Source organism: Aquincola agrisoli (assembly GCF_036621135.1).
Classification (GTDB): domain Bacteria; phylum Pseudomonadota; class Gammaproteobacteria; order Burkholderiales; family Burkholderiaceae_C; genus Aquincola; species Aquincola agrisoli.
The window spans coordinates 56206-112870 of sequence record NZ_JAZIBG010000024.1 but is presented as its reverse complement, the minus strand read 5'-3'; the positions used below and the strand labels follow the sequence as shown (position 1 = coordinate 112870).

Below are 56665 nucleotides of genomic sequence, written 5' to 3'. Positions count from 1 at the left end.
GAGGTAGCGCCGCTGCCCTTCGTTGAACAGGATGTCGAAGGCCAGCGTGCTCTTGCCCGAGCCGGAGACGCCCGTCACCACGCTGAACTTGCCGCGCGGGATGTCGACGCTCAGGCCTTTCAGGTTGTGCTCGTGGGCGTTGACGATCTGGATGGCGCCCTCGTCCCCCGGCAGGCGGCGGGGCGCGCGGGCAGCACGCTGGCGGTTCTGCTGGATCAGGGCCTGCAGGCTGGTGCCTTCGCCCTCGCCCGCCGGCGCGGGCAACTTCTCTTGAGCCACCCGCGCGCCCGGGGCGATGCCCAGCGCTTCTTCGTATTCGCGCAGCGCCTGCCCGGTGTGCGAGCCCGCATGCGCCTTCACGTCGGCCACCGTGCCGGCGCAGACCAGTTCGCCGCCGGCTTCGCCGCCCTCCGGGCCGAGATCGACGATCCAGTCGGCCGCCCGGATCACGTCGAGGTTGTGCTCGATGACGATCAGCGAATGCCCGGCGTCCAGCAGCTTGCGGAACGCACGCATCAGCTTGGCGATGTCGTCGAAGTGCAGGCCGGTGGTCGGCTCGTCGAACAGGAAGAGCTGGCCCTTCTTCGCCAGCGGCTGCTTCGGCGCGCCGGCCGCCTCCGCGAGGAAGCCGGCGAGCTTCAGGCGCTGCGCCTCGCCGCCCGACAGCGTGGGCACCGGCTGGCCGAGGCGCACGTAGTCGAGGCCCACGTCGACGATGGGCTGCAGCACGCGCAGCACCTCGCGGTCGTCGCGGAAGAGCTGCACCGCCTCGCTCACCGTCAGCTCCAGCACGTCGGCCACGCTGAGCTGCCGGTGCAGCTCGGCCGGCAGGCGGCGCTCGATCTTCACGTCGAGGATCTCGGCGCGGTAGCGGCGGCCGTCGCAGTCCGGGCAGCGCAGGTACACGTCCGACAGGAACTGCATCTCGACGTGCTCGAAGCCGGAGCCGCCGCAGGTGGGGCAGCGGCCGTCGCCGGCATTGAAGCTGAACATGCCGGCGCCGTAGCCGCGCTCGCGGGCCAGCGGTGCGTCGGCGAAGAGCTTGCGGATCTCGTCGAAGGCGCCGACGTAGCTGGCCGGGTTGGAGCGCGCGGTCTTGCCGATCGGGCTCTGGTCGACGAACACCGCATCGGTGAGCCAATCGGCCCCCAGCAGCCGGCCGTGGGCGCCGGGGGTCTCGGTCGGCTTGCCGAAGTGGCGGGCCAGCGCGGGATACAGCACGTCCTGCATCAACGTGCTCTTGCCCGAGCCCGACACGCCCGTCACGCAGACCAGCCGCTGCAGCGGGAAGCTGACCGACACGTCCTTCAGGTTGTGCTCGCGCACGCCTTCGATCACCAGCTTGGGCGTGCCCTCGTCCACCAGCCGCGTGAAGCCCGAGCCGACGAGCTTGCGCCCGCCCAGGTAGGCGCCGGTGAGCGTTTCGGCCTCGCGCACGTCGTCGGGCGTGCCGTCGAACACGATCTGCCCGCCGCGCTCGCCGGGCCCCGGGCCCATGTCGATCAGCCGGTCGGCCGCCAGCATCACCGCCGGATCGTGCTCGACGACCACCAGCGTGTTGCCCGCGTCGCGCAGCCGGTGCATGGCCTGCACGATGCGGTTCATGTCGCGCGGATGCAGGCCGATGCTGGGCTCGTCGAGCACGAACATCGTGTTGACCAGCGAGGTGCCGAGCGCGGTGGTGAGGTTGATGCGCTGCACCTCGCCGCCCGACAGCGTGCGGCTCTGGCGGTCGAGCGTGAGGTAGCCGATGCCGACGTCGCAAAGGTACTTCAGCCGCGTCGCGATCTCGCCGTGGATCATCTGCAGCGCGGTGTCCTCGGCGGAGGCCTCGCTGCCGCGCTCGGCCCCGCCCCCGCCCGCCGGCGGGAGCGGGCCGGCGCGAGGGGTCGTGCCCGGCAGCAGCCCATCGAAGAACCGCCTCAACCGATCCAGCGGCAGCTGCATCAGGTCGTGCAGGCACAGGCCCGGCAGCGCCTGCAGCTGCTCGCGCGTCCAGCCCACGCCCCGCGGCATGAAGCGCTGATCCGGCGGCAGCACCGCATCGGCCTGCGCCTTGGTGCCGACACGCCACAGCAGCGCCTCCAGCTTCAGCCGCGCGCCGGCGCAGGCGGGGCATTCGGTGTAGCTGCGGTACTTCGACAAGAGCACGCGGATGTGCATCTTGTAGGCCTTGCTCTCCAGGTACTCGAAGAACCGGCGCACGCCGTACCACTGCTTGTTCCAGTTGCCGTTCCAGTGCGGCGAGCCGTTGACGACCCAGTCGCGCTGGCCCTGCGTCAGCTGGTTCCAGGCAGTGTCGCGCGGGATGCCGGCCTCGCCGGCGTACTTCATCAGGTCGTCCTGGCACTCCTTCCAGGCCGGGGTCTGCATCGGCTTGATGGCGCCGTTGCGCAGCGTCCGGCGCTCGTCGGGGATCACCAGGCCCATGTCGACCCCGATCACCCGGCCGAAGCCGCGGCAGGCCTCGCAGGCGCCGAAGGCGGAGTTGAACGAGAAGAGGGCCGGCGTCGGGTCCGCGTAGCGCAGGTCGCTCTCGGGACAGTGCAGGCCGGTGGAATAGCGCCAGACGACCTCCGGCTGCGCCGCCTCGCCCACCACGTAGACGTTGAGCCGCCCGCTGCCGCGGCGCAGCGAGAGCTCGATGGCCTCCGCGGTGCGCACCGGGTCGACGCTGCTCGCGCGGAAGCGGTCGGCCACGACGTCCAGCAGCTTGCGGTCGCCCACGGTCCGCTCGCTGTGCACGCGCGTGAAGCCGCTCGCGGCGAGCCACTGCTCGAGCTGCTCGGCCGAGGTGTCCGCCGGCAGCTCCACCGGGAAGGTGAGCACCAGCCGCACGTCGCCGGCCGCGGCGGCACGGGCCAGCAGGTCGGCCTGGATGCTCTGCGCCGTGTCGTGCCGCACCGGCAGCGCGGTCTGGCGGTCGAACAGGTTCGTCGCCCGCGCGAACAGCAGCTTCAGGTGGTCGTTCAGCTCGGTCATCGTGCCGACCGTGCTGCGCGAGGTGCGCACCGGGTTGGTCTGGTCGATCGCGATGGCCGGCGGCACGCCGTCGACGCGATCGACCGCCGGGCGGTCCATGCGGTCGAGGAACTGGCGCGCGTAGGCGCTGAAGGTCTCGACGTAGCGCCGCTGCCCTTCCGCATACAGCGTGTCGAAGACGAGGCTCGACTTGCCGGAGCCGCTGGGCCCGGTCACCACCGTCATTTCGCCGGTGTGGAGGTCGAGATCGAGGTTCTTGAGGTTGTGCTGGCGAGCGCCGCGGATGCGGATGACACCGGAGGTCATGGAGGCCTTCTGGGGAGGGCGAAGGCGGGAGATTCTAGGAGCCGGGGGCGGCCGAGTCGGTTGCACGGGCTCTCTGGCAGAAGCGCGCCTGGCCCCACGGCGCCTGCATCCGCAATAACCGGGCGTTATGGGCTTTGCCGGAAACGCAATTGGCGGAAGGCGCGGCCTTTTCATAGGATCCAGGCCCCCGGCCACGCCGGCCCCCAGGGCGAGCGTGCGCGCACCAGCGGACAGATGCGCCTGTTCGCGACGCCAGCAACTTCCCCTTGGCCTTCTCGACGGCGGGAGGCGACACGGCCGCCGCGCTGGCCTCCGGTTGTCCCGTGGTGTTCAAGGCGCATCCTGGCCACATGGCGACTGCGGAAGCGGTGGCGGAGGCCATCCTGCGCGCGGCGGCGCACACCGGCATGCCGGCCGGCGTGTTCAACATGGTCTATGGCGGCAGCGTCGGCGCCTGGCTGGTGAAACATCCGGCCATCCAGGCGGTCGGCTTCACCGGGTCGCTGCGCGGGGGGCGGGCGCTGTGCGACATGGCCGCGGCGCGGCCGCAGCCCATCCCGGTCTTTGCCGAGATGAGCAGCATCAACCCGATCGCGCTGTTGCCCGTTGCCTTGCAGGCGCGCGGCGACAAGGTGGCTCAGGAGCTGGCCGCGTCGGTGCTGCTGGGCGCGGGCCAGTTCTGCACCAACCCCGGGCTGGTGATCGGCATGCGCTCGCCCGCATTCGACACCTTCCTGCAGCGCCTGTGCCAGGCCATGGACACGGCCGCGCCGCAGACGATGCTCAACGCCGGCGGCCTGGCGCACTACGGCCACGGCGTGCAGGCGATGCTGGCGCACCCCGGCGTAACGCGGGTGGCCGGCGCGGAGCAGGCCGGGGCACAGGCCAGGGCGCAGGTCTTCAAGTCCGACGCCCGTTTGCTGCTGCAGGGCGACCCGTTGCTGCAGGAGGAGATCTTCGGCCCGGCCACCGTCGTCGTCGAGGTGCCCGACCGGGCCGAACTCGTGCGCGCCCTGCACGCGCTGCGCGGCCAGCTGACGGCGACGCTGATCGGCGAGCCGGACGAACTCGGGGCCGCGACCGACATCGTCGCGCTGCTGCAGGACAGGGTGGCCGGCTGCTGGTGAACGGCTACCCCACCGGCGTCGAGGTGTGCGATGCGATGGTGCATGGCGGGCCGTACCCCGCCACGTCGGACGCGCGCGGCACGTCGGTCGGCACCCTGGCCATCGACCGCTTCCTGCGGCCGGTGTGTTTCCAGAACTTCCCGGACGCGCTGCTGCCCGATGCGCTGAAGAACGGCAACCCGCTGGGCATCGAGCGCCTGGTCAACGGCGAGAAGACCCGTGGCAGCGTGGTGTAGCCCGGGCAGCCACGAGCGGCACCGGGCGCCAGGCCGGCTGCAGGGGCCGCTCAGGCCGTTTCGGCCCCGTGGTCGGCCATCGTACGGATCACGTCCATGAAGGCCAGCGCGGCCGGGCTGGGCGGCTCGCCCTGGAGCGTGATCAGCCCGAAATCGGGCATGCGGTCGGGGAAATCGGCCGCGATGCGTGTGAGCAGCCCGCGCCGCACGTACTTGTCCACCAGCGCGGCCGGCTGCAGCGACAGCATGTTGGTGCTCTGCATCAGCTCCAGCGCGAACAGGAACGACGGCGTCTCGACGATGCCTGCGGTGAGCGAGAGCCCGGTGCCGCTGAAGATGTCGTCCGACACCTTGCGCAGCGCGGTGGACGTCGGATAAAGAATCCACGGCCAGTTCGACAGCTCAGCCAGCCCGGGCGCATGGGGCCCGCGCAGCGGATGGTGCACGCCGGCGGTGACCTGCAGGCCTTCGCCGGCCAGCCTTTCGTACTGGAACTGGTCGCGCTGCGATTCGTCGGTGAAGCGGCCGATCATCACGTCGATCCTGCGCTCGGCCAGCCAGACGATCAGCTGGTCGCTGCTCTGCTCCAGCACCTTCACCACCAGCAGGGGCCGCAGGCGCTGCAGCTCGGCCACCGCAGCGATCAGCAGGTGCGCCGCCGAGCCGGAAATGGCGCCAATCGTCACATGGCCATGTCCCCCTTGTTTGAGCGTGCTGAACTCATCGACGAATTTGCGATGGCCATCCAGGGCCGAGTGGGCATAACGCAATGTAAAGAGTCCCAGCTCGTTTGGCCGCATGCCGCGTGGCAGCCGGTCAAACAAGCGAGATTCCAGCATGTCTTCTATATCCACCAGAATTTTTGTCGCAGCCGGCTGAGTGATGTGCATTTGCTCAGCAGTCAATCGCAAATTGCGCGTTTTTCCGAGGATGTCAAGGAACTGCAAATGCCGGAAACGCAGCCGCGAGACTTGCGCCAGCGCCAAGGGTTTACCAGTAATCTTGTCTGAACTCATTAGCATTTGGAATGGATGCTAACGAAAAAGTCAGTGGACCGGCAGGGGGGGCTCCCATAGCCTTCGGCCCCATCAAGAACGGCCTCGCAGAGGGCCGAAGCGCCGTGGCAGGGGTGGCCGCGCCACGGCACCTCACCCTTCCGGAGACATCATGCAACTCAAATCACTCGGCTTGGCTGCTGCACTGCTGGCCGCATTGGCCGCCCCCGTGTCGGCGCAAATCAAGGAACACGTGTTCAAGGTCGGCATCGGCCTCAGCGAAGACCATCCGCAGGCGCAGGCGCTGAAGTATTTCGCCGAACAGCTGGCGGCCAAGAGCGGCGGCAAGCTGGTGGCGCGGGTCTATGCCAGCGGCTCGCTGGGCAACGACGTCAGCATGACCTCGGCGCTGCGCGGCGGCACGCTGGAGATGACCGTTCCCGACAGCTCCACGCTGGTGTCGCTGGTCAAGCCTTTCGGTGTGCTGAACCTGCCGCTGACCTTCAACAACGAGCAGGAAGCCGACGCCGTGCTGGATGGCCCCTTCGGCCAGAAGCTGCTGGCCAAGCTGCCCGAGAAAGGCCTGATCGGCCTGGGCTTCTGGGAGAACGGCTTCCGCCACGTCACCAACTCGCGCCGTCCGGTGGAGCGCGCCGATGACCTGAACGGCCTGAAGCTGCGCGTCATCCAGAGCCCGCTGTTCCTGGACACGTTCAACGCACTGGGCGCCAATGCGACGCCCATGCCCTTCACCGAGCTGTACACGGCGATGGAGCAAGCAGCGGTGGATGGGCAGGAGAACCCGCCGGCCACCATCCTGGCCAGCAAGTTCTACGAAGTGCAGAAGCACTTGGTGTTGTCACGCCACATGTACAGCGCCTGGGTGCTGCTGATGTCCAAGAAGACCTGGGACGGCCTGTCGCCGCAGGAACAGAAGATCGTGCAGGAAGCGGCGCGCGAAGCCACCTTGTACGAACGCAAGACCATCCGTGCGTTCTCCGAAACGGCGTTGGCCGACCTGAAGAAGGCTGGCATGAAGATCACCGAACTGCCGCCGGCCGAACAGGCCAAGATGCGCAGCAAGCTGCAGCCGGTGACGGCCAAGTTCAGCAAGGAATTTGGCGAGGACACCACCGCCGAATTGCAGACCGAATTGGCGAAAGTACGCGGCGGCGGCGCCGCAGCGGCGAAGTAATTCGCTTCGCAGGGGGGCAGCGCCGCCGCCTCCCATTCCTGTCCTTTTTCTCACGACACGGCAATGGACAATCCGGCCGGTCGGCGCTTTCGCTCGCGCGATTGGTTTGCCGACCCACAACGTTCCGACATGACGGCGCTCTACCTGGAGCGTTTCATGAATTACGGATTGACGCCCGAAGAATTGCGTTCGGGCCGGCCCATCATCGGCATCGCGCAGACGGGCAGCGACCTGTCGCCGTGCAACCGCATCCACCTGGACCTGGCGCGCCGTGTGCGCGACGGCATCCGCGACGCCGGCGGCATTCCGATGGAATTCCCGGTGCACCCCATCTTCGAGAACTGCCGCCGCCCCACCGCGGCGCTGGACCGCAACCTCGCCTACATGGGCCTGGTCGAGATCCTGTACGGCTACCCCATCGACGCGGTGGTGCTGACCACCGGCTGCGACAAGACCACGCCGGCCGGCATCATGGCCGCCTCCACCGTCGACATCCCGGCCATCGTGCTGTCCGGCGGCCCCATGCTCGACGGCTGGCACGGCGGTGAACTCGTCGGCTCGGGCACGGTGATCTGGCGCAGCCGCCGGCAACTGGCGGCCGGCGAGATCGACGAAGACGAATTCCTGCAACGCGCCTGCAGCAGCGCGCCCTCGGCCGGGCACTGCAACACCATGGGCACGGCATCGACGATGAACGCCGTGGCCGAGGCGCTGGGGCTGTCGCTGCCCGGCTGCGCCGCCATTCCCGCGCCGTACCGCGAACGCGGCCAGATGGCCTACGAAACGGGCCGCCGCATCGTCGGCATGGCGTTCGAGGACCTGCGGCCGTCGCGCATCCTCAGCCGCGAGAGTTTCCTCAACGCGCTGTCGGTCGTCAGCTGCGCGGGAGGCTCCAGCAATGCGCAGGTCCACATCATGGCGATGGCCCGCCACGCCGGCGTGGACCTGCGGCCGCAGGACTGGACCGACGAGGCCTACGACCTGCCGCTGCTGCTGAACATGCAGCCGGCCGGCAAGTTCCTGGGCGAGCGCTTCTTCCGTGCCGGCGGCGTGCCGGCGCTGATGTGGGAGTTGCAGCAGGCCGGCCGCCTGCATGGCGACTGCGCCAGCGTCACCGGCCGGACCGTGGCGCAGAACATCGAGGGCCGCGAGACCAGCGACCGCGAAGTCATCCGGCCGTTCGACGCGCCGCTGATGGAGAAGGCGGGCTTCCTGGTGCTGTCGGGCAACCTGTTCGACTTCGGCATCCTGAAGACCTCGGTGATCTCGCAGCGCTTCCGCGAGCGTTACCTGAACCGGCCAGGCCACGAGGGCGTGTTCGAAGCGCGTGCCGTGGTGTTCGACGGCGCCGACGACTACCACGCCCGCATCAACGACCCGGCGCTGGACATCGACGAAGGCTGCATCCTGGTGATGCGCGGCGCCGGCCCGATCGGCTGGCCGGGTTCGGCCGAGGTGGTGAACATGCAGCCGCCCGATGCGCTGATCCAGCGCGGCATCCAGACGCTGCCCACGCTCGGCGACGGCCGCCAGTCGGGCACGGCAGACAGCCCGTCCATCCTGAACGTGTCGCCTGAAAGCGCCGTCGGCGGGGGCCTGTGCTGGCTGCGCAACGGCGACTTGATCCGCATCGACCTCAACGCCGGCCGCTGCGACGCGCTGGTGTCCGCCGACGAGATCGCCCGCCGCCAGCGCGAGCTGCCCGCGCCGCCGGTGCCGGCCAGCCAGTCCCCGTGGGAAGAGATGTACCGCAACCACACCGGGCAACTGGTGGACGGCGCCACGCTGGACATGGCCCTGAAGTACCGGCGCATCGCCGAAAAGACACCGCGCCACAACCACTGACCCACTGACTACGCCCGAGGGAACCCCAATGACTGCAACAACGACGGCCACGCCGGCGCACACCGAAGGCCTGCACCCCGTGCTGCCGCAGGACGGCCTGGCCGGCACGCTGGTGGGCCGTGTCTGGCGGGCCGGCGCACCCGCCGGCCCGGCCGTGGTGGCGCTGCGCTCCGACGGCGTGTTCGACCTGAGCACGCACTTCCCCACGATGAGCACGCTGCTGGAAACCAGCCAGCCGGCGCAGGCCGTGCAATCGGTGATCGGCGAACGCCTGTGCAGCGTCGAGGCGCTGCTGGACAACAGCCGGACCGAAGGCCGCGACGACAGCCTGCCCTGGCTGCTGGCGCCCTGCGACCTGCAGGTGGTGAAGGCCGCCGGCGTGACCTTTGCCGCCAGCATGATCGAACGTGTGATCGAGGAGCAGGCCGGGGGCAACGCCAGCCGCGCGCACGAGCTGCGCAGCCAGGTCACGGCGTTGATCGGCAGCAGCCTGTCCGACATCCGCCCCGGTTCGGCCCAGGCACAGGCGCTGAAGGGCCTGCTGCAGCAGAAGAAGCTGTGGTCGCAGTACCTGGAGGTGGGCATCGGGCCCGATGCCGAGGTCTTCACCAAGGCGCCGGTGCTCGCTTCGGTGGGCCATGGCCAGGACATCGGCATCCGCGCCGATTCGGACTGGAACAACCCGGAGCCCGAGGTGGTGCTGGCCGTCAACAGCCGCGGCGTCATCGTCGGCGCGGCGCTGGGCAACGACGTCAACCTGCGCGACATCGAAGGCCGCAGCGCGCTGCTGCTCGGCAAGGCCAAGGACAACAACGCCTCCTGCGCCATCGGCCCCTTCATCCGCCTGTTCGACGGACGCTTCGGCATGGACCAGTTGCGCCACGAGACCGTGCACCTGCACGTGGCCGGCAGCGACGGCTACACGCTGCGCGGCATCAACACCATGGCCAGCATCAGCCGCGACCCGGCCGACCTGGTGGCGCAGACGCTGGCGTGCCACCAGTACCCGGACGGCTTCATGCTGTTCCTGGGCACCCTCTTCGCGCCCACCGAGGACCGCGACCAGCCCGGCGGCGGCTTCACCCACAAGCTGGGCGACGTGGTCACCATCCAGAGCCACTGGCTGGGCAGCCTGCGCAACCGCGTGACGCATTGCGAGGCCGCACCGCCCTGGCGCTTCGGCCTGCGTGCCTTCATCGGCAACCTGGCCGCCCGCGGCCTGCTGCAAGGGGCGCGGCTGTGAGGCTGATCGACGCCGTCATCGAGCGGTTCTGCCGCGCCATCGACGTCCTGATCGCCGCAGCGCTCGCCGTGATGGTGGTGCTGGTGTTCGGCAACGTCGTGTTGCGCTACGTCTTCAACTCCGGCATCGCCGTCAGCGAGGAAGTGTCGCGCTGGCTGTTCGTCTGGCTGTGCTTCATGGGCGCGCTGGTCGCGCTGAAGGAAGGCGGACACCTGGGCACCGACATGCTGGTCGCGCGCCTGCCGGTGGCCGGCAAGAAATTCTGCATGGTGCTGGGCCACCTGCTGATGCTGTACGTGACCTGGCTGTTCCTCGACGGCAGCTGGCAGCAGGCCCGCATCAACCTCGACATGGAAGCGCCGGTGACCGGCACCCCCGTGGCCGTCTTCTATGCATCGGGCGTGGTCTTCTCGGTCTGCGCCGGCGTGCTGCTGCTCCTGCAGCTCCTGCGCGTGCTGACCGGCCAGGCCCGTGAGAGCGAGCTCGTGATGATCAAGGAATCGGAAGAGCAGGCCGAACTCGAAAGCCTGCAGGCCGAGCTGGCGCGCAGCGACGCGCAGCGCGACCTGCCCCCCGCCACTTCCTCCAGCGGCACCTCCATCGGCCCACGTCCATGACCGTCTTCATCTTTCTCGGCAGCCTCCTCGGCTCGATGGCGCTGGGCATTCCCATCGCCTACGCGCTGCTGGCCAGCGGCGTGGCGCTGATGTGGCACCTGAACCTGTTCGACGCGCAGATCCTGGCGCAGAACTTCATCGACGGCGCCGACAGCTTTCCGCTGCTGGCCGTGCCCTTCTTCATGCTGGCCGGCGAGATCATGAACGTCGGCGGCCTGTCGCGGCGCATCGTCAACTTCGCGCTGGCGCTCGTCGGCCACGTCAAGGGCGGGCTGGGCTACGTCGTGATCCTCGCGGCCTGCCTGCTGTCGGCGCTGTCGGGCTCGGCCGTGGCCGACGCCGCCGCGCTGACGGCGCTGCTGCTGCCGATGATGATCAAGGCCGGGCACAAGCGCGACGTGTCGGGCGGCCTCATCGCGGCGTCGGGCGTCATCGGGCCCATCATTCCGCCCAGCATCGGCTTCGTCATCTTCGGCGTCACCGCCAACGTGTCGATCAGCAAGCTGTTCATCGCCGGCATCGTGCCCGGCGTGATGATCGGCCTGGCCCTCGCGCTGACCTGGTGGTGGGTGGGCCGCAAGGAGACGCTGGCACTGCCCGAGCGCAAGACGCGCGCCGAAGTCTGGGCCGCGGCGCGCGAATCGCTGTGGGCGTTGATGCTGCCGGTGTTCATCCTGGTGGGCCTGCGCATGGGTGTGTTCACGCCGACCGAAGCGGCGGTCGTCGCCGCCGTCTACGCGCTGTTCGTCGCCAACGTGGTGTACCGCGAACTGCCGCTGCGGGCCCTGTTCCGCATCTTCGTCACGGCGGCCCGCACCACGGCGGTGGTGATGTTCCTGGTGGCCGCGGCCATGGTGTCGGCCTGGCTGATCACGGTGGCGAACCTGCCGGCGCAGGTGGTGGACCTGCTGCGCCCGCTGCTGGACAACCAGACGCTGCTGCTGGTCGCCATCATGGTGCTGGTGATGCTGGTGGGGACGGCCATGGACATGACGCCGACCATCCTGATCATGACGCCGGTGCTGATGCCGCTGATCAAGGCGGCCGGCATCGACCCCATCTACTTCGGCGTGCTGTTCATCATCAACAACTCCATCGGCCTGATCACGCCGCCGGTGGGCACCGTCCTCAACGTGGTGGCCGGCGTCGGCCGAATGAAGCTGGACGAGGTCACCCGCGGGATGCTGCCGTTCATGGCGGCCCAGTTCGCGGTGATGTTCCTCATGATCGTCTTCCCGCAGACGGTGCTGGCGCCGCTGCGATGGTTCTATTGATGTTCTGACCACGGAACGTCGGTCCGCCCTGCGCCGCCCACGAGGCGGCGCCGGAGGCCGCAGGCAAGCAAGAAGGAGTGACTATTGGACAGAACAAACGTCGCGTTTGTCGATTTGTCGTCTCGACAGCGGCGCTGACGGGTCTATCGCCGGCGCCCGCCGCAGGGCGGCACAGTCTGGCAAAGACTTCCCGATCGCCTAATTATTCAAATGGATGGGACAATGTTTAAGAAATTCAGACTCAATTCGATCGTTATTGCGCTGCCAACGGTATTTGCAGTCGCCACCGGCGCCATGGCCGCCGAACGGCCGACCAATCCCGCCGACTGGCCGGCGGTGAAAAACGTCTACAAGGATTACTTCCTGATCGGCGTCGGCACCACGCTGAATGCGGCGAACTACGGCGACGACATCGTGCCGGGCGAGAACTCGAGCGCTGCCATGACCGTCAAGCACTTCGATGCCCTGACGCCCGGCAACGCCATGAAGCCGGAGTTCTGGAACGGCGGCATCGCGAATCCGGCCCCCACCTTCCTCACCAACCTGACGTCGGGCCTCAACAACCACATCAAGGCCGCCAACGCCCGCGGGCTCAAGGTCATCGGCCACACGCTGCTGTGGCACAACCAGTCGGCCTTGTGGCCTGCCGCCAACGTCCTCACGCCGGATGGCAAGTGGGAGACCCCGTGGGACTACGCGACGGCCAAGACGAACCTCGAGTACTACATCAAGACGGTCGCCGGGCACTTCGACCAGCAGCCGTTCAGGACGTACGCCTGGGACGTGGTCAACGAGGCCTTCAAGGACAACCCCGAGAACCCGGCCGACTGGCGCAACGCCCTGCGCACCGGCTACAGCCCGGAGGAACGGCCGGCCCGATGGGCCCAGGCATATTCCAAGGGCGGCAAGAGCTGGGACTACATGTACGACGCGTTCTTCTTCGCGCGTCAGAACACCACCGCCATACTGAACTACAACGACTTCAACGACAACGAACGGGATTCGAAGGCGACCGCGATCGCCTCGATGGTCAAGGAGTTCAATGAGCGGTACGCGGCTGAATCGGCCGCAGGCAAGGGCAGGATCCTGCTGGACGCCAAGGGCAACCCCCGGCCGCTGGTCGAGGTGATCGGCACCCAGGGCCACTGGGACATGCGGCTCAGCATGGACGCCTTCGAGCGGGTCATCAAGACGTATCTCGAAACCGGCGTGAATGTCGACCTGACCGAGCTGGACCTGGCCCCGGTTCTGGGCCTGGACAAGGGCCAGCGGATCCAGAACGGCGCTGAGATGAACGACCTCTTTTTGGAGCAGGGCGTCCAGTACGCGAAGCTGTTCAGCTTGCTCAAGGAGTACGCCGCGGGCCCGGGCGGCCGCCACCCCGAGTACAAAGGCGGCGTGCACCGCGTCACCTGGTGGTCGATGACGGACCCCGGCTACCACACCAACGGCTACCTCTGGTCGGGCGTCGGTCAACCCAAGGAAGCCTACTGGGCCGTCACGAACCCGGAGCAGTACCTCATCGACGCAGGCTTGCCGCCGAATGGCGTGACCGCGACCTTCAGCTACGGCGGAGAGACGTTCAAGGCCAGGACCTGGGGCGGCAAGCAGGCTCAAGCGATGCTCGACATCAACGTGCCGGTCGGCACGAAGAACGTCAACTTCAGCGCCGCCAACGTCTCCCTGCCCGCAGGGTTCGCCGTTGAAAGCATGAAGTTCAACCCGCCGGACTGCGCCGTGATCCCCGGCAAGCCGTGCCATGTGACGGTGACCGCACGGGGCCCGGAACCGGCCGCTGCCTACCGCAACGTCGGCGTGGAGAACACCGCGACCTTCGTCCTGTCCTTCGGGCAGATGGCGGTGTCGTGGATGAACGCCACCAACAGCTTGGAAGCGCCCCTCCACTATGCCGAAGTTCGCTTCAGCGACGGCGTGACCAAGTTCAAGCAGTACAAGACGGCCTATGGCGGCGACGGCATCGCGAAGGCGTCCGGCGTCACCGAACTGAAGGCCGTCCCGAAGCATGGGCACGGCACGCTCGTCCTCTCGCCCCAGGATCCCATCGCTGGTCCGATCGGGTTGCGGCTGGGCAAGGATGCGGCGACGGAGAAGGCCTGGCGGGTCGCCAAGCGATTCGAACCCGGCAGGACGTACATGGTCGTGTCTGCGGCATCGGCCTCCCAGGAAAACGGGGAGACGAAGGCCTATGCCCTGACCAACCGGTCCAAGCCCGCGACCTCTGCCGCGCCTGAATCGCTCTCGCGTACGCCCGTGGTGCTGCGTGGCGACACGCTCCTGCCCTTGAGGAACACGAATGCGCCCGAGAGTGAACCGGCGCTGGCGCAGGACAACCACAAGTTCGTCTTCGAGGAGATGAAGAGCCCGGCTGCCGGCCCCTACGCCACGCAGGAAGGCCACACGATGATCAGCTACATCCACGGCACCAACGTCTACCCGCATACGGTATTCCGGGGCAATGGCGCCACCGGCACGGTGGTGGCGGGCCAGCATTCGCTGATCACCAGGCAGACGAACGGCCAGGAAGGCTCCCAAATCGCCGACAAGGCACTGGATCAGGCGGTGTGGTTCAACACGCCGATCGACCAGCGGACCGGCGAGATGAAGATGTTCCTGTACACCGGCAAGAGCGGCACCAACCAGCACTACGTGTTGAAGGAAGTGGCGGATGGCACTACGCCGAACCGGGACAGCGGCAACGCCATCAGCCAGCGGCAAGGGTCCGTGGGCGGGTTCGTCGCGATGCAGGCGGGCAGCCCGGAGGAAGGCACGGCCGTCAAGCTGTACGCGCACGACATCGAGCCGTACGTGCCCGGCGACGTGAACGGCGATGCCCAGCTGACCTGCGCCGATCTCTCGGCTGCCACGGCGTCCCTCGGCAAGCGCACCGGCCAGGCCGGCTTCCTGCGCACCGCCGACATGGATCAGAACGGCATGGTCGATGTCCGCGACGTCGCCGCCGTCTCGCGCCTGCTGCCCGTCGGCACGGCCTGCCGCTGACCACACCCCACTCAGTTCAGAAAGGTTCAGTCATGAAATCGTCCAATGTTGTTCTGCGGGCAGGCCCCCGCTTCGGGGCGGCCGGCCTGCTGGCTGCAGCCCTGCTGTGCGGCAGCATCGCGCCCGCCCATGCCGTGCCCACGTTCTCGCTGGTGCCTTCGGCCACGACCGTGCAGCAGAACCAGTCGTTCTCCGTCAGCGTGATGGCCGGTGACCTCACCGACCTGTACGCATACCAGTTCGACGTGAGCTTCGACGCCAGCCTGTACCAGGTGACCGGCTTCAGCCTAGGCTCGTTCCTGAGCCCCGACGGCTCCTCGTTCTACTTGCCGGGCACGATCGACAACACGACGGGGACCGTGTCGTTCGTCCTGGAATCCCTCGTGGGCCCCGTCCCCGGGACCAGCGGCTCGGGTGTGCTGGGCACCATCAACTTCAGCGCGCTGCCCACCGCCTCGGGGACCGGCAGCATCGGCCTGAACGAGCTCAGCGCCTACAACTCGGCGTTGGAAGCCATCAACCTGGCACCGGTGGCCATGGCCACGGTGTCCGTCGTGCCCGAGCCCGCCACCTGGGGCATGTTGTCGCTCGGACTGCTGGGCGTACTGGGCCTGCGGCGGCAGCGGTCGGCCGGCGCTTTCCAGTCTTGATCGGCCCGGACGTCGCCTGACACCCCCGGCTGCACTGCAGCTCCAAGGGCCCGCAAGGGCCCTTTTTTTGGGTCGCCGGCTCCCACCAGGCTCGCTGGTTGCGCCGCATCGGGAAAACACCAGCCTTTCGACGCAATAACGTACAGGTCATTGCGCAACCGGTATCGAAGGCGGCAAGTCGGCGCCGCTAAATTTCCTGGGCACCTTTCCAGGAGACAACACCATGACGAAGCTGAGAGCTTCCCTTGCACTGATCTTCGGCCTGGCCACCGCGGGCACGGCCGGCGCGGTCGACCTCGTCATCGCCACCGTCAACAACGGCCACATGATCGAGATGCAGAAGTTGTCCAAGCACTTCGAGGCGGCCCACCCCGACATCAAGCTGAAGTGGGTCACGCTCGAGGAAGGCGTGCTGCGCCAGCGCGTCACCACCGACATCGCCACCAAGGGCGGCCAATTCGACGTGATGACGATCGGCCTGTACGAAGCGCCCATCTGGAGCAAGAAGGGCTGGCTCGCCGAGATCAAGACCGACGCCGCCTACGACGTCGACGACCTGCTGCCGGCGATCCGCTCGGGCCTGTCGCAGGACGGCAAGCTCTTCGCCGCACCGTTCTACGGCGAGAGCTCGATGACCATGTACCGCGCCGACCTCGTCAAGGCCAAGGGCCTGACGATGCCGCCGAACCCCACGTGGACGCAGATGGCCGAGATCGTGTCGAAAATCCACGACCCCGCGGCCGGCGTGTACGGCCTGTGCCTGCGCGGCAAGCCGGGCTGGGGCGACAACATGGCCTTCCTGACGACCATGGTCAACACCTACGGCGGCCAGTGGTTCGACATGAGCTGGAAGCCGCAGATCGATACCAAGCCCTGGAAGGACGCGATCACCCAGTACGTCGAGCTGATGAAGAAGTACGGCCCGCCCGGCGCCTCGGCCAACAGCTTCAACGAGAACCTCGCGCTCTTCAACGAAGGCAAGTGCGGCGTGTGGATCGACGCGACGATCGCCGCCTCGTTCATCAGCGACCCCAAGCAGTCCAAGGTGGCCGATAAGGCGGCCTTCGTGCAGGCGCCGACCGCGGTGACGCCCAAGGGTGCGAACTGGCTGTGGTCGTGGAACCTGGCCATTCCCGCGTCTTCGAAGAAGGCCGACGCGGCGCAGAAGTTCATCACCTGGGCCACCTCGAAGGACTACGTGAACCTGGTGGCGAAGGAATCCGGCTGGCACGCGGTGCCCACCGGCACGCGCAAATCGACCTACGCGAACCCCGAGTTCCAGAAGGTCGCGAAGTTCGCCGCCGAGGAGAAGAAGGCAATCGACAGCGCCAACCCGAACGACAGCACGCTGCCCAAGTCGCCGTACGTCGGCGTGCAGTACGCGGCCATCCCGGAGTTCCAGGCGATCGGCATCGCGGTGGGCCAGCAGATGAGCGCGGCGCTGGCGGGCAAGGCCACCGTGGAGCAGGCGCTGAAGACCTCGCAGACCGCGGCGGAGCGCTCGATGGCCAAGGGCGGCTACTACAAGTAGGCCGGGAGGCCCTGCCATGTCCCGCTTCCTCCCCCGCGTGCTGATGGCGCCCGCGGTCGCCACGCTGTTCCTGTGGATGATCGTTCCGCTGGTGCTGACGATCTACTTCTCGCTGATCCACTACAACCTGCAGGAGCCCGGCGAGCATCCCTGGGCCGGCCTGGAGAACTACCACTACTTCATCACCGACCCGGACTTCTGGCCGTCGGTGATGAACACGATCCTGCTGCTGGGGTGGGTCATCATCATCACGGTGGGGGCGGGCATCGGCCTCGCGCTGCTGGTCAACGAGCCTTTCCCCGGCCAGGGCATCGTGCGGGTGCTGCTGATCTCGCCGTTCTTCGTGATGCCCACGGTCAACGCGCTGCTGTGGAAGCACATGATGATGAACCCCATCAACGGCGTGCTGGCCCACCTGTGGCAGTTCTTCGGGATGACGCCGGTCGACTGGATGACCGACCGGCCGTTGATGGCGGTGATCCTCATGCTGAGCTGGCAGTGGCTGCCCTTCGCCTGCCTGATCTTCATCACGGCGCTGCAGTCGCTCGATCGCGAGCAGATGGAGGCCGCGCGCATGGATGGCGCCAACAAGCTGCACCAGTTCTGGTACCTCACGCTGCCGCACCTGGGCCGATCGATCGCCGTGGTGATCATGATCGAGATGATTTTCCTGATGAGCGTGTTCGCCGAGATCTTCACCACCACCAGCGGCGGGCCGGGCAACGAGAGCACCAACCTCTCGTTCCTGATCTTCAAGCAGGCGCTGATGAACTTCGACGTCGGCGTGGCCTCGGCCGGCGCGCTGTTCGCGGTGATCCTCGCCAACATCGCGGCGGTGTTCCTGATCCGCATGGTCGGCAAGAACCTGGATTGAGGCGGCCTCACCATGAAAAACACGTGTGGCGGTTGGCGGTTGGCGGCAGAGCGGGACGACGGGGCACTGTGCTCCGCGAATGTCCCCCGGGCCGTGACCGGCCCTCCTCTTATTTCGCTGCGCACAGCGCCCCGCCGTCCCGCTCCAGCACCGCCGTGCCGGTTCTCCCGCAGCAGAACACCGCCGCCCCTGCCGAGGGCGTCGGGTATCCGACGCAGCGAAATAAGAGGAGGAGGGCCGGCGGGCCGGCCCGGGGGACATTCGCGGAGTCGGATACCCGGCGCCCTCGGCAGCCCGCCCAGCAGCAGCACGGAAGCGCCCAATCCGCCCAGCACCACGGACCGATGACATGAGCACACAACCCACCGTCCCCATCGTCCGCACCTTCTTCGCCTGGGCGCTGGCGCTGCTGCTGTTCTTCCCGCTGTTCTGGCTCGCGCTCACGGCCTTCAAGACCGAGAGCCAGGCCATCGGCGCGCCCACCCTCTTCTTCACGCCGACGCTGGAGACCTTCGCCGAGGTGCAGCAGCGCAGCGACTACCTGCTCTACGCGCGCAACTCGCTGATCACCAGCGTCGTCTCCACGCTGCTGGGCCTGCTGATCGCCGCGCCCGCTGCCTACTCGATGGCCTTCTTCCGCACGAAGAGCACACGAGACATCCTGATGTGGATGCTGTCGACCAAGATGATGCCGGCCGTCGGCGCGCTGGTGCCGGTGTACGTGATGGCGCAGACCGCGGGCATGCTCGACACGCTGCCGGCGCTCATCATCGTGTTCACGCTGTCCAATCTGCCGATCATGGTGTGGATGCTCTACAGCGCCTTCAAGGAGGTGCCGGGCGACATCCTCGAGGCCGTGCGGCTCGACGGCGCGACCGTCGGCGACGAGTTCCGCCACGTGATCCTGCCGCTGACCATGGGCGGCATCGCGTCCACCGGCCTGCTGTGCCTGGTGCTCGCGTGGAACGAGGCCTTCTGGTCGCTCAACCTCACCTCGGCCCACGCCGGCACGCTGGCCGCGCTGATCGCGCAGTACTCCAGCCCCGAAGGCCTCTTCTGGGCCAAGCTGTCGGCCGCCTCGCTGCTCGCCATCGCGCCCATCATCGTGTTCGGCTGGTTCAGTCAAAAGCAGCTTGTCCAGGGCCTGACCTTCGGTGCAGTGAAGTGAGCCCCCCAGTCGCTTCGCTCCTGCCCCCGAGGGGCGCCACCCAGCGGCCCGGCGGAGCCGGATCCGCGGGCGTAGCTTGATCCGCAGCGCACGCTGCACGGAGATTGATATGGCATTTCTGGAACTGAAGAACATCGTCAAGGAGTTCGGCCCGGTGCGCACCATCAAGGGCGTCGACCTGGCGATCGAGAAGGGCGAGTTCATCGTCTTCGTCGGCCCGTCGGGCTGCGGCAAGTCGACGCTGCTGCGGCTGATCGCGGGCCTCGAATCGATCACCAGCGGCAGCCTGCACCTCGACGGCCGCGACATCACCGACCTGCCGTCGAGCAAGCGCGACCTGGCGATGGTGTTCCAGTCGTACGCGCTCTATCCGCACATGACGGTGTTCGACAACATGTCCTTCGCGCTGAAGCTCGCGAAGGTCGACGTCGCCGTGCGCAAGGAGAAGGTCGAGCGCGCCGCCAAGATCCTGAACCTCACGCCCTACCTGCAGCGCACGCCGAAGGAGCTGTCGGGCGGCCAGCGCCAGCGCGTCGCCATCGGCCGCGCGATCGTGCGGGCACCCAAGGTCTTCCTGTTCGACGAGCCGCTGTCCAACCTCGACGCCGCGCTGCGCGGGCAGACGCGCGTGGAGATCGCGAACCTGCACCGCGATCTCGGCGCGACCACGATCTACGTGACGCACGACCAGGTCGAGGCGATGACGCTGGCCGACCGCGTGGTGGTGCTGCGCGACGGGCTGATCGAGCAGGTGGGCACGCCCCTGGAGCTGTACGACCGGCCGGCCAACCAGTTCGTCGCGCAGTTCATCGGCACGCCGCAGATGAACGTGCTGAAGGCTGCCGCGCTGCCGGAGCTCACGCGCGTCGCCGGCCCGCGCCTGCCGGCCGACGGCGCCGTCGGCGTGCGGCCCGAATACGTGCGTGTCGTCGCTGCGGGCCAGGGCCTGCCGGCCAAGGTGGAGCTGATCGAGTCGCTCGGCTCCGACACGCTGATCCACACCCGCATCGGCACCGACGTGCCGCTGGTCTCGCGCCAGTCGGAACGCACCACGCTGCAGATCGGCGACGCCGTGGGCATCCAGATCGACGACGCGATGCTGCACTTCTTCGACAAGCAGGGCCGCGCGCTGCGGCCGCTGCAACAAGCCGCATGACGCCATGAACCACCTTGCACCCATCCAAGGGCGGGCCGGGCGCCGGGCCGCTCCCAAGCCGGCCCGCGTCCCCTCGGGGGACCGGCCGACGTACCCGTCGGACGAGGGGCGGTCATGAACGTCATCCTCCACCTGGGGCTCGGCTCGTTCCACCGCGCGCACCAGGCCGTGTACCTCGACGACCTGATCGAGAAGGGCGACACGTCGTGGCACATCGTCGGCGCCAACCTGCGCGACGACATGGCCGCGACGATGGCGGCGCTGGCCGCGCAGGGCGGCGAATACACGCTGGAGACCGTGACGCCGGCCGGCGAGCGCACGTACCGCCGCATCCGCTCGATCCGGCAGGTGCTGCCGTTCGACGCCAGCCTCGCCAACGTCATCGAGGTGGGCGCGCAGCCGTCCACGCGCATCATCAGCTTCACCGTCACCGAGGGCGGCTATTACCTCGACGAGCACCACAGGCTCGACACGGGCTTTGCCGACGTGGCGAGCGACCTGGCGGGCACCACCCGCCAGACGATCTACGGCGCGCTGGCCGCCGTGCTGGCCGAGCGCATGCGCCGCGACGCCGGGCCGGTGACGCTGCAGAACTGCGACAACCTGCGCAGCAACGGCGAGCGCTTCCGCTCCGGCCTGCTCGACTTCCTCGAACGGCGCGGCGACGGCGTGCTGCGCGCGTGGGTCGAAGCGAACACCACCTGCCCCAACGCGATGGTCGACCGCATCACGCCGCGGCCGCTGCCCGAGGTGGCCGCGCGTGTGCAGGCCGCCACCGGCTGGGCCGACCAGGCGCCGGTGATGGCCGAGCGCTTCATCCAGTGGGTGATCGAGGACCACTTCGCCAACGGCCGCCCGGACTGGGAAGCGGTGGGCGTGGAGATGGTGCCCTCGGTGCTGCCCTACGAGGAAGCCAAGATCCGCGTCCTCAACGCGTCGCACAGCTGCATCGCCTGGGCCGGCAGCCTGATCGGCCTGACGCACATCCACGAGGCCGTGGCCGTGCCCGCCATCCGCCGGATGGCGTACGACTACGTCACCGACGACGTGATCCCCGCGCTCGATCCGCCCGGCGCGCCCTGCCCGCTCGACCTGGCGGCCTACCGCGACGTGGTGCTCGACCGCTTCGGCAACCCGTACCTGGCCGACACGCTGCAGCGCGTGGCGGCCGACGGTTTCTCGAAGATCCCCGGCTTCATCCTGCCGACGCTGCGCGACCGCCTCGCCGCGGGCCAGCCGATCGACGCGACCGCGATGCTGCCGGCGCTCTTCTTCGCCTTCCTCGGCCGCTGGCACCGCGGCGCGCTTCACTACGCCTACCAGGACGGCGTGATGGCGCCGGCCACCGCGCACGGCTTCTTCGCGTCGCCCGACCCGCTGTCGGCCTTCTGCGCCGATCCGCTGCTGTGGGGGCCGCTGGCCGGCCATCCGCAGCTCGTGGCCGCGGTGCGTGCCGCCACGGCACGGGTGGACGCCTTCGTCGCGGCGCACGCAGTGCGGACGGTAGCCCCGTGAGCGGCGCCCGGCTCGTGGGCCAACATGCGCTGCTCACCGGCGCGGGCGGTGGCATCGGCCTGGCCGTGGCGCAGGCCTTCCTGGCCGAAGGCGCGCGCTGCACGGTCGTGGAGCTGGCAGGCCAGCCGAACGCCGACGTGCTGGCGTTGATGGCGCGGCACGACGGCCGGGTGGCCTACCGCGCCGCCGACGTGGCCGAGGTGCATGCGACGCCGCAGTGGGTGGCGGCCGCGGCCGAGCGCTTCGGCCCGGTCGACGTGCTGTTCAACAACGCCGCGGTATTCGACCTGGCGCCGCTGCTCGAATCGAGCGTCGAGAGCTACCACCGGCTCTTCGACGTGAACGTGAAGGGCATGTTCTTCACGATGCAGGCGGTGCTGGCGCAGATGGTGCAGCACGGGCGCCGCGGCAGCGTGATCAACCTGGCCTCGCAGGCCGGGCGCCGCGGCGAGGCGCTGGTGTCGCACTACTGCGCCACCAAGGCCGCGGTGATCAGCTACACCCAGAGCGCCGCGCTGGCGATGGCGCCGCACGGCATCCGCGTCAACGCGATCGCGCCGGGCGTCATCGACACGCCGATGTGGGCGCACGTCGACAGCCTCTTTGCGCGATACGAGGGCCTGCGGCCGGGCGAGAAGAAGGCGGCGGTGGGCAAGGCCGTGCCGCTCGGGGCGATGGGCCGCCCGCAGGACGTCGCGGGCGCGGCGGTGTTCCTCGCGAGCGGCGAGGCGGCCTACATCACCGCGCAGACGCTCAACGTCGACGGCGGCAGCGTGATGAGCTGAGCCGCACAATCCGCGAGAGAACCGATCCGACCGCAGGAACGCCCATGGCCACCCCCCGCAGCAAGACCCCGGAGCTGGAACACGACGTGGGCCGCACGCCCAACCTGGGCTACGAGCCGGTGGGCACCTACGGCTTCGTGCGCTACCTCGAGCACGGCGTGCCCAACCCGCTGGTGCGCTGGCACTACCACGACGAGTACGAGCTGCACCTGATCATCGGCTCGCACGGCAAGGCCTTCGTCGGCGACTACATCGGGCCGTTCGAGCCCGGGCACTTCGTGCTCACCGGCCCCCGGCTGCCCCACAACTGGATCTCCACCGACCTGCCCGAGGAGGGCCTGCCGCTGCGCGACCTGTGCCTGCAGTTCAACGACGGCCCGATCCGCCAGGCAGCCGCGCTGATCCCGGAGCTGGCCGAGGTGCTGCCGCTGCTGGAGCGGGCGCGCTACGGGATCGAGTTCTTCGGCCTGTCGGACCGCGCGCGCGAGCGCTACGCGCGCATCAAGCAGCTGCACGGGCTGCAGCGCTTCGCCGAGTTCACGGCGCTGCTGGGCGACCTCGCGCGCTGCACCGACTACCGGCTGCTGTCGAGCGTGCAGCTGCAGGGCTTCGACGACGACGCCTCGCTGGCCAAGATCGGCGGCATCGTCGAATACATCACCGAGCACAGCGCGGAGCCCTTCTCGATGTCGCAGCTGTGCGCCAAGGTCGGCATGACGGAGAGCGCCTTCTCGCGCTACTTCCGCCGCGCCACCGGCAACACCTTCACCGACTTCGTCAACCGCCTGCGCATCACCCGCGCCTGCCAGCTGCTGATGGAGACGGACCGCTACATCACCAACGTCTGCTACGACGTCGGCTTCAACAACGTGGCCAACTTCAACCGCCGCTTCCTGCAGATCAAGGGCATGACGCCGAAGGAGTTCCGCCGGCAGGCGGAGGCGCGCTTCGGCCCCGGCAGCTGATGCGCCGCCGCGCCGTGGCGTTCAGGCCAGCACCGCCGCCAGCACGAAGCCGGCGATCCACAGGGTGGTGATGCCCATCAGCAGCGCGGGGCGCCAGCCGGCCTGCAGCACCTGCCGGAACGAGGCCTTCATGCCCAGGGCGGCCGCGCCCATCGTCAGGCAGGCCTGCGACACCTGGCCCACCCCGGCCTGCAGCGCCTGCGGCAAGCCGCCGGCCGAGTTGAGCGCGACCATGCCGAGGAACATCAGCAGGAACCACGGCAGCAGCGCCCGCCGGTGCGCCACCGGCGGGCCGGCCGCGTCGCGTCCGCGGGCACGGAAGGCCCAGCCCACGCCGGCCACCACCAGCACCAGCAGCGAGACGCGGAAGAGCTTGACGATGGACGCCACGTCGCCGACCTCGTTGCCCATCGAATAGCCGGCCACGACCACCTGCGCCACGTCGTGGATGGTGGCGCCGAGGAACAGCCCCGCCAGCCCGGGCGGCAGCTGCAGCAGCCGGGCCGCCAGCGGGTAGACGAACATCGCCAGGGTGGACAGCAGCGTGGCCATCACGACGACGGCGAGCGTCTGGCGGTCCAGCTCTTGCGTCCGCGGCAGCACGGCGGCGATGGCCAGCGCGGCCGAGGCGCCGCAGATGGCCGTGGCGCCGCCCGCCAACGCGCCCAGCGGCGCGGGCAGCCGCAGCCAACGTGCCGCGAGCCAGCCGCACACCAGCGTGCTGGCGGAGGCCACCACGACGGTCAGCGCGGTGCTCCAGCCCAGCGCCGCCACCTGGTCCACCGTGATGCGCGCGCCGATCAAGCCGATGCCCCAGCGCAGCACCACCTGCACGCAGAACTCCACCCCGGGCGCGGTGCGCGGATCCTGGCTGTGGTGGTGCAGCAGCGTGCCGAAGAGCAGCGCGTACAGCACGGGCGGGCCGGCGTGCAGGCCGGTGACGAAGGCCGCGGCCAGCACGATCACCGCACACAGCGCCAGGCCGGGCAGCCAGCCCCGGGCCTGCTGCGCGCCGGCCGAGAGCCGGCCCCACCGTGGGAACTGCAGCCTCAGCGCACGCATCGCCGCCCGCTCACTTCTCGACGAACGCGCGCTCGATGACGTAGTGGCCCGGGTGGCTCATGTTGCCCTCCGACAGCCGGAGCTTGTCGAACACGCCGCGCAGGTCCTTCAGCAGCTCGGGGCTGCCGCAGAGCATGAAGCGGTCGTGCTCGGCCGACAGCTCGGGCAGGTGCAGGTCGCGCGTGAGCTTGCCCGATTCCATCAGCGCCGGGATGCGGCCCTGGTGGCGGAAGGCCTCGCGTGTCACCGTCGGGTAGTACAGCAGCTTCTTCGCGACGTCGTCGCCGAACCACTCGTTGCGCGGCAGTTCGCGTTCGATCATGTCGGCGTAGGCCAACTCGGCCACCTGCCGGCAACCGTGCACCAGCACCACCTTGTCGTAGAGCGCATAGACCTCGGGATCACGGATCACGCTCATGAAGGGCGCGAGGCCGGTGCCGGTCGACAGCAGGTACAGGTGCCGCCCCGGCAGCAGGTTCTGCGTGAGCAGGGTGCCGGAGGGCTTGCGGCCGACCAGCACGGTATCGCCCACCTGCACGTGCTGCAGCCGCGAGGTGAGCGGGCCGTCGGGCACCTTGATGCTGAGGAACTCCAGCGTCTCCTCGTAGTGCGGGCTCACCATGCTGTACGCGCGCAGCAGCGGCCGGCCGTCGACCGTGAGGCCGATCATCGTGAACTGGCCGCTCTGGTAGCGGAAGCCGGGGTCGCGGGTGGTGGTGAAGGAGAACAGGCGGTCGGTCCAGTGGTGGACGGACAGGACCTTGGCTTCGAAGAGATTGCTCATGTCATCGATGCTCGTTGCGAGTGGATGGCGTGCAGGCCGTGCAGGTAGGCCCACGGGAAGATGCCGCGGTCATGGCCGTCGTCGAACCGCAGCTGCAGGCCGACGTCGCTGACCAGCTCGAGGCCGGCGAGGCGGCTGTCGGGCGGCGCGAACGTGCCCTTGATGCGCGCGTTCTGGCAGCCGGCGCAGCGGCAGGCCTGTCGCAGCACGGTGGAGGGCAGGCGGCCGCTGGTGCCGTCGGACCAGGCCAGTTCCAGGTCGCCGGAGGCCTCGTGCAGCACCAGGTTCACGGGCCAGGTCGATGCGGTGCTCATACCACCCCCGTCACGCCTTGCGGCCCAACCTCGACACTGAGCCCGGCCAGCCCGCCGTCCTTCAGCTCGCCGCCCATCGCCGCCAGGCTTTCTTCCCGGATCAGCCCCTTGATGGTCCGCACCATCGACTGGAACGACGCGCTCGAGGTCATCTCCGCGGTGCGCGGCCGCGGCAGCGGCACGGTGACCTCGGCCTTGATGCGGCCGGGCCGCGCCGTCATCACCAGGATGCGGTCGGACAGGAACACCGCTTCGTCGATGTCGTGCGTGACGAACAGCACCGACAACCGCAGCCGCTGCCACATGTTGGTGAGGATCTCCTGCATCACCACGCGCGTCTGCGCGTCGAGCGCGCCGAAGGGCTCGTCCATCAGCAGCACCTGCGGGCTGGTGGCCAGCGCGCGCACGATGCCCACGCGCTGGCGCATGCCGCCCGAGAGCTGGTCGGGGTAGTGGTTCTCGAAGGCCAGCAACCCGGCCAGGCCGAGCAGCGTGCGCGCCTGCGTCTCGCGCTCGCTGCGGCCCACGCCCTTCATCTTCAGGCCGAACTCCACGTTCTTGCGCACCGTCATCCACGGGAACAGCGAGTACTGCTGGAAGACGACGCCGCGGTCGGGCCCCGGGCCGTCGATGGTGCGCCCATCGAGCGCCACGCGGCCGCCGCTGGGCTCGATGAAGCCCGCCACCGCATTCAGCACGGTCGACTTGCCGCAGCCCGAAGGCCCGATCAGCGACACGAATTCGCCGGGCTTCACATCGAAGCCCACGCCGTCGACCGCCCGCACCGAGGCGCCCTTCACGTCGAACCGGATGTCGAGGCCCTGGACCTCGATGTGGCCGTGCCGCGCGGTCATGCCCGGCCTCCCTGCGCGCTGCGCACATGCCACGGCATCAGCGCCCGGCCTGCCAGGTTGATGAGCGCGCTGCACAGCAGCCCGAGCAGGCCGATGACCACCATGCCCAGCACGATCTCCGGGTAGGCGATCAGCGAATAGGCCTCCCACGTGGCGTAGCCGATGCCGAACTGGCCCGAGATCATCTCGGCCGCGATCAGCGACACCCAGGCCACGCCCATGCCCACCGCCAGGCCGGTGAACACGTGCGGCAGCGCGCCGGGAAGCACCACGTGGGCGAGCACCGCGCCTTCGCGGGCGCCCAGCGAGCGCGCCGCGCGCAGCAGCACCGGGTCGAGCGACTGGACGCCGTGCACGGTGTTCAGCAGGATCGGGAAGAACGCGCCGAGGAAGGTGATGAACACGATGCTCGACTCGTTGTCGGGCCACAGCATCACCGAGATCGGCACCCAGGCGATGGCCGGGATCGGCCGCAGCACCTCCAGCGCCGGCAGGCTGAGCCGGCGCACGAGGCGGTAGCGGCCGATGAGCAGGCCCAGCGCCACGCCCGCCACCGTGGCCAGCGCGAAGCCGATCAGGATGCGCCGCAGGCTGATCAGCACGTTCATGCCGAAGCGGCCCGACTGGCCCACCTCGATCGCCTTCGCCAGCACGTCGGCCGGCGTGGGGATGTTGCCGAAGCGCACGTAGAAGTCGAGCTTGAAGGTGGTGGCGAGGTGCCAGGCGAGCAGCACCGCGCCGATCGACACCAGGCCGAGCAGCAGGCCCGGCAGGCGCGTCGCGAGCCAGCGGCCGGCGCCGCCGCGTCCGGGCGCCGGCGGGGTGGCGCCCGGACGCGGCGCGGCATGCACGATGGGCAGTGCCGACAGCGTGGCGCCGGCGTTCGAGGACTCGTCGGGGTCGGCGGCTTCGTGCGGCGCGTGGCGCACGAAGCCGCCGTCGATCAGTTGGGCGGCTTGCATGGCGATGGCTGTGTGGTGTGGGTTGGAAGGCTTACTTGGCGGATGCGGCGAGCGCCAGCGTGGGCTTGGCCTGGTCCAGCGCCTCGGCATAGGTGGCGACCCGCCCCTTCACCTTGGCCGCGTGGGCCTCGGCATCGCCCTTGAGGAGGAAGGGCACGATCTGCGGCTGCTTCGCGTCGCTGGCGTCGAGCGCGTAGAAGGCCTTGTCGGCGAACACCTTGATGCCCAGCGCCTTGTCGTAGAGGTAGCCCACGGCCACCTTCTTGCCCTCGGCCTCGTACTGGCGCACGCCGGCCAGCAGGCAGTTGGGCGAACTCACCGTCACGATCTCGCCGCTGGCCAGCCAGATCTCGCCGGCCTCCTTCGGCCGCGTCACCGGCACCTTGCACACCGGGTCGTTGCCGGTGATGTCGTAGTTCGACAGCGTCTGCTTCTGCGCGTCGTAGTCCATGCCGCGCGCCTTGAAGGCCTGGCGCACGTAGGTCTCGTTGACCCACGCGTCCATGTCCAGTTCCTTGATGCGGCCCATCCTGGCGAGCACGCCGTGGCCGGTCTTCAGCGATTCGATCCAGCGCGGCTTGATGCTCGGGTCGAGCGTGTGGATGCCGCCGGGGCCGAGGTAGAGGTAGGCCACCTCCTTCTCGATCTTGGTCCACTCCTCCACCTTCTGGGCCGCGAGCTTCGGGTTCTTGCGCACCCAGTCGTTGGCCTCCAGCAGCGCCTGGATGTAGGCGACGACGGCCTCGGGGTACCTGTCGGCGAAGTCCTTGCGCACCACCACGCCGTGGAAGGTCGGCACCTTGGTCTGCGCGCCGTCGAAGATCTTGCGGGCGAAGCCGCGGTAAGGCAGCAGTTCGGCGAAGGGCACGAAGTCCGCGTGCGCGTCGATCTTCTTTTCCTGCAGGTTGGTGGTGCCCACCTCGGGGCTCTGGCTTACCAGGTTCCAGTAGTCGGCGGGCCAGCCGCGCTCCTGCATCGCCTGCAGCACCATGCCGTGCGCGGCCGAGCCGAAGGGCACCGAGAGGGTCTTGCCCTTCAGCTCCGAGAGCTCGTAGTAGGGGCTGTCCTTGTGCACCACCACGCCGTTGCCGGCGCCGAAGGCGTTGTAGGCGATGACGGCCACGAGTTCGGTCTCGTTGCCCTTGTTCTGCTGGCCCACCGAGCCGTTCACCAGCAGCGGGTAGTCGCCCATCATGCCGATCTGCAGCTTGTTGGCGACCATGCCGTTGGTCACCGGCGGGCCGGAGGTGAAGTTCTGCCAGTCGAGCTTCCACTCGACGTTCTGGTACTTGCCGGTCTTCGGCAGGTACTTCTCCAGCAGCTTCAGCTCCTTGATCGCCACGCCGCCGGTGATGGTGTTGGTGGTGGTGTTCTGGGTGCCGATGCCGATGGTCACCACCTGTTTGGCCTGCGCCAGCACGAGAGTGGGCACGGTGCCCAGCACCGCCAGGGCCAGGCCGCGCCGCGCAACGCGGTGCAGCAGGCGGGCGATCGCAGGGCGGGACGGAAGGAATCGGTCGAGAAGGGCCTGGGACATCTCACTGCTCCGGTTGATTCGCCAAAAGGGGGTCTGTCTCCGTCGTCGTTCTTCATGCAAGGCGCGTGCGCGCCGCGGCGGTCTCGTCAGGCCGCCTGGGGCACCGATTCGTCGAGCAAGGGCCGCTTGCCGGTGCGCTCGGCCCACTCGTCGGCATCGGCCAGCGGTTCCTGCGATGCGGCGATCACCGGCCACGCCTTCGCGAGCCGGCTGTTGATCTCCAGGTACTCGGCCTGCACCGGCGGCAGCTCGGCGGCCTCGACGATGGCTTCCACCGGGCATTCGGGGATGCAGACGCCGCAGTCGATGCAGGCCTCGGGGTCGATCACGAGGAAGTTCGGGCCCTCATGGAAACAGTCCACCGGGCACACCGCGACGCAGTCGGTGTATTTGCAGCGGATGCAGGCTTCGGTCACCACATGGGTCATGGCAGGCTCCTTGCGTTCAGGCGGCCACGGTGCCGCCGTTGAGCTGGATCGCGGTGAGCGCGAGCTTGGCGAGCTTGCGCACGTCGGGGTCGCTGTCCTGCAGCGCCTGCTCCAGCAGCGTGATGCCCCGCGGATCGCCGATCTCGCCGAGGGCAATCACCACCTCCTTGCGCAGGTTGCTCATCGGGTGCTGCAGCGCGGCGCCGAGCGCCGGCACGGCCGCCCTCGCCTTCAGCCGGCCCAGGCTGCGCGCGGCCTTCACGCGCACCTGCCAGTACGCGTCGTCCATCGCGGCGACGAGGTCGGGCACGCCGAGCGCCGAACGCAGCTTGCCGAAGGTGGTGGCGGCTTCCTCGCGCACCTGCCACACCTCGTCGCGCAGCGCACGGGCCAGCGCGGGGTGCACGCTGATGTCGGAGGTCTCGGAGGCGAAGCCGATCGCGCCCACCGCGGCGCGGCGCACGTCGGCATCGGGGTCGTGCGCCATCAGCCGGGCCAGTTCGCCCAGTGCCTGCGGCTGCTTGAGGTAGCCCAGCACGCCCACCGCGGCGCGGCGCACCGCGGCATCGGCGTCGTGCAGCGCCGCCAGCGCGGGCGCCATCGCCTCGGCCACACGCAGCGGCTTCACCGCCGCCAGCGCGGCGGCCTTCACCTGCGGATCGGCGTCTTCCAGGTAAGGCAGCAGGTGGCCCGCCGACGCGGGCTGCTTCAGCTCCGCCAGCGTGGTGGCCACCACCTCGCGCACGCCGGCATCGGCGTCCTTCAGCAACGGCACCAGCGCGGCCAGCACCTCGTCGTCCTCGAAGCCCTCGAGCGCCTTGGCCGCCTCGGTGCGCACCAGCGCGTCGGGGTCGGCCAGGGCCTTGACGAGCCAGGGCGCGACCTCGTCCTCCTCGTCGCTGTACGGCAGGTCGAGCACCGCGACGCGGCGCACCGCGGCGTCCTCGTGCTGCAGGCGTTGATGGATGTGCATGGCCGGCTCCTCAGCGCACGAGGTAGGGGATGTTCACGTGGACGGCGCCGGTCGGGCAGTCCTGCTCGCAGGGCATGCAGTACCAGCACTCGTCGAACTTCATGAAGGCCTTGTTCTTCACCATGTCGATGGCGAGCAGGTCGAGCGGGCACACGTCGACGCAGACGGTGCAGCCCTTGTCGGCGATGCACTTCTCCTCGTCGACGACGACGGGGGCCTGCGTGCGGGTCAGGGTGATGGTCATGGCAGCTCCTTGGGTCGGATGCGGGCGGCACGGGGCCCCCCGCGGCACAACGGGTGTCGGGAAAGGCAGGGGTGCGGCAGGCCTCGCCTGCCGCGCGGTCGGGTCGTCAGGCGGCCTTGGCGGTCTCGGCCACGCGCAGCCGCTGGTAGGCGGTGCGCTCTTCCTCGTTCAGCTCGACGACGTAGGGCTCCACCGCGCGCTTGCGGAACACGGCGTTGCCGTCGCCGTCGCTGGTCACGTTGGTGTGGCAGAACCAGTTGTCGTCGTCGCGCTGCGGATGGTCGACGCAGTAGTGGTACAGGCCCCAGCGGCTTTCGGTGCGGTAGAGCGACGAGCGCGCGGCCAGCTCGGCGCAGTCGCGGATGGTGTGGGCCTCCATCGCGCGCATCAGCTCGTGCGGGTCGGTCGCGCTCATGTGCTGCAGGTCTTCGCGGATCTCCTCGAAGCGCTGCAGGCCGATCTCCATCTTGCGCGTGACCTTGGGCGGCTGCAGGTAGTCGTTGACCATGCGCCGCGTCTTGAACTCGACCTGGAACGGCGTCAGTCCCTCGCTGCGCTGCAGCGGCGCGGCGATGCGCGCCTTCTCGTCGGCGATGCGGTCGGCGTCGAGGGTCGACTGCGCCGTGCGGCCCACGTAGTCGGCGGCGTTCTCGCCGCAGAACTTGCCGAACACGAAGGCGCCCAGCATGTAGCTGTGCGGGATGCTCGCGCAGTCGCCGGCCGCGTACAGGCCGGGGATGGAGCATTCGCCGCGCTCGTTCGTCCAGATGCCCGAGGCGCTGTGGCCGCTGCAGAAGCCCACTTCCGAGATGTGCATCTCGATCATCGACTGGCGGTAGTCGGTGCCCCGGCCGGCGTGGAAGCGGCCGCGGCTCGGCCGCTCGTTGGTGTGCAGGATGTGCTCGATCTCGCTGATCGTCTCCTCGGCGAGGTGGTCGAGCTTCAGGAACACCGGGCCCTTGCCGCTCTGCAGTTCGTTGTAGAACTCCAGGATCATCTGGCCGCTCCAGTAGTCGCACTCGATGAAGCGCTCCCCGGCGTTGTTCGAGGTGTAGCCGCCGAAGGGGCCGGTGACGTAGGCGCAGGCCGGGCCGTTGTAGTCCTTGATCAGCGGGTTGATCTGGAAGCACTCGAGGTTGGTGAGCTCGGCCCCCGCGTGGTAAGCCATCACATGGCCTTCACCGCAGTTGGTGGGGTTCTCGTAGGTGCCGAACATGTAGCCCGAGGTGGGCAGGCCCAGGCGGCCGGCGGCGCCGGTGCACAGGATCACGGCCTTGGCCTTGATGACGTAGAAGTCGGCCGTGCGGCAGTCGAAGCCCATCACCCCGGCGATCTCGCCCGCCGGGCCGGTGAGCAGCCGCGTGGCCACCACGCGGTTCGTGATCTCAACGCGCGCACGCTTCATCTGCCGGTACAGCACGCGCTTCATATGGTGGCCCTCGGGCATCGGCAGCACGTAGCTGCCGATGTGGTGCACCTTGCGCACGGCGTAGTCGCCGGTCTCGTCCTTCTCGAACTTGATGCCCCAGCGGTCCAGCTCCTGGATCATGTCGAAGCTGCCGTTGGCATAGGCGTACACGCCCTTCTGGTCGACGATGCCGTCGTTGGCGACGGTGATCTCCTTGGTGTACTGCTCGGGCGTCGCGTGGCCGGGGATCACGGCGTTGTTCAAGCCGTCCATGCCCATCGAGATGGCGCCGCTGCGCTTGACGTTGGCCTTGTCGAGCACCAGCACGCGCAGCTTGGGGTTCTTCTCCTTGGCCTTCACCGCGGCCATCGGGCCGCCCGTGCCGCCGCCGACGACGACGATGTCGTACTCGAGTTCGATCGTGTTCATGCCTGCCCTTTCGTGGTGGGTTTCAACGCTCAGCCCTGAGGCCCGGGTCCGCGGTTGACGCGGACGGTGTACTGGAACGCGTCGCCGCGGTAATAGAGGTGTTCGTAGTCGATCGGCGCGCCGGCCGCGTCGTGCGTGGTGCGCTCGATGAAGAGCACCGGCGAGCCCTCCTCCACCTTCAGGTGGCCGGCCAGCAGCTCGTCGGCGCAGGTCGATCCGATGCGCAGGTCGGCGTGGCCGAGCGGCATGCGGTAGTCGCTCTCCAGGATCACGAAGATGTCGCGCGTGGCGAGGTCTTCCTTCGCGAGGCGGTTGCCGATGGCGGTGGGCACGTAGGTGGTATCGAGCGACACCGGCTCGCGGTTCAGGAGCCGCACGCGCTTCAGCTCGGTGACCATCGCGCGCTTGGGCAGCTGCAGCTTCTCCTGCACCTGCGCGCTGGGCTGCACGGTGCGGATCGAGATCACGCGGGCGAAGGCCTCGTAGCCCTTGCTGCGCATCGATTCGTTGAAGCCCTGGAGCTGGCCCAGGTCCTGGAAGGCCTTGGGCTTGGAGACGAAGGTGCCCTTGCCGTGGATGCGGAAGATCAGCCCCTCGTTCTGCAGGTCGTTCAGCGCCTGCCGCACCGTGATGCGGCTGACGGCGAAGGCCGACATCATCTCGCTCTCCGAGGGCATCTGCTGGTGCGGCTGGTAGCTGCCATCCAGGATGCGTGAGCGCAGCACGTCCTTGATCTGCTCGTACAGCGGCACCGGCAGGCCCGGTTGCACGTCGGCCTGCGAGGCGGGTTCACGCAGCGACACGACGCGGGCACCGGAGGAGGCTTTCAATCGGCTCATGGTCGTCAACTTGTTATGACGAGTCAGTACATGCACGCGGCGTGCCAGCCGGAAACCGCCCCGCGCCCTGGCGCGACGGTGGCAAGCGGAACGATCGAGGTGCAGAAACCGCCAGCGGTGTTGGAAACGGTGCAGCCCGCGCGCACGGATCCGTGCACGTCGGCCCGCTGGCCCCGGCTGCGCCGGCGCACTACCATCAGGCCGTCGCAGTGCTCCGTTCCGGGGCATGGGCAGAAGTACCGATGGCCAGCAGCGATCCCGACCGACAGCCTGCAGGAGACCTCCCCCGCACCACCGCAGGCCATACGGCGCGCCTGGAGCGCGCGCTCGACAGCTCGCTCGACGGCTTCTGGGAATACAACCTGCGCACCGGCGACGCCTGGTACTCCCACAGCCTGCGGCGCATGCTCGGCGACACGGCACAGGCAGCGCCCGACATGGCGGGCCGCCTCAGCAGCCGCCTGCACCCCGACGACGCCGCCGGCTTCATCGAAGCGGTCGACCGCGCCGCGGCACGAGGCACGGCCTTCGAACGCGAGGCCCGCCTGCGCGACGGCGAAGGCCGCTGGCGCTGGTTCCGCGCACGCGGCCGCGTGTGGCCCGGGGCCGACGGCCGGCCCGAGCTGCTGGCGGGTTCCCTCACCGACGTGCACGAGGCCTGCGAGGCCCGCGCCGCGCTGGCGCGCATGAGCGAGCGCTACGAGCGCGCGGTGCTGGCCACGCCGCACGGGCTCTTCGAGCGGATGCTCGACGAGGACACCATGTACATGTCGGACCCGTTCTGGCATGCGCTCGGCTATGCGCCGGGCGAACTGCCGTCCACACGTTCGACCTTCGTCCGGTTGATGCACCCCGACGACCTGGCCCCCTACCAGGCCCGCGTCGACGAGGCGACGCGCGCGCAGGCGCCGCTCGACGTGCGGATGCGGCTGCGCTCCAAATCGGGGGCGTACCGCTGGTTCCAGCAGCTCGCCCGGCTGCACCGCCAGCCCGACGGCCGGCTCTGCGCGGCCGGCGTGCTGGTCGACATCGACGAGCAGGTGAGCACCCGCGCCGCCCTCGAGCGCGGCCATGCGGAGCTCGAGCGCCTGGTGGCCGAGCGCACCATGCGGCTGGAAGCCGCGCTGGCGCTGGCCGAGCAGGCGCGCAGCGAGGCCGAGCGTGCGACGGCGGCCAAGTCGCTCTTCGTCGCCCACATGAGCCACGAGATCCGCACGCCGCTCAACGGCGTGCTGGGGCTCACCGAACTGGCGCTGCAGATGGCGGTGTCGCCCACGCAGCGCCGGCACCTGGAGGTGGCGCTGCAGTCCGGCCAGTCGCTGCTGCAGGTGGTGGACGAGGTGCTCGACTTCTCGCGCACCCAGCGCGATGCCGGCCCGGTGGCGAACGAGCCCTTCGACCTCAGCGAGCTGCTGGCGGCCACGATGCGCAGCGTGATGCCGATGGCACGCGGCAGCCACGTGGCGATGCGCTTCGACTGGGAGGGCCGCCGCACCCGCGTGCGCGGTGACCCCGCCCGTCTGCGGCAGATCGTCATCAACCTGCTGGGCAATGCACTCAAGTTCACCGAGCGCGGGCATGTGGGCATGCGCACCGACGTGGAGGACGGCGGCGACGGCCGCTGCACCGCACGCATCCGCATCGAGGACACCGGCCCGGGCATCGCCGCGGACCAGCAGGCGCGGGTGTTCGAGGCCTTCGTGCAGGCGGATGCCAGCCTATCGCGCCGCCACGGGGGTGCGGGCCTCGGCCTCGCGACGGCCCGGGCGCTGGCGCAGGCACTGGGCGGCTCGATCGCGCTGCGCAGCGAGGTCGGCCAGGGTTCGGAGTTCCTGCTGACGCTGCCGCTGGACACCGACGGCCCGCCGGACCCGGAACTTCCGCCGCCGGAGCCCCTGTGGGTCGTGTCGCCCAACGCCAACCGCGTGCATTGGACCCACGAGCGGCTGCAGCGCATGGGCGGTGAGGTCCGGTCGCTGGAGAGCATCGATGCGGCGGTCCGCCTGGCCGGAACGCTGCCGCCCGGCGAGCATCCGGTGGGCGTGCTCGTCTCGCAATGGTGCCTGACCGACCCCGCAGGCCTGCTGGCGCTGCGGGCCGAGTTGCCGCGGGCGCAAATCGCGCTGATGCAGCGGCCCGACTGGCACCAGCCGGCGCTCGAACAGGCGGCCGAGGCGCTGAACATCCACTGCGCGCTGATGCCGCTGACGCCGCGGGCCCTGCGCGCGCTGATGAGCGGGCAGGCCGGGCCGCTGCCGCCTGCACACGCCCCCCCGCCGCCCGAAGCCGAGGCCCCGGCGCCCGCGGCCCCCCTTGCGGCTGGGCAGCCCGTGGGCTATGTGCTGCTGGTCGAGGACAACCCGGTCAACCGGATGATCGGCGAGGGCTTCCTGCGCGCGCTGGGCCTGGACCCGCGCACCGCGGACGACGGCGTGCAGGCGCTGGCCGCCTGCGCCGCCGACACGCCCGCGCTGGTGCTGATGGACCTGCAGATGCCGGTGATGGACGGGCTGGAGGCGACCCGGCGCCTGCGGGCGCTGCAGCGGGCGGGGCGACTGCCCTACTTCCCCATCATCGCGCTGACGGCGCATGCGCTGCAGAGTGACCGTGACCTGGCCGCTGCCGCCGGCATGGACGGCTACCTCACCAAGCCCCTGATGCTGGAAGCGCTGCGCAGCGAACTGCAGCAGTGGCTGCCGCTCCCGCCGGGCACGGTCCCCCAGTAGGGCCGGCGCTGCGCAGCCGAGGACGGCAGCACGCGGGGGCGGGCAAACGCTTGCTCGCGCAAACCCTTGTTGGTAATTATGAGTTATGAGTTTTAAATTGGATGCATGACGCTGTCCCAGCCCCTTCGCCCGACCTCGCTGCACGAGGAAGTGGCGGCGCGGCTGCGCAGCATGGTGTTCGACGGCCAGCTGCAGCCCGGCAGCTGGATCGACGAGATGGCGCTGGTGGAGCAGTGGCACATCAGCCGCACGCCGCTGCGCGAGGCACTGAAGGTGCTGGCCGCCGAGGGCCTGGTCACCCTGGTGCCGCGCCGCGGCTGCCAGGTGGCCGAACTGGTGGAGGGCGATGCGGACGATCTCTTTCCGGTGATGGCCTTGCTCGAGGGGCGGTGCGCGTTCGAGGCGGCGCGCAAGGCGACGGACGCCGACATCGCCGAGCTGCGTGCGCTGCATGGGCAGCTGGAGCAGTTCGCGGCCACGCACGACGTCGACGGCTACTACCGCACCAACCATGTCTTCCACAGCCGCGTGCAGGCGCTGGCCGCCAACCGCTGGCTGGACCGCACCACCGGCGACCTGCGCCGCTTCATCCGCATGCTGCGCGGCCGGCAGCTGCACTGGCCGGGCCGCATCGAGGCATCGATCGCCGAGCACCGCGCGCTGATGCAGGCGCTGGCCGACCATGACGCGCCGCGTGCGGAGCGGCTGATGCACGACCACCTCATCGCCCAGCTGCAGGCGCTCAAGGCGCTGCGGCGCGCGGCGGCCACGGCACCGGCTGCCGTGCCGGCCGAATAGCCCGCCTGCCACCGAAGGACATGCCCACCATGCTCGACGAACTGAAATCCGCCGCGCGGCGCATGGGCAGCGACTACGCGCTGCGCAGCCTGATGACGGACTGCCGCCGCCTGCTGTCCGAGCGCGGCGAGGCCAACAGCGTCGTGATCGCCCGCAGCCTCGTGGCCCGCTTCGACAGCCTGCCCGCCGAGCAGCAGGCCACCTTCTTCGAGCGCCTGGCCACCGAGTTCAGCCCCGACCCCAAGGCCGTGCTCGACAGCGCGCTGGCCTACGCCGAGCAGCCGAGCGCCGACAACCTGATCCGCCTCACGCGCGAGGCCGAGCCGCCGCGCCAGGAACTGCTGCGCCGCATCAACCGCACGCCCGGCGGCACCTCGTCCATCGTGCGCATGCGCCGCACGCTGCTCGAGCGCCTGCCCAAGCAGCCGGCGCTGCGCGCGCTGGAGGCCGACCTGCTGCACTTGCTGTCGAGCTGGTTCAACCCCGGCTTCCTGGAGATGCGCAAGGTCGACTGGAACTCGCCCGCGCAGCTGCTCGAGAAGCTCATCCGCCACGAGGCGGTGCACGAGATCGACGGCTGGGACGACCTGCGCCGCCGCCTGCTGCCCGACCGCCGCTGCTTCGCCTTCTTCCACCCGCAGCTGCCCGACGAGCCGCTGATCTTCGTGGAGGTGGCGCTGGTTCCCGAGATGCCCGCCGCCGTGGCGCCCTTGATCGACAAGACCAGCAGCGCCGCCGGCCCCGACACGTACAAGGTGGCGACCTTCTATTCGATCAGCAACTGCCAGCCGGGCCTGAAGGGTGTGTCGCTCGGCAACTTCCTGATCAAGCGGGTGGCCGAGGAGCTGAAGCGGGAGGTGCCGCAGCTCAAGACCTTCTGCACGCTCTCGCCCATCCCCGGCTTTGCCGGATGGCTCGCGAAGGACGGCGACTGGACAGCGCTGCCCGGCACGAAGAAGGCCGTGGCCGAGCGGGCGCTGCAGGCGCGCGCGGTGCTGAAGGCCGCCTGCGGCGGCGAATGGAGCCGCCTGGCCAGCGCCGCCGCACTGCAGGCGCTGCCGGCGGATGCGCAGCAGGCGCTGGAGCGGCTGTGCGCCTTCTACCTCGTGCACCAGACTCCCCACCCCGGCGGCGACCCCGTCGCGCGCTTCCACCTCGACAACGGCGCCCGGCTGGAGCGGCTCAACCCGATGGGCAACCTGTCGCGGCCCGGGTTGAAGCAGTCGTTCGGGCTGATGGTCAATTACCTCTACGACCTCTCGCGCGTGGAGGCCCACCACGAAGGCTTCACCCAGGGCGAGATCGCCACTGCACGCGCCGTGACCTCGCTGCTCTGAAGCCGCCACCGATCCACTTCCCTCATCCCGCCCCCGGGCGTCCACCCGCAGACCCGGCCCCACCGGGCCCCACCCTCGTTGGAGACACCATGACGACACCCCTGCGTACCTTCGGCCGCCTCGTCGCGGCCTGCTCGATGGCCGCTGCCGCGCTCGCCTCGCCGGCCGCGCATGCCCAGGCAGCCTGGCCCGCCAAGCCGGTGACGATCGTCGTGCCCTTCCCGCCCGGCGGCGGCACCGACGCCTTCGCGCGGCCGCTCTTCGCGCTGATGACCAAGAACACCGGCCACCAGTTCATCATCGACAACAAGGGCGGTGCCGGCGGCACGCTGGGCGCCGGCATCGCGGCGCGTGCCGCCCCCGACGGCTACACCTTCTTCATGGGCGCGGTGCACCATTCGATCGCACCGGCCATGTACCCCAAGCTGGACTACAACATCGAGACGGACTTCGTGCCCGTCGGGCTGATCTCCAGCGTGCCGCAGGTCATCGTCGTCAACCCGCAGCGGGTGCAGGCGCGCACCCTGCCCGAGCTGCTCGACTACCTGCGCAAGAACCCGGCCAAGCTCAACTACGGCTCGGCCGGCAACGGCACCTCGCACCACATGGCCGGCGAGCTGTTCAAGCTGCAGACCAAGACCTTCATCACCCACATCCCCTACCGCGGCGCCGGCCCGCTGCTGCAGGACCTCATCGCCGGCCAGGTCGACCTCGCGTTCGACGGGCTGGGCTCGTCGGCGGGGCACATCAAGGGCGGGCGCATCAAGGCCATCGCCGTCGCCTCCGACAAGCGCGCCCCCGGCTTCCCCGACGTACCCACCTCCGCCGAAGGCGGCGTGCCGACCTACCAGGTGTCGACGTGGTACGGCCTGTGGGCGCCCAAGGGCACGCCGAAGGACGTGGTCGAGCGCATGCAGGCGGAGATGCGCAAGGCCCTCAACTCCGACGAGCTGAAGACCATGTGGACCGGTCTGGGCACCGAGACGCCCAACCTGTGGGGCGACGCCTTCGGCAAGTTCGTCGGCAGCGAGGTCAAGCGCTGGGGCGAGGTGGTGAAGGCCTCCGGGGCGAAGATGGATTGACGCCGCCCCGCGTGCGCGCGAAAGTCGCCGACCGCCCTTTTCCGACATTCCGACGATGGACAACCAGAACCTCTTCACCGCGCTGCGCGCGGCGTTCCCGGCCGACCTCGACGCCACCGCGATCGAGACGGCCGACACGCCGCAGCCGCTCGTCTACACCTGGCGGGACCTCGATCGCGCCACCGGCATGATCGCCAACCTGCTGGCCTCGCTCGACCTGCCGGCCGGCAGCCGCGTGGCGGTGCAGACGGAAAAGAGCGTCGAGGCGCTGATGCTGTACCTGGCGGTGCTGCGCGCGGGCTTCGTGTACCTGCCGCTGAACACGGCCTACCAGTCCAGCGAGATCGAGTACTTCCTCGGCAACGCCGAGCCCGGCGTGGTGGTGTGCTCGGGCAAGAACTTCGGCTGGGTCAGCAAGATCGCGTTCAAGGCCGGCACGCAGCACGTCTTCACCCTCAACGAGGACCGCAGCGGCACGCTGCTGGAACGCGCCGCGCACCACCCGCCCGAGCATGCGCCCGCGGTGCGCCGGGCCGACGAGCTCGCCGCCATCCTCTACACCAGCGGCACCACCGGGCGCAGCAAGGGCGCGATGCTCACGCACGGCAACCTGCTGTCGAACGCGAAGACGCTGTTCGACTACTGGGGCTGGCGACGGCCGGGCGCGGGCCGGGACGGCGGCGGCGACGTGCTGATCCACGCGCTGCCGATCTTCCACGTGCACGGGCTCTTCGTCGCGTCGCACGGGGCGCTGCTGGCGGGCGCCAGGATGATCTGGTTCTCGCGCTTCGACCCGCGGGCCGTGGTCGCGCGGCTGCCCGAGGCCACCGTCTTCATGGGCGTGCCCACGCTCTACGTGCGGCTGCTGGCCGAGCCCGGCCTCACCAAGCAGGCGTGCCGGAACATGCGGCTCTTCCTGGCCGGATCGGCGCCGCTGCTGATCGAGACCTTCAACGAATGGCGCGCCCGCACGGGGCACACCATCGTCGAGCGCTACGGCATGAGCGAGACCGCCATGCTCACCTCCAACCCCTACCACGCGAAGGACGGCGACCGGCGCGGCGGCACCGTCGGCTTCCCGCTGCCGGGCGTGGGCCTGCGGGTGCGCGACGACGCGGGGCAGGCGTGCCCCACCGGCGAGATCGGCGGCATCGAGGTCAAGGGCCCCAACGTCTTCGTCGGCTACTGGCGCATGCCGGAGAAGACGAAGGAGGAATTCACCGACGACGGCTGGTTCAAGACGGGCGACGTCGGCAAGGTCGACGGGCGCGGCTACGTCACCATCGTCGGCCGCAGCAAGGACCTGATCATCTCCGGCGGCTACAACGTCTACCCGGCCGAGGTCGAGGGCTTCATCAACGAGATGCCCGGCGTGGCCGAGAGCGCCGTGATCGGCATCCCCCACCCCGACTTCGGCGAAGGCGTGATCGCCGTCGTCGTGCCCAAGGCGGGCGCCGAGGTGGACGCGGCCGCGGTGATCGCCGGGCTCAAGGGCCGCATCGCCAACTTCAAGGTGCCCAAGCAGGTCTTCGTGGTCGGCGAACTGCCGCGCAACACGATGGGCAAGGTGCAGAAGAACCTGCTTCGGGAGCAGCACAAGGGGCTGTTCGGCGGCTGAGCGCCGCACCCTCGGCCGCATGGCACCCATGCCCCCTGACACCCCACCGGCCGCCGAGTCGACCTGCCCCCGCTGCGGCGGCCCCTTCCACTGCGGCGTGAACGACCCCGGCCCGTGCGCCTGCGCCGGCGTGACGCTCGGGCCGGGCGACTTCGCTGCATTGCGTGCGCAGTACGACCGCTGCCTGTGCGTCGGCTGCCTGCGGGCACTCTCCACCGCGGAGCCCCAGCCAGCGACACGGGATCAGCGTTACATCGATCCTGTGTGACAGCTTTTTGGGGGCAGCATGGCCAACCTCACCATCGCGATCGACGACGAGCTGTTGAAGCAGGCCCGCATCAAGGCCGTGCATGACGGCACCAGCGTGAATGAAGTCTGCCGGCAGGCGCTGGAGCGGTATGCGCTCGAATCGAGCGACACGCCCGAGGCGCGTATTGCCAAGCTGCGTGCGCTGGCGGCACAGGCGCGCCCTTCCCCCGACGGAAAGCCCGCGTGGCCTGGCCGCGAGGCCTTGTACGAGGAAGTACTTCGTGAGCGGGGGCTGCTCAAGCCGTGAGCACGTTCTTCGACTCCAACGTGCTGGTCTGCGCGCTGGATGCATCGGAAGGTGCCAAGCACACCATCGCCGACGCTCTCATCGCCCAGCACATCAGCGATCGTTCGCTCGTCATCAGCACGCAGGTGCTGCAGGAAACGTTCTCGGTGCTCACGCGCAAGAAGCGGCTGCCGGCAGACCAGGTCCTGGACACGCTGGACGTGTTCCGCCGCGAGAAGGTCGTGCCGGCCGACGTTGCCAGCGTCCTGCGCGCCCTGGCCCTGTGCAGCCGCCACCAGCTCTCGGTGTGGGACGCCCTCATCGTGCAGGCGGCGCTCGATGCGCGCTGCAGCACGCTGCTGACCGAAGACCTGCAGCTCGGCATGCGCTTCGGGGCGCTGGAAGTCGTCAACCCGTTCGAGCTCGCGGCGCACGAGCCAGCGACCGCCTACGCGGCAAAGGCCCCGGCGCCGCGCCGCAAGCGTTGAGCCGTCAGACGTCGAAGAACACCGTCTCCTGGTCTTCCGCCCCGCCCTGGCCCTGGATGCGGATGTCGAAGCGGTAGACCGTCGCGCCGCCGCGCTGCTCACGCGCCGCAACCAGCGTCTTGCGGCGCGTCGCCCATTCGATGCCCGTCAGCACCGGGTCCTTGGCGTTGGCCTCGGCCTCGTCGCCGAAGTACAGGCGGGTGTGCAGGCCGAGGTTGATGCCGCGGGCCACGATCCAGAACGCGATGTGCGGCGCCTGCAGGCGGCCGTCGGGCAGGGCGACGGCGCCCGGCTTGATCGTCTCGAAGCGGTACACGCCCGTCTCGAAGTCGGCCCCCGTGCGGCCCCAGCCGCGGAAGGCCGAGGGTTTCGGGTCGGCCGGGTGCGCATAGTGGCCCTCGGCATCGGCCTGCCAGATCTCCAGCAGCACGTCGCGCATCGGCAGGCCGAGGCCGTCGTAGACGGTGCCCTCGACCACGATGCGCTCGCCGGGCGTGCCGGGCTGCGCCAGCACGTTGCCGAAGTTGTTCTCGAAGATGTCGAAGCCGGCCTGCTGGGGCGCCAGGCCGATGTGCACGTACGGGCCGCCGGTCTGCGAGGCGGTTTCGTTGTAGTGGGTGAGCTGTTGTTGCGGGTGCATCGATGTCTCCTCGGCGCTCACTTGTTCTCGAACCAGGTCACGCGGCGGCCGCGCAGGTACACGTCGAAGCGGTAGCAGCGGCTGTCGAGCTCGATGAAGTTGGGCTTGTCCTCCAGCGCGATCAGGCCGCGGCGCTGCTCGTCGCTGGGCACGGTGGCCAGGATCGGGCAGCTCGGGATCAGCGTGTCGCCCTCGAAGTACATCTGCGTGATCAGGCGCTGCGCCCAGCCGTCGCCGTTGATCGCGTAGTGGATGTGCGCCGGGCGCCACTCGTTGATGCGGTTGCGCCACGGGTAGGGGCCGGGGCGGATGGTGCGGTAGCGGTAGTAGCCGTCCTTGTTGGTCAGTACCCGGCCGCAGCCGCCGAAGTTCGGGTCGAGCGCGCCGACGTAGGTGTCCTTCTTGTGGCGGTAACGGCCGCTGGCGTTGGCCTGCCACACCTCGACCAGCGCGTTGGGCACCGGGCGGCCGAACTCGTCGCGCACGTAGCCGTGCACGATGATGCGCTCGCCGACGGGCAGGCCGTCCTTCGCGAAGTTGAGGATCAGGTCGTCGTCCTTCGGGCCCAGTTCGGCTGGCGAAAAGACGGGCGCCGTCATCTCGGTGAGCGAGTGCGGGATCGAGATCAGCGCGTTCCTCGGCGAGCGCAGCACGCTGGTCTTGTAGGTGGGCGTGAGCGCCGGCGCATGCTGCGCGCTGTCGCGCATCGCAAAGGGGCCGTAGGCCATGGCTTGTCTCCTGGAGTGGCGGGTGGCGATGCCCGAACTGTAGGAAGGCACAGCCCGGGTGCGCAATTGAAATGCGCGGCGATCAGTGATAACCACCGGTTATGCACCAGGCCGGCCACCCTGCCGCGGTAAGCTGCCTTCGATGCGCTTCGATCACCTTTTCTACCGCAGCATGACCCGCCGTACGGCCTTGGTGGCCGCCGCCGCCTGGCCCGTGGCCGGCGCTGCCGCCGAACCCCTCCAGCGCCTGCAGGTCGGGCCCGCCCGGCCCGTGGCCACGCTGGCGCTGGCCGCCCGGCTGGCACGCGACGGCGCCCTGGTGGAGGTCGACGCCGGCGTGTACGTCGACGATGTGGCGGTCTGGACGCAGAACGACCTGACGCTGCGGGCCGTGGGCGGCCGCGTGCGGCTGCTGTCGCAGGGCGCCTCGGCGGAGGGCAAGGGCATCTGGGTCGTGCGCGGCGAACGCGTGCAGGTGCAGGGCTTCGACTTCGAAGGAGCCCGGGTGCCGAGCCGCAACGGCGCGGGCATCCGCTTCGAGCGCGGTACGCTGCACGTCCGCGACTGCCGCTTCCTGCACAACGAGATGGGCCTGCTGACGGGCAACGACCCCGCCTCCACGCTGGACGTCGAGGACAGCGAGTTCGCCTTCAACCAGCGGCCCGACGGCCACAACCACAACCTGTACGTCGGCGCCATCGGCCGGGTGTCGGTCACCGGCAGCTACCTGCACCATGCCCGCACGGGGCACCTGCTGAAGTCGCGGGCGGCCGTGAGCGTGATCGCGTACAACCGGCTCACCGACGAGGACGGCACGGCCAGCTACGAGCTGGAGTTCCCCAACGGCGGCGAGGCCTGGGTCGTCGGCAACCTCGTCCAGCAGGGCGAGCAGACCGAGAACGAGCACCTCGTGGCCTACGGCGCCGAAGGCTACCGGTGGCCGGCCAACGCGCTGCGCATGGCGCACAACACGCTGGTCGACGGGCGCGGGAGCGGCGGCGTCTTCCTGCGGATCGCGCCCGGCCACGGCCTGGTGCGGCTGCAGAACAACCTGCTCGTGGGCGACGGCGCGCTGGGGGCGCCCGCGGGGGCCGACCTGCGCCGCAACGCCCGTGCGGCGATCGCCGACCTCGCCTCGGCCGCCACGGGCGACTACCGCCTGCGGCCCGGCGCCGCGGCCGTGAACCAGGCCCGGCTGGAGCCGCAGGACGACACGGCCGGCCGCCTGGTCCCGTCGCGCGAATACCGCCACCCCTGCGGCACGGCCGCGCTGGCCGGCCCGCCGCGCCACCCCGGCGCGCTGCAGGGCCTGGCCGCCCGCTGAGGCCTAGCGGGCGCGGCGGCGCGCGCCCTCGGCCCGCACCGCTTCGGCCAGCGCCGCCACGGCGGCCAGCGGCTGCTGCGGGGCGGGCATCAGCAGCCCGACGGGTTCCTCGGTGCCCGCGGCCTCCAGCGGCAGCCGCGCCAGCAGGCCGCCCTCCAGATCGGCCTCCGCCGCGCTCAGCGGCGTGAACCACAGCGCGTCGCTCGCCAGCACCAGCGCACGCCCCAGCGAGGCCGACACCGTCTCGGTGATGCCGCCGCGCGGCACGATGCCGCGTGCACCGAGGAAGCTGTCCGCGGCATGGCGGATCAGCGTGCCCGCCATCGGCAGCACCAGCGGGCACGCCGCCAGGTCGGCCGGCGCGGGCGGCCGGCCGGCGTGCAGCAGCGGATGGCCGGGCCGCGCCGCCAGCACCAGCGGCTCGGCGTAGAGCAGCTCGAAGCTGAGCCCGGCCATGTCGTCCGGATCGGCGAGGCGGCCGATGACCATGTCCAGCTCGCGCTCGCGCAGGCCGCGCAGCAGCGCGGTGTTGAGCCCGGTGACCACGCTGAGCGGGACATCGGGGCAGACCGTTCGCCACGCGAGCGTGGCCCGCGCGGCGACCGACGGCGCCAGCGTGGGCAGCACGCCCAGCCGCACCGGCCGGTGGTCGGCGCCCGGCGACACGCTGCGCACCGCTTCGCCCAGCGCGTCGACGCTCGCCTGCGCGTGGCGCAGGAAGGCCCGTGCGTCCGGGGTGGGCACCGCGCCGCGGCGGCCGCGGTCCAGCAGGCGCAGCCCGACGATCGACTCCAGGTCGGCCAGCGTCTTGGTGACGGCCGGCTGGGTGATCGCCAGCCGCTCGGCGGCGCGGCGCAGGCTGCCGGTCTCGGCGACGGCCAGCAGGCACTGCAGGTGGCGCAGGCGGATGCGCCCGAGGATGTTCGCGGCGGGCGGCGGCGCCGCCATCAGCCGCGCCCGACGAAGGGCATCTTGGTGGCCATCACCGTCATGAAGAGCACGTTCGCCTCGAGCGGCAGGCCGGCCATGTGCACCACCGCATCGGCCACATGGCGCACGTCCATGCGCGCCTCGACGCGCAGGCTGCCGTCGGCCTGCGGCACGCCTTGGGCCATGCGCTCGGTCATGTCGGTCGCGGCGTTGCCGATGTCGATCTGGCCGACGGCGATGTCGTGCGCGCGGCCGTCGAGCGAGGCCGTCTTCGTGAGGCCCGAGACCGCATGCTTGGTCGCGGTGTACGCGATCGACATCGGCCGCGGCGCGTAGGCCGAGATCGAGCCGTTGTTGATGATGCGGCCGCCCTGGGGCGCCTGCGCCTTCATCACGCGGAAGGCCTGCTGCATGCAATAGAACACGCCGTTCAGGTTGGTGTCGACCACCTCCTTCCAGCGCTCGATCGGCAGGTCCTCCAGCGGCATCGTCGCCGAGATGCCAGCGTTGTTGAACAGCAGGTCGAGGCGGCCGAAGCGCGCGACGACGGTGCCGAACAACGCTTCGACGGACGCGGGGTCGGCGACGTCGGTGGGCACGGCCAGCGCCCGCTCGGCGATGTCACCGAAGGGATCGCCCGCCGAGGCGATGGCCGCCTGCAGCGTCTCGGCGCGGCGGCCGGCGAAGGCCACCCGCCAGCCGGCATGCAGCAGCGCCACCGCCGAGGCCTGGCCGATGCCGCTGCCGGCGCCTGTGACGATCGCGATGCGGTTGTGGGGAGCGGAAGCAAAAGCGTGGTCGGGCATGGGCAAATCCTCGTGGCTGGACGGCGGCGGCGCGCCGAGCCGCGAGTCTGCCAGGGCCGCGGGGTTTCAGCGCGCGTGCAGGCCGCGCGTCTGCAGCCGGCGGGACGGGTCCGCGCCGCGGCCGCCGAGCGCACGGCGCAGGCCCGACGCAAGCACCCGCAGTTCCACCGGCTTCACCCAGTACTCGAACGCGCCCAGGCTCATCGCCTTGATGATGTCCATCGACAGCTTGTCGCCGGTGAGGATGGTCACGCGCAGGCCGTGGTCGGCGATGTCCTGGTTCAGGATGCGCACGACTTCGAGGCCCGGAATGTCGGGCAGGTGCATGTCGAGCAGCACCAGGTCGGGCCGCTCGCGGCGCACCATCTCCACGCCCTGGCGGCCCGTGGTGGCCTGCAGCAGTTCGACGCCGGGGAAATGGCGCATCATCCCTTCGACCACGGCCATGCTGGTCTCGGCGTCCTCGATGTACAGCACCTTGCCGCACAGACCGGAGGCGGCCGCCTGGGCATCGCTCGACAGCTCTGGGGATGCAGCCACGGGGCCTCCTCGCGTTGACAGACCGTTAGGAGAGGGCACGCGCCCTGGAGCGTTGATGTTGAGCGATGCAACCCCCTGAGTCAATGTCCACTCCGTCAGCTTGGTGTCAGAAAGAGAATATTCACGCCACAACGAAAACGGCCCGGGACAAACCCGGGCCGTGCCGTCGGGGCGCGCGGCGCGCCTGTCACATCGGCGTCATGAAGACGCCGCGGAGGCGGGCGGGTGCGCCTCGATGCCGTGCTTCTCGCCGCCCATGTCGATGCTGCCGCCGGCTTTGCTCAGCACCCAGATCGCGACCGCGGCGAACACGGCAAAAGCCACCAGGATCTTCCACATGTCGGGCCTGTCCTTGCCGTTTCAGTCGTTGGCGTAGATGTCGACGTCCTTCGTCTCGCGCACGAAGAGCAAGCCGATCACCAGCGTGATCACGGCGATGACGATGGGGTACCAGAGGCCGTGGTAGATGTTGCCGTTCTGGGCCACCATCGCGAAGCTGATCGACGGCAGCAGCCCGCCGAACCAGCCGTTGCCGATGTGGTACGGCAGGCTCATCGAGGTGTAGCGGATGCGCGTGGGGAACATCTCCACCAGCATCGCCGCGATCGGGCCGTAGACCATGGTCACGTACAGCACCAGGATGAACAGGATGCCCACCACCGTGAGCCATTGCGTCGAACCGAACGGGATCGGATCGGCCTTGGCAGGGTAGCCCGCGGCGGTCATGGCCGCGGCGACGTCCTTCTTGAAGGCGGCGATGTTCTTCGTGCTCTCCTCGTCGAACTTGTGGCCACCCGGGGCCAGCGTGCCGGTGGGCACCGCGAGCACCTTGTCGCCGATCGTCACCTGCGCCGGCGCGCCGGCCTGCTCGACCGTCTCGTAGCTCGCCGAGGCCTGCGCCAGCGTGCGCTTGGCGATGTCGCACCCGCTGCGGAAGTCGATCTCGCGCGCGATGGGGCTGCCCTGGAACGAGCACTGCGACGGGTCGACCGTGACGTTGATCTGCGCCGAGGCCTGCGCGGCCGCCAGCTTCGGGTTCGCGGCCTGCGTCAGCGCCTTGAACAGCGGGAAGTACGTCAACGCCGCGAGCAGCAGGCCCGCCATGATGATCGGCTTGCGGCCGATCTTGTCCGACAGGGTGCCGAAGATCACGAAGAACGGCGTGCCCAACAGCAGCGCCACACCCACCAGGATGTTGGCGGTGGCGCCGTCGACCTTGAGCACCGCGGTCAGGAAGAACAGCGAGTAGAACTGCCCCGAGTACCAGACCACGGCCTGCCCGGCGGTCAGGCCGATCAGCGCCAGGATCACGATCTTCAGGTTCTTCCACTGGCCGAACGACTCGGACAGCGGCGCCTTGGAGGTCTTGCCCTCCTCCTTCATCTTCTTGAAGGCGGGCGACTCGTTCATCGACAGCCGGATCCACACGCTGATGGCCAGCAGGAAGATCGACAGCAGGAACGGGATGCGCCAGCCCCAGGCGCCGAAGGCCTCCTCGCCGAGGATGGTGCGGGTGCCCAGGATCACCATCAGCGACAGGAACAGGCCCAGCGTCGCGGTGGTCTGGATCCACGAGGTGTACGCCCCGCGCTTGCCGTGCGGCGCGTGCTCGGCCACGTAGGTGGCGGCACCGCCGTACTCCCCGCCGAGCGCCAGGCCCTGCAGCATGCGCAGCGCGATCAGCAGGATCGGCGCGGCGACGCCGATCGACGCGTAGGTGGGCAGCACGCCGACGATGAAGGTCGACAGGCCCATGATCAGGATCGTCACCAGGAAGGTGTACTTGCGCCCGATCATGTCGCCCAGCCGGCCGAACACCAGCGCGCCGAAGGGCCGCACCAGGAAGCCGGCCGCGAAGGCCAGCAGCGCGAAGATGAACGCGGAGGTCGGGTCCAGGCCGCTGAAGAACTGCCTGGCGATGATCGCCGCCAGCGCTCCGTAGAGATAGAAGTCGTACCACTCGAACACCGTGCCGAGCGAGGAGGCGAAGATGACCTTCTTCTCCTCGGCCGTCATCGGCGCGTTGGTTGCCGGCTTGCCGCCGTATGTTCCCGCCACTGCCATGATGTTTGTCTCCTACTGCGTTGAGCCCGGGTCGACGGCCCGAGCTTGCAAAGCACTGTCAAATCGCTGGCTGACCCCGGGCTGACGCCTGGCTGAACGCAAGCTGACAAACTCGGGGGCAACCCTGACGTCTCGTTTCTCGATATGCAATCCCCGCGGGTTTGCCCGATCGGGACTTCACCCCTCCTGCCCCTGCCATGCCGTCTTCCAAGTCCCCACCGAACCGGCCGCCCGCCTTCGTGAACCTGCGCGGCGAGCCCATCGCCACCGGCCCCGCCGAGCCTGGCGAACGCGACCTCGAGGCGGTCTTCGACGCGCTCTGCCTGGGCGGCTCCAGCCGCAGCCGGCCGTGGGTGGTGCAGATGCTGCGCGAAATGGGGCATGCCACCGAACGTGGCGAGCGACTCACGGCCCCCGAGGTGGGGCTCGCGCTCGACCGCCTCTTGCAGGCCCAGCGGGTGCGGCGCGTCGAGGGCATCGGCTTCGAGGTGGTGCCGGATCCCGCGGCGCAGGCGCGGTTCGTCGCGCTGATGCAGCGGCCCGAGGCGCCCGGCTACTGGCGATGGGTGGCCTCGGCCGGCTCGGCCAGCGGCGTGCGGGGCCACGAGCCGGCCTGGGTCTACCTGCCCACGCACGGCGACCGTGTCGGCGTGCACCGGCTGGTGCTGTTCAGCGGCATCGACCTGGCCGAGTACCAGCGCCTGTTAGAAGGCCCGCTCGCCGAAGCCGGCAGCGCCGACACCCTGGTGCAGGCGCTGACCGAGCCGTTCATGCCGGCGCTGTTCGACCGCCTGCCGAAGGAGCTGCGGGCTGCGGTCAGTGCGAAGGCGCTGTCGGCGCTGGGCGCCCTCACCGCCCCGCCGGCACTGCTCGACGCACTGGACCGCTGGCTGCGCGAGGCGCCGCAAGCGCTGCCGCCGGCCGTGCGCTGCGCCCTCGCCGAGCGGCGGCTGCACCGCGGCGATCCCGACGGCCTGCGCAGCGCGCTCGACGGACTGAAGGGTCCGCTGATCGATCTGTTCCAGGCGCTGCCGCTCGTGCACGCAGGGCGGTGGAGCGAAGGCTCGGCCGCCGCATCGGCCGCCCTCAAGGCGATCCAGAAAGCCAGCGGCCGTCGCCAGTCCATCCTGTCCACCGGCCTGGCGTGGCCGCTCGCGCTCGCGCTGCTGGCCCAGCCGGACGCCGCCGGGTGGACGGCGGCCCGCAAGTTCGCGATCGGCGAATCGGGCTCGCGCACCCCGCCGGTGCACCAGTTCTGGGGCCTGTGGGCCCATGCGGCGGCGGTGCGCCTGGGCGACCAGCCGCTCGATCCCGGCGCCTTCGCATTCCAGGGCCACATGGCGCTGCAGCCCGCGGCCTTCCTCTACCAGGGCAGCCAGCTGCTGCTGTCGGCCTGGCTGGGCGTGCGCCCGGACACCTGGACCGACCTGCGCGCCGCCCACCTCATCGCCGGCCTCGAGTCGATGCAGCAGCACTGGATGGCCGCGCTGGCGCGCGAGGCCTGCGAGCGCCACGGCTTCAGCGTGCCGCCGCCGGGCGCCGGCGAAGGCGCGGCGCCGGCCCCGTTCCTGTCCACCCCGCGCGAAGCCTGGCGCGACGCGCTGGCCGCGATCGCCGCGCTCGGCGGCGAGGGCAAGGCGGGGGCATCGGCCCCGCCCACGCAGGCCTCGCTGCTGTGGCGAGTCACGCTCGACGGCGAGGGCCGGGTGTCGGACGTGCAGCCCTTCGAGCGCCCGGCCAGCGCGCGGGGCAAGCCCAAGGCGGTCACGCTGGCGAAGCTGAAGGCCAGCGCCCGCCTCGATGCCCGCGACGCTGCCGTGGCGCGCAGCATCGAGCGCGCACGCTGGTCGGCGCGGCAGCTCACGATCGACGTGACCGCCGCGGTGCAGGCGCTGGTGCGCCATCCGGACGTCGAGTTCGACGACGCGCCGGGCCAGCGGGTCGAGCTGACCGAGGCGCTGCCGCAGATCGAGGTCGCGCGGCGGGAGGGGCCGGGCGGGGCGCATTTTGTGTTCCGCATCGATCCGCCGCTGCAAGCCGCCACGCCGCCCTCGCTGCCCAACGGCTACCTGTATGCCGAGGAGCGCAGCGCCGAGATCGAGCGCCGCAACAGCCTGCGCATCGTGCGCGACGCGCCCGACCGCGCACGCCTGATCCGCATCACCGCGGCCCAGCGGCGCGTCGCCGAGCTGGTGTCGCAGGACTGGGCCGTGCCGGTCGATGCCCAGGCCGAGCTCGACGCGGCGCTGAAGGTGCTGTCGGGCCACTTCCAGCTGCACAGCGATGCCGCCGGCGGCCAGGAGGTGGCCGGCGAGAGCCGGCTGCGCGCGCAGTTCGTGCCGGTGGGCGATGCGCTGCAGCTGCGGCTGGTGGCCATGCCCTTCGGCAGCTTCGGCCCCGCGGTGACGCCCGGCGTCGGCCGCGAGCGGCTGATGACGATGCACGAGGGCCTGAGCCTCGCCACGCGCCGCCACCTGGCCGTCGAGCGCGAGCACCTGCGCAGCGTCCTCGACGCCCTGCCCTTCCTCGACGGCAGCGAGGCCGGCGATGCCGGCTGGCTGCTGGACACGCCGGAGCTCGCGCTGCAGGCCGTGGAGCTGCTGCCCACGCTGCCGGCCATCGCCGGGCTCGACTGGCCCCGCGGCCGGCCGCTGCGCGTGGCCTCCGTCGCCAGCCCGGCGATGCAGGTGCGCGTGACCAGCGGGCGCGACTGGTTCTCGATCGAAGGCGAGCTGCAGCTCGACGACGGCCGCGTGGTCGGCCTGCAGCAGCTGCTGCAGATGGCGCAGCAGGCGCGCACGGGCCGCTTCGTCGCGCTGGGCGAGGGCGACTACCTGGCCCTCACCGAGCGGCTGCGGCAGCAGCTCGCCGACCTGGCAGCGGTGGCGGACGTGTCGGCCAAGGGCCGCAAGGGCGGCGGGGGCGCCCTCACCCTGCCCGCCGCGGGCGCGGCCTGGCTGGAGGCGACGCTCGACGGCATGCAGGTCGAAGGCGACAACCCCTGGCGCGAACGGCTCGATGCGCTGGAAGCCGCGGCCGCGCTCGTGCCCGCGCTGCCCCGTGGGCTGCAGGCCGAGCTGCGCGGCTACCAGACCGAGGGCTACGCCTGGATGGCGCGGCTGGCGCACGCCGGGCTGGGCGCCTGCCTGGCCGACGACATGGGCCTGGGCAAGACGGTGCAGACGCTGGCCCTGCTGCTGGCGCGCGCGGCCGACGGCCCGGCGCTGGTGATCGCCCCCACCTCGCTCGGCGCCAACTGGCTCGCCGAGGCGCAGGCCTTCGCGCCGGGCCTGCGGGTGCTGCTGTACGGCGACCCCGGCAACGAGGCCACGCGTGACGAGGCGATCGACCGGGCCGGCCCCGGCGACGTGGTGGTCGCGTCCTATGCGCTGGCGCAGATCGACAACGAGCGCTTCGCACGCCGCCAGTGGGCCACGCTGGTGCTCGACGAGGCGCAGGCGGTGAAGAACGCCGCCACCAAGCGCGCGAAGTCCGTCGGCGAGCTGCGCGCGGGCTTCCGCCTCGCGCTCACCGGCACCCCGGTGGAGAACCGCCTGGCCGACCTGTGGTCGATCATGAACGTGCTGAACCCCGGGCTGCTCGGCACCGCCACGCAGTTCGGCGAGCGCTTCGGCGGCCCGATCGAGCGCCAGCAGGACCACGCCGCGCGCGTGCGCCTGAAGCGGCTGGTGTCGCCCTTCCTGCTGCGCCGCACCAAGGCCCAGGTGCTGACCGACCTGCCGCCGCGCACCGAGATCGTCCACCACGTCGAGCCCACCGAGGAGGAGCGCGCCTTCCTCGAAGCGCTGCGCCGCAACGCGGTGCAGCGCGTGGGTGCGCTGGCGGCCGAAGGCCACCCCGAGGCCTCGTTCCACGTGCTGGCCGAGCTGACGCGCCTGCGTCGCGCGGCCTGCGACCCGCGGCTGGTGTCGCCCGAGCTGGGCCTGGTCGGCAGCAAGGCGCAGGCGTTCGAGCAGCTCGTGCGGGAACTGGTGGCCGGCCAGCACAAGGCACTCGTCTTCAGCCAGTTCACCGACTTCCTGAAGCTGCTGGCCGAGCGGCTCGACGAGGCCGGCATCGCCTACCAGTACCTCGACGGCAGCACCCCGGCACCCGAGCGCGCCCGGCGCGTGGCAGCCTTCCAGCGCGGCGAGGGCGAGCTGTTCCTCATCAGCCTGAAGGCCGGCGGCTTCGGCCTCAACCTGACGATGGCCGACTACGTGCTGATCGTCGACCCGTGGTGGAACCCGGCCGCCGAGGACCAGGCGATGGGCCGCGCGCACCGCATCGGCCAGCAGCGGCCCGTCACCGTCTACCGGCTGGTGACGGCCGGCTCGGTCGAGGAGCGTATCGTCGCGCTGCACCGCGACAAGCGCGGGCTGGCCGACGGCCTGCTCGAAGGCCAGGACCAGGGCCGGCCGATCGGCGCGGAGGAGCTGCGCTCGCTGCTGCTGGGCTGAGCGCGCCTGCGCGCCGGCGTCCGTTTTCCGCCGTCGCAGATTGCGTGCCGGGGCGGCGGCTCGGCAACCGGGTGCCTTGGCCGGCACCGGCCCGCGGGCTCAGGCCGGCCGCCGCACGCCTGGCCTGGGCGCGGCCGCGGCGTCCCAAGTCCCCTCGAACCATGGATCGCCGCGCAGCGCGGCCGCCAGCATCGGCAAGGCATCCAGGCCCCAGAAGAGGCGGCCTTCCAGCTCGAAGGCCGGCACGCCGAACACGCCATGTTCGATGGCGGCCTGGGTGGCCAGGCGCAGCTCGTCCTTGACGTCGGCGCCGGACGGGTCGCGCGCAGGCGCCAAAGACGCCGCCAGTTCGGCCAGCCGCTGTGGATCGTTGGCATCGGCGCCGCCGATCCACACGTGCCCCAACAGCGCTTCGACGACCCGGCGGTTCGGCGCGCCCCCCGGGGCCGCGCAGGCCAGCGCCAGGCGCTGCAGCGCCAGCGGGTTGAACGGATGCTGGGCCGGCATCTGCAGCGGCACGCCGAGCTGGTGTGCGAGCCAGTGCACCTGGCGGTAGGTCCAGTCGCGCTTGGGGCCGATCTCGGCCGGGCCGAGCTGGCCCCAGTGCCGCAGCAGCGCACCCAGCAGCACCGGGCGGTACTCGACCACGTAGGACTGGCCTTCCAGCGCCTGCGGCAGCCGCTCGAATGCCAGGTAGGTATAGGGCGACACCACGTCGAACCAGAAACGGATCTGCTTCATGGGCCAGGGCTCCTCGCAGGTCTACCGTGCAGGCGGCAGGGAAGGCGGCAGGGAAGGCGGCGGCAGCTGCGCGAGCCGGCCGGGCAGCAGCGCCCACACCCCACGCTTGCCGTCGTCGTCGAGCGTCGACCAGGCCGCGATCTCCGCGATCGTGCGCCCGCAGCCCAGGCACCAGCCGGTGGCCTCGTGCAGGCGGCACACGCCGGTGCAGGGCGACGCGGTCATGCGGCGGGCGGCGGCTGCACCACGTCGGCCACCGGCGCGCCCGTCAGCGCCTCCAGCTGCTGCGGGCTCAACATGAACACGCCGTTCGGGTGGCCGGCCGCGGCCCACACCTCGCCGAAGCGGAACAGCTCGCGGTCGATCAGCGTGACGGGCTTGTCGACGTGGCCGACCGGCGACACGCCGCCGATCGAGAAGCCGGTGCGCTCCTTGACGAAGGCCGCATCGGCGCGGCCGATGGCCCCGACCAGCGCGGCCACCTTCTTCTCGTCGACGCGCCGGTCGCCCGAGGCCACCACCAGCACCGCGGCGCCGTCGGCCTTGCGCCGGAAGACCACGCTCTTGGCCACCTGGCCGACCTCGATGCCCAGCGCCTCGGCGGCCTCCTGCGACGTGCGCGCCGCCACGGCCAGCCAGCGCGGCGGGTGCGGATGGCCGAGCTGCGTCAGCAGCGCGCCCACGCGGGCGAAGCCCTCGGACAAAACGGCGCCGTCGGCCAGTGCAGGAGAAGGATCGGGTGCATTCATGCGGGAAGCATCAGGGGAGGAGAAGGAGCCGGCCGGGCCGGCGGTCACGCGGGCTGCCAGTGCCGGCGCAGCCGCTGCCCGAGCCCGCGCAGGAAGCGCCACAGCAGCACGATCAGCACCACCATCACCACCAGCGACAGCGCGAGCCCGGCGAAGAACAGCACCGGCTGGTTCAGCGACAGCCACAGCATCGCCGGCACGAAGGCGTCGCCCAGCAGCGACAGCCCGATGTTGGAGAACGGCTCCGGCACCGTGTTGACCGCGGCGCGCGTCGCGGCCTTGGCCGCATGCGCGGTGGCGGCCAGCGAGCCGCCCAGCAGCGCCGCGACGGCGGCCCAGGTGGCCTCGTCGCCGCCGAACACGCCGTAGGCCAGTGCCGCGCCGGCGGGGATGCGGATCACCGTGTGGACCATGTCCCAGGCCGAATCGACCCAGGGCACCTTGTCGGCCAGGAACTCCACGACCAGCAGCCCGCCGCTCGCCCAGAGCATCGCCGGCGCCTGCAGCACGTGCAGGCCGCTGGGCAGCTGCACCCAGCCCAGCCAGCCGGCCAGGCCGGTGAGGAAGACCACCGCATAGAGGCGCAGCCCGCTGGCCCAGCCGAGCGCGGCCGCCAGGGCGATGAGTTGCGTGGTGTCGAGATCCATCGCGTGATCTTGCCAGCTTGGCGGCGTGCCCTACGCCGGCACCAGCACGATGAGCTTCAGCGCCGCGTGCTGCGCCAGCCGCAGCGTGAACTGCTCATAGGCGAGCAGGCCGTCGCGCGGGTGGTGGAAGCGGCGCGCACCGCCCTCGCGCGCCAGCACGCGCTGCGAGCGCCACGCCGCATCGAACGCGGGCGATTCGCTGCACAACCCGCCCACCAGCGCCCGGCCGGCGGGGTCGTCGCGCTCGCCTGCGGTGTCGGCGCGGTACTCGGCCACCAGGCGCTGCGCGCGCTCCGCCCAGTCGGCGATGAACGTGCGGGCCTGCGGTGCGAGGAACACGTAGCGCAGCAGGTTGCGCTCCGTCATCGGCCGTGCCCCGAGCCAGCCGCCGAAGAGCCGCGCCGCGGGCCGGTTCCAGGCCAGCGCGTCCCAGTGGCGATCGAGCACGTAGGCTGGCGTGCGGACGGCCTGCACCAGCGGCTGCAGCGCGGGCTGCTGCAGTGCGCCGCCGTCCCCGTCGGCGGCCGGGCGGCCGGGGTCGGCCAGCGCGGCCAGCTCGAAGAGGTAGGCCCGTTCGGCGCGCGACAGCTTCAGCGCACCCGCCAGCGCGCCCAGCGCCCGCGCCGACACGGCGACGGTGCGGCCCTGCTCGATCCAGGTGTACCAGGTGGTGCTGATGCCGGCGAGCTGCGCCACCTCCTCGCGCCGCAGCCCGGCCGCGCGGCGGCGCCCGCCGGCCGGCAGGCCGACCTCGTCGGGCTTCAGCCGCTCGCGGCCGGCCCGCAGGAAGGCGGCCAGCTTCAGCGATGCTTCGGACGGTGTCTTCATGGTGGTCGATATACCAGGATCAGCAGCCCTCTTGTACCACCTTGCGCGGCCCGGTAAGTTGCGGTCCCGATGTCAAACCCGGAGTCGCCGATGACCGATCACGCCGAACAGGTGCGCCAGCAGTTCGATCCGCAGGCCAGCGCCTACCTGCATTCCGCCGTCCATGCCCAGGGGCCCGACCTGGACGCCGCCCGTCGCCTGCTGCAGGCCCGCCTGCCGCCGGGCGCCCGCGTGCTCGACGTGGGCTGCGGCGCCGGCCACCTGAGCTTCGCGCTGGCACCGCTGGCCGGCAGCGTCGTGGCGCTCGA

General features: G+C 70.2%; 50 protein-coding genes and 1 pseudogene (2 of these 51 running past the window's edge). 26 read left to right on the top strand and 25 right to left on the bottom strand.

Features of this window, described 5'->3' with window-relative positions:
• Positions 1 to 3288, bottom strand: partial view of an excinuclease ABC subunit UvrA gene (gene uvrA / locus V4F39_RS10625; protein ID WP_332289337.1) — the 5' portion only. It extends 2508 nt beyond the left edge of the window; the window shows 3288 of its 5796 coding nt (coding positions 1-3288); the start codon lies at positions 3286 to 3288; its stop codon lies off the left edge, out of view.
• A gap of 157 nt (positions 3289 to 3445) precedes the next feature.
• Between uvrA and V4F39_RS10620 the strand changes: the two are divergent.
• Positions 3446 to 4651, top strand: a pseudogene (locus tag V4F39_RS10620) (aldehyde dehydrogenase (NADP(+))); the annotation flags it as partial.
• Between the two features lie 50 nt (positions 4652 to 4701).
• Here V4F39_RS10620 and V4F39_RS10615 read toward each other — a convergent pair.
• A complete protein-coding gene (locus V4F39_RS10615) occupies positions 4702 to 5673 on the bottom strand; it encodes a LysR family transcriptional regulator (protein ID WP_332289336.1) in 972 nt (323 codons plus the stop codon).
• Positions 5674 to 5818: 145 nt separating this feature from the next.
• Here V4F39_RS10615 and V4F39_RS10610 point away from each other — a divergent pair, with 145 nt between their 5' ends.
• From V4F39_RS10610 to V4F39_RS10545, 14 genes are all read left to right on the top strand, one after another.
• Complete coding sequence (locus V4F39_RS10610; protein WP_332289335.1) at positions 5819 to 6841, top strand: TRAP transporter substrate-binding protein; 1023 nt, start codon at positions 5819 to 5821, stop codon at positions 6839 to 6841.
• Positions 6842 to 6904: 63 nt separating this feature from the next.
• Positions 6905 to 8686, top strand: a complete 1782-nt coding sequence (locus tag V4F39_RS10605) for an IlvD/Edd family dehydratase (protein WP_332289334.1) — start codon at positions 6905 to 6907, stop codon at positions 8684 to 8686.
• A gap of 28 nt (positions 8687 to 8714) precedes the next feature.
• Complete coding sequence (locus V4F39_RS10600; protein ID WP_332289333.1) at positions 8715 to 9929, top strand: fumarylacetoacetate hydrolase family protein; 1215 nt, start codon at positions 8715 to 8717, stop codon at positions 9927 to 9929.
• Between the two features lie 2 nt (positions 9930 to 9931).
• The gene (locus tag V4F39_RS10595; RefSeq protein ID WP_332289411.1) at positions 9932 to 10546 is read left to right on the top strand and encodes a TRAP transporter small permease; all 615 of its coding nucleotides are present in this window, start codon (positions 9932 to 9934) and stop codon (positions 10544 to 10546) included.
• Positions 10543 to 11820, top strand: a complete 1278-nt coding sequence (locus V4F39_RS10590; RefSeq protein ID WP_332289332.1) for a TRAP transporter large permease subunit — start codon at positions 10543 to 10545, stop codon at positions 11818 to 11820. Before V4F39_RS10595 ends, V4F39_RS10590 begins: the two co-directional genes overlap by 4 nt.
• A 222-nt stretch (positions 11821 to 12042) precedes the next feature.
• A complete protein-coding gene (locus V4F39_RS10585; protein ID WP_332289330.1) occupies positions 12043 to 14838 on the top strand; it encodes an endo-1,4-beta-xylanase in 2796 nt (931 codons plus the stop codon).
• A gap of 32 nt (positions 14839 to 14870) precedes the next feature.
• A complete protein-coding gene (locus tag V4F39_RS10580; RefSeq protein ID WP_332289329.1) occupies positions 14871 to 15488 on the top strand; it encodes a cohesin domain-containing protein in 618 nt (205 codons plus the stop codon).
• A gap of 223 nt (positions 15489 to 15711) precedes the next feature.
• Complete coding sequence (locus V4F39_RS10575) at positions 15712 to 17019, top strand: ABC transporter substrate-binding protein (protein ID WP_332289328.1); 1308 nt, start codon at positions 15712 to 15714, stop codon at positions 17017 to 17019.
• Between the two features lie 16 nt (positions 17020 to 17035).
• Positions 17036 to 17893 carry a carbohydrate ABC transporter permease gene (locus V4F39_RS10570; RefSeq protein WP_332289327.1) on the top strand — a complete coding sequence of 286 codons (858 nt, stop codon included), beginning with the start codon at positions 17036 to 17038 and terminating at the stop codon, positions 17891 to 17893.
• A 349-nt stretch (positions 17894 to 18242) separates the two neighbouring features.
• Positions 18243 to 19061, top strand: coding sequence for a carbohydrate ABC transporter permease (locus V4F39_RS10565; RefSeq protein ID WP_332289326.1), 819 nt, complete (start codon positions 18243 to 18245; stop codon positions 19059 to 19061).
• Positions 19062 to 19170: 109 nt separating this feature from the next.
• Positions 19171 to 20217 carry an ABC transporter ATP-binding protein gene (locus V4F39_RS10560; RefSeq protein ID WP_332289325.1) on the top strand — a complete coding sequence of 349 codons (1047 nt, stop codon included), beginning with the start codon at positions 19171 to 19173 and terminating at the stop codon, positions 20215 to 20217.
• A gap of 114 nt (positions 20218 to 20331) precedes the next feature.
• Complete coding sequence (gene dalD / locus V4F39_RS10555; protein WP_332289324.1) at positions 20332 to 21732, top strand: D-arabinitol 4-dehydrogenase; 1401 nt, start codon at positions 20332 to 20334, stop codon at positions 21730 to 21732.
• Positions 21729 to 22517: an L-iditol 2-dehydrogenase gene (locus V4F39_RS10550; RefSeq protein WP_332289322.1), complete on the top strand. Its 789-nt coding sequence runs from the start codon at positions 21729 to 21731 to the stop codon at positions 22515 to 22517. The genes dalD and V4F39_RS10550 overlap by 4 nt, the downstream gene beginning before the upstream one ends.
• 44 nt (positions 22518 to 22561) lie before the next feature.
• Positions 22562 to 23482, top strand: a complete 921-nt coding sequence (locus V4F39_RS10545) for an AraC family transcriptional regulator (RefSeq protein WP_332289321.1) — start codon at positions 22562 to 22564, stop codon at positions 23480 to 23482.
• Between the two features lie 21 nt (positions 23483 to 23503).
• Here V4F39_RS10545 and V4F39_RS10540 read toward each other — a convergent pair whose 3' ends face one another.
• The 11 genes from V4F39_RS10540 to V4F39_RS10490 all read right to left on the bottom strand — a co-directional run bounded on the left by V4F39_RS10540 (position 23504) and on the right by V4F39_RS10490 (position 33316).
• Entirely contained in the window at positions 23504 to 24544 is a 1041-nt protein-coding gene (locus V4F39_RS10540) for a YeiH family protein (protein ID WP_332289320.1), read from the bottom strand.
• A 10-nt stretch (positions 24545 to 24554) separates the two neighbouring features.
• Positions 24555 to 25328: a ferredoxin--NADP reductase gene (locus tag V4F39_RS10535; protein ID WP_332289319.1), complete on the bottom strand. Its 774-nt coding sequence runs from the start codon at positions 25326 to 25328 to the stop codon at positions 24555 to 24557.
• Positions 25325 to 25642: a DUF971 domain-containing protein gene (locus V4F39_RS10530; RefSeq protein ID WP_332289318.1), complete on the bottom strand. Its 318-nt coding sequence runs from the start codon at positions 25640 to 25642 to the stop codon at positions 25325 to 25327. Before V4F39_RS10530 ends, V4F39_RS10535 begins: the two co-directional genes overlap by 4 nt.
• Positions 25639 to 26496, bottom strand: coding sequence for an ABC transporter ATP-binding protein (locus V4F39_RS10525; protein ID WP_332289317.1), 858 nt, complete (start codon positions 26494 to 26496; stop codon positions 25639 to 25641). The genes V4F39_RS10530 and V4F39_RS10525 overlap by 4 nt, the downstream gene beginning before the upstream one ends.
• The gene (locus tag V4F39_RS10520) at positions 26493 to 27458 is read right to left on the bottom strand and encodes an ABC transporter permease (protein WP_332289316.1); all 966 of its coding nucleotides are present in this window, start codon (positions 27456 to 27458) and stop codon (positions 26493 to 26495) included. Before V4F39_RS10520 ends, V4F39_RS10525 begins: the two co-directional genes overlap by 4 nt.
• 31 nt (positions 27459 to 27489) lie before the next feature.
• Positions 27490 to 28995 carry an ABC transporter substrate-binding protein gene (locus V4F39_RS10515; protein ID WP_332289315.1) on the bottom strand — a complete coding sequence of 502 codons (1506 nt, stop codon included), beginning with the start codon at positions 28993 to 28995 and terminating at the stop codon, positions 27490 to 27492.
• Positions 28996 to 29081: 86 nt separating this feature from the next.
• Positions 29082 to 29423: a ferredoxin FdxA gene (gene fdxA, locus V4F39_RS10510; protein WP_332289314.1), complete on the bottom strand. Its 342-nt coding sequence runs from the start codon at positions 29421 to 29423 to the stop codon at positions 29082 to 29084.
• A 16-nt stretch (positions 29424 to 29439) separates the two neighbouring features.
• A complete protein-coding gene (locus V4F39_RS10505) occupies positions 29440 to 30396 on the bottom strand; it encodes a HEAT repeat domain-containing protein (protein ID WP_332289313.1) in 957 nt (318 codons plus the stop codon).
• Between the two features lie 10 nt (positions 30397 to 30406).
• Positions 30407 to 30640 (bottom strand): 4Fe-4S dicluster domain-containing protein, encoded by a 234-nt coding sequence (locus V4F39_RS10500; protein ID WP_332289312.1) that lies wholly within the window; start codon positions 30638 to 30640, stop codon positions 30407 to 30409.
• 106 nt (positions 30641 to 30746) lie between these two features.
• Positions 30747 to 32477 (bottom strand): fumarate reductase/succinate dehydrogenase flavoprotein subunit, encoded by a 1731-nt coding sequence (locus V4F39_RS10495; RefSeq protein WP_332289311.1) that lies wholly within the window; start codon positions 32475 to 32477, stop codon positions 30747 to 30749.
• A gap of 29 nt (positions 32478 to 32506) precedes the next feature.
• The gene (locus tag V4F39_RS10490) at positions 32507 to 33316 is read right to left on the bottom strand and encodes a GntR family transcriptional regulator (RefSeq protein ID WP_332289310.1); all 810 of its coding nucleotides are present in this window, start codon (positions 33314 to 33316) and stop codon (positions 32507 to 32509) included.
• A gap of 242 nt (positions 33317 to 33558) precedes the next feature.
• Here V4F39_RS10490 and V4F39_RS10485 point away from each other — a divergent pair, with 242 nt between their 5' ends.
• The 8 genes from V4F39_RS10485 (at position 33559) to V4F39_RS10450 (ending at position 41900) form a co-directional block, all read left to right on the top strand.
• Positions 33559 to 36042: a PAS domain-containing protein gene (locus V4F39_RS10485; RefSeq protein WP_332289309.1), complete on the top strand. Its 2484-nt coding sequence runs from the start codon at positions 33559 to 33561 to the stop codon at positions 36040 to 36042.
• A 105-nt stretch (positions 36043 to 36147) separates the two neighbouring features.
• Entirely contained in the window at positions 36148 to 36840 is a 693-nt protein-coding gene (locus tag V4F39_RS10480) for a GntR family transcriptional regulator (protein WP_332289308.1), read from the top strand.
• 29 nt (positions 36841 to 36869) lie between these two features.
• Entirely contained in the window at positions 36870 to 38177 is a 1308-nt protein-coding gene (locus tag V4F39_RS10475; protein ID WP_332289307.1) for a malonyl-CoA decarboxylase domain-containing protein, read from the top strand.
• An 89-nt stretch (positions 38178 to 38266) separates the two neighbouring features.
• The gene (locus V4F39_RS10470; protein WP_332289306.1) at positions 38267 to 39259 is read left to right on the top strand and encodes a Bug family tripartite tricarboxylate transporter substrate binding protein; all 993 of its coding nucleotides are present in this window, start codon (positions 38267 to 38269) and stop codon (positions 39257 to 39259) included.
• Positions 39260 to 39314: 55 nt separating this feature from the next.
• The gene (locus tag V4F39_RS10465) at positions 39315 to 40877 is read left to right on the top strand and encodes a malonate--CoA ligase (protein ID WP_332289305.1); all 1563 of its coding nucleotides are present in this window, start codon (positions 39315 to 39317) and stop codon (positions 40875 to 40877) included.
• 28 nt (positions 40878 to 40905) lie between these two features.
• A complete protein-coding gene (locus V4F39_RS10460) occupies positions 40906 to 41145 on the top strand; it encodes a cysteine-rich CWC family protein (RefSeq protein WP_332289304.1) in 240 nt (79 codons plus the stop codon).
• Positions 41146 to 41163: 18 nt separating this feature from the next.
• Positions 41164 to 41433 (top strand): hypothetical protein, encoded by a 270-nt coding sequence (locus V4F39_RS10455; protein ID WP_332289303.1) that lies wholly within the window; start codon positions 41164 to 41166, stop codon positions 41431 to 41433.
• Positions 41430 to 41900, top strand: a complete 471-nt coding sequence (locus tag V4F39_RS10450; RefSeq protein ID WP_332289301.1) for a PIN domain-containing protein — start codon at positions 41430 to 41432, stop codon at positions 41898 to 41900. Before V4F39_RS10455 ends, V4F39_RS10450 begins: the two co-directional genes overlap by 4 nt.
• A 4-nt stretch (positions 41901 to 41904) precedes the next feature.
• Here V4F39_RS10450 and pcaG read toward each other — a convergent pair whose 3' ends face one another.
• Positions 41905 to 42540, bottom strand: coding sequence for a protocatechuate 3,4-dioxygenase subunit alpha (gene pcaG, locus V4F39_RS10445; protein ID WP_332289300.1), 636 nt, complete (start codon positions 42538 to 42540; stop codon positions 41905 to 41907).
• 17 nt (positions 42541 to 42557) lie between these two features.
• Complete coding sequence (gene pcaH / locus V4F39_RS10440; protein ID WP_332289299.1) at positions 42558 to 43268, bottom strand: protocatechuate 3,4-dioxygenase subunit beta; 711 nt, start codon at positions 43266 to 43268, stop codon at positions 42558 to 42560.
• A gap of 172 nt (positions 43269 to 43440) precedes the next feature.
• Between pcaH and V4F39_RS10435 the strand changes: the two genes are divergently transcribed.
• Positions 43441 to 44592, top strand: coding sequence for a right-handed parallel beta-helix repeat-containing protein (locus tag V4F39_RS10435; protein ID WP_332289298.1), 1152 nt, complete (start codon positions 43441 to 43443; stop codon positions 44590 to 44592).
• A gap of 3 nt (positions 44593 to 44595) precedes the next feature.
• On the opposite strand, the gene V4F39_RS10430 is transcribed toward V4F39_RS10435, so the two are convergent.
• The 5 genes from V4F39_RS10430 to V4F39_RS10410 form a co-directional block, all read right to left on the bottom strand.
• Positions 44596 to 45540, bottom strand: coding sequence for a LysR substrate-binding domain-containing protein (locus V4F39_RS10430; RefSeq protein WP_332289297.1), 945 nt, complete (start codon positions 45538 to 45540; stop codon positions 44596 to 44598).
• Entirely contained in the window at positions 45540 to 46328 is a 789-nt protein-coding gene (locus V4F39_RS10425) for an SDR family oxidoreductase (protein ID WP_332289296.1), read from the bottom strand. Before V4F39_RS10425 ends, V4F39_RS10430 begins: the two co-directional genes overlap by 1 nt.
• A 66-nt stretch (positions 46329 to 46394) precedes the next feature.
• Positions 46395 to 46868, bottom strand: coding sequence for a response regulator (locus V4F39_RS10420; RefSeq protein ID WP_332289295.1), 474 nt, complete (start codon positions 46866 to 46868; stop codon positions 46395 to 46397).
• Between the two features lie 198 nt (positions 46869 to 47066).
• Positions 47067 to 47207 carry a hypothetical protein gene (locus V4F39_RS10415; protein ID WP_332289294.1) on the bottom strand — a complete coding sequence of 47 codons (141 nt, stop codon included), beginning with the start codon at positions 47205 to 47207 and terminating at the stop codon, positions 47067 to 47069.
• A 21-nt stretch (positions 47208 to 47228) separates the two neighbouring features.
• A complete protein-coding gene (locus V4F39_RS10410; RefSeq protein WP_332289293.1) occupies positions 47229 to 48932 on the bottom strand; it encodes an MFS transporter in 1704 nt (567 codons plus the stop codon).
• A gap of 197 nt (positions 48933 to 49129) precedes the next feature.
• Here V4F39_RS10410 and V4F39_RS10405 point away from each other — a divergent pair, with 197 nt between their 5' ends.
• Positions 49130 to 53392: a DEAD/DEAH box helicase gene (locus tag V4F39_RS10405; RefSeq protein ID WP_332289292.1), complete on the top strand. Its 4263-nt coding sequence runs from the start codon at positions 49130 to 49132 to the stop codon at positions 53390 to 53392.
• Between the two features lie 99 nt (positions 53393 to 53491).
• Here V4F39_RS10405 and V4F39_RS10400 read toward each other — a convergent pair whose 3' ends face one another.
• The 5 genes from V4F39_RS10400 to V4F39_RS10380 are packed head-to-tail and all read right to left on the bottom strand — an operon-like array spanning position 53492 to position 56357.
• Positions 53492 to 54133 carry a 2-hydroxychromene-2-carboxylate isomerase gene (locus V4F39_RS10400; protein WP_332289291.1) on the bottom strand — a complete coding sequence of 214 codons (642 nt, stop codon included), beginning with the start codon at positions 54131 to 54133 and terminating at the stop codon, positions 53492 to 53494.
• A gap of 21 nt (positions 54134 to 54154) precedes the next feature.
• Positions 54155 to 54358 carry a DUF1289 domain-containing protein gene (locus tag V4F39_RS10395; protein ID WP_332289290.1) on the bottom strand — a complete coding sequence of 68 codons (204 nt, stop codon included), beginning with the start codon at positions 54356 to 54358 and terminating at the stop codon, positions 54155 to 54157.
• Entirely contained in the window at positions 54355 to 54882 is a 528-nt protein-coding gene (locus tag V4F39_RS10390) for a YbaK/EbsC family protein (RefSeq protein ID WP_332289289.1), read from the bottom strand. The genes V4F39_RS10395 and V4F39_RS10390 overlap by 4 nt, the downstream gene beginning before the upstream one ends.
• A 44-nt stretch (positions 54883 to 54926) precedes the next feature.
• Positions 54927 to 55529: a DUF4126 domain-containing protein gene (locus V4F39_RS10385; protein WP_332289288.1), complete on the bottom strand. Its 603-nt coding sequence runs from the start codon at positions 55527 to 55529 to the stop codon at positions 54927 to 54929.
• A gap of 30 nt (positions 55530 to 55559) precedes the next feature.
• Positions 55560 to 56357, bottom strand: coding sequence for an MmyB family transcriptional regulator (locus V4F39_RS10380; protein WP_332289287.1), 798 nt, complete (start codon positions 56355 to 56357; stop codon positions 55560 to 55562).
• Positions 56358 to 56447: 90 nt separating this feature from the next.
• On the opposite strand from V4F39_RS10380, the gene V4F39_RS10375 reads away from it, so the two are divergent.
• On the top strand, positions 56448 to 56665 hold the 5' portion of the coding sequence (locus tag V4F39_RS10375) for a class I SAM-dependent methyltransferase (protein ID WP_332289286.1). 544 nt of this gene lie beyond the right edge of the window; the window shows 218 of its 762 coding nt (coding positions 1-218); the start codon lies at positions 56448 to 56450; its stop codon lies beyond the right edge, outside the window.

What these genes read in the sequence shown, in the direction of transcription:
- V4F39_RS10615 (WP_332289336.1), bottom strand. Translation starts at nt 5,673, where the DNA reads ATGCTAATGAGTTCAGACAAGATTACTGGTAAACCCTTGGCGCTGGCG.
- V4F39_RS10610 (WP_332289335.1), top strand. Translation starts at nt 5,819, where the DNA reads ATGCAACTCAAATCACTCGGCTTGGCTGCTGCACTGCTGGCCGCATTG.
- V4F39_RS10605 (WP_332289334.1), top strand. Translation starts at nt 6,905, where the DNA reads ATGGACAATCCGGCCGGTCGGCGCTTTCGCTCGCGCGATTGGTTTGCC.
- V4F39_RS10600 (WP_332289333.1), top strand. Translation starts at nt 8,715, where the DNA reads ATGACTGCAACAACGACGGCCACGCCGGCGCACACCGAAGGCCTGCAC.
- V4F39_RS10590 (WP_332289332.1), top strand. Translation starts at nt 10,543, where the DNA reads ATGACCGTCTTCATCTTTCTCGGCAGCCTCCTCGGCTCGATGGCGCTG.
- V4F39_RS10585 (WP_332289330.1), top strand. Translation starts at nt 12,043, where the DNA reads ATGTTTAAGAAATTCAGACTCAATTCGATCGTTATTGCGCTGCCAACG.
- V4F39_RS10580 (WP_332289329.1), top strand. Translation starts at nt 14,871, where the DNA reads ATGAAATCGTCCAATGTTGTTCTGCGGGCAGGCCCCCGCTTCGGGGCG.
- V4F39_RS10575 (WP_332289328.1), top strand. Translation starts at nt 15,712, where the DNA reads ATGACGAAGCTGAGAGCTTCCCTTGCACTGATCTTCGGCCTGGCCACC.
- V4F39_RS10570 (WP_332289327.1), top strand. Translation starts at nt 17,036, where the DNA reads ATGTCCCGCTTCCTCCCCCGCGTGCTGATGGCGCCCGCGGTCGCCACG.
- V4F39_RS10565 (WP_332289326.1), top strand. Translation starts at nt 18,243, where the DNA reads ATGAGCACACAACCCACCGTCCCCATCGTCCGCACCTTCTTCGCCTGG.
- V4F39_RS10560 (WP_332289325.1), top strand. Translation starts at nt 19,171, where the DNA reads ATGGCATTTCTGGAACTGAAGAACATCGTCAAGGAGTTCGGCCCGGTG.
- dalD (WP_332289324.1), top strand. Translation starts at nt 20,332, where the DNA reads ATGAACGTCATCCTCCACCTGGGGCTCGGCTCGTTCCACCGCGCGCAC.
- V4F39_RS10545 (WP_332289321.1), top strand. Translation starts at nt 22,562, where the DNA reads ATGGCCACCCCCCGCAGCAAGACCCCGGAGCTGGAACACGACGTGGGC.
- V4F39_RS10540 (WP_332289320.1), bottom strand. Translation starts at nt 24,544, where the DNA reads ATGCGTGCGCTGAGGCTGCAGTTCCCACGGTGGGGCCGGCTCTCGGCC.
- V4F39_RS10535 (WP_332289319.1), bottom strand. Translation starts at nt 25,328, where the DNA reads ATGAGCAATCTCTTCGAAGCCAAGGTCCTGTCCGTCCACCACTGGACC.
- V4F39_RS10530 (WP_332289318.1), bottom strand. Translation starts at nt 25,642, where the DNA reads ATGAGCACCGCATCGACCTGGCCCGTGAACCTGGTGCTGCACGAGGCC.
- V4F39_RS10525 (WP_332289317.1), bottom strand. Translation starts at nt 26,496, where the DNA reads ATGACCGCGCGGCACGGCCACATCGAGGTCCAGGGCCTCGACATCCGG.
- V4F39_RS10520 (WP_332289316.1), bottom strand. Translation starts at nt 27,458, where the DNA reads ATGCAAGCCGCCCAACTGATCGACGGCGGCTTCGTGCGCCACGCGCCG.
- V4F39_RS10515 (WP_332289315.1), bottom strand. Translation starts at nt 28,995, where the DNA reads ATGTCCCAGGCCCTTCTCGACCGATTCCTTCCGTCCCGCCCTGCGATC.
- fdxA (WP_332289314.1), bottom strand. Translation starts at nt 29,423, where the DNA reads ATGACCCATGTGGTGACCGAAGCCTGCATCCGCTGCAAATACACCGAC.
- V4F39_RS10505 (WP_332289313.1), bottom strand. Translation starts at nt 30,396, where the DNA reads ATGCACATCCATCAACGCCTGCAGCACGAGGACGCCGCGGTGCGCCGC.
- V4F39_RS10500 (WP_332289312.1), bottom strand. Translation starts at nt 30,640, where the DNA reads ATGACCATCACCCTGACCCGCACGCAGGCCCCCGTCGTCGTCGACGAG.
- V4F39_RS10495 (WP_332289311.1), bottom strand. Translation starts at nt 32,477, where the DNA reads ATGAACACGATCGAACTCGAGTACGACATCGTCGTCGTCGGCGGCGGC.
- V4F39_RS10490 (WP_332289310.1), bottom strand. Translation starts at nt 33,316, where the DNA reads ATGAGCCGATTGAAAGCCTCCTCCGGTGCCCGCGTCGTGTCGCTGCGT.
- V4F39_RS10485 (WP_332289309.1), top strand. Translation starts at nt 33,559, where the DNA reads ATGGCCAGCAGCGATCCCGACCGACAGCCTGCAGGAGACCTCCCCCGC.
- V4F39_RS10480 (WP_332289308.1), top strand. Translation starts at nt 36,148, where the DNA reads ATGACGCTGTCCCAGCCCCTTCGCCCGACCTCGCTGCACGAGGAAGTG.
- V4F39_RS10475 (WP_332289307.1), top strand. Translation starts at nt 36,870, where the DNA reads ATGCTCGACGAACTGAAATCCGCCGCGCGGCGCATGGGCAGCGACTAC.
- V4F39_RS10470 (WP_332289306.1), top strand. Translation starts at nt 38,267, where the DNA reads ATGACGACACCCCTGCGTACCTTCGGCCGCCTCGTCGCGGCCTGCTCG.
- V4F39_RS10465 (WP_332289305.1), top strand. Translation starts at nt 39,315, where the DNA reads ATGGACAACCAGAACCTCTTCACCGCGCTGCGCGCGGCGTTCCCGGCC.
- V4F39_RS10460 (WP_332289304.1), top strand. Translation starts at nt 40,906, where the DNA reads ATGCCCCCTGACACCCCACCGGCCGCCGAGTCGACCTGCCCCCGCTGC.
- V4F39_RS10455 (WP_332289303.1), top strand. Translation starts at nt 41,164, where the DNA reads ATGGCCAACCTCACCATCGCGATCGACGACGAGCTGTTGAAGCAGGCC.
- pcaG (WP_332289300.1), bottom strand. Translation starts at nt 42,540, where the DNA reads ATGCACCCGCAACAACAGCTCACCCACTACAACGAAACCGCCTCGCAG.
- pcaH (WP_332289299.1), bottom strand. Translation starts at nt 43,268, where the DNA reads ATGGCCTACGGCCCCTTTGCGATGCGCGACAGCGCGCAGCATGCGCCG.
- V4F39_RS10435 (WP_332289298.1), top strand. Translation starts at nt 43,441, where the DNA reads ATGACCCGCCGTACGGCCTTGGTGGCCGCCGCCGCCTGGCCCGTGGCC.
- V4F39_RS10430 (WP_332289297.1), bottom strand. Translation starts at nt 45,540, where the DNA reads ATGGCGGCGCCGCCGCCCGCCGCGAACATCCTCGGGCGCATCCGCCTG.
- V4F39_RS10425 (WP_332289296.1), bottom strand. Translation starts at nt 46,328, where the DNA reads ATGCCCGACCACGCTTTTGCTTCCGCTCCCCACAACCGCATCGCGATC.
- V4F39_RS10415 (WP_332289294.1), bottom strand. Translation starts at nt 47,207, where the DNA reads ATGTGGAAGATCCTGGTGGCTTTTGCCGTGTTCGCCGCGGTCGCGATC.
- V4F39_RS10410 (WP_332289293.1), bottom strand. Translation starts at nt 48,932, where the DNA reads ATGGCAGTGGCGGGAACATACGGCGGCAAGCCGGCAACCAACGCGCCG.
- V4F39_RS10405 (WP_332289292.1), top strand. Translation starts at nt 49,130, where the DNA reads ATGCCGTCTTCCAAGTCCCCACCGAACCGGCCGCCCGCCTTCGTGAAC.
- V4F39_RS10400 (WP_332289291.1), bottom strand. Translation starts at nt 54,133, where the DNA reads ATGAAGCAGATCCGTTTCTGGTTCGACGTGGTGTCGCCCTATACCTAC.
- V4F39_RS10395 (WP_332289290.1), bottom strand. Translation starts at nt 54,358, where the DNA reads ATGACCGCGTCGCCCTGCACCGGCGTGTGCCGCCTGCACGAGGCCACC.
- V4F39_RS10390 (WP_332289289.1), bottom strand. Translation starts at nt 54,882, where the DNA reads ATGAATGCACCCGATCCTTCTCCTGCACTGGCCGACGGCGCCGTTTTG.
- V4F39_RS10385 (WP_332289288.1), bottom strand. Translation starts at nt 55,529, where the DNA reads ATGGATCTCGACACCACGCAACTCATCGCCCTGGCGGCCGCGCTCGGC.
- V4F39_RS10380 (WP_332289287.1), bottom strand. Translation starts at nt 56,357, where the DNA reads ATGAAGACACCGTCCGAAGCATCGCTGAAGCTGGCCGCCTTCCTGCGG.